The sequence below is a fragment of the Streptomyces sp. NPDC037421 genome, from assembly GCF_055602105.1.
In genome coordinates this window covers 195,974-252,620 of sequence record NZ_JBVJWV010000004.1, presented here as the reverse complement: position 1 = coordinate 252,620, position 56,647 = coordinate 195,974, and the positions used below count along the sequence as shown (strand labels likewise).

The 56,647-nt window shown below is 72.8% G+C and carries 47 protein-coding genes and 1 pseudogene (2 of these 48 cut by a window edge); 19 read left to right on the top strand and 29 right to left on the bottom strand.

The annotated features are described in order from the left end of the window. Positions 1-589 carry the 5' portion of a heme o synthase gene (locus ACZ7IF_RS08760; RefSeq protein WP_470965233.1) on the bottom strand. It extends 353 nt beyond the left edge of the window, so 589 of the gene's 942 nt are visible here — the first part of the coding sequence; the start codon lies at positions 587-589; its stop codon lies beyond the left edge, outside the window. 320 nt (positions 590-909) lie between these two features. On the opposite strand from ACZ7IF_RS08760, the gene tkt reads away from it, so the two are divergent. The 5 genes from tkt to pgl all read left to right on the top strand — a co-directional run bounded on the left by tkt (position 910) and on the right by pgl (position 8,095). Further along, entirely contained in the window at positions 910-2,997 is a 2,088-nt protein-coding gene (gene tkt / locus ACZ7IF_RS08755; RefSeq protein WP_470965231.1) for a transketolase, read from the top strand. Between the two features lie 35 nt (positions 2,998-3,032). Next, on the top strand, positions 3,033-4,151 hold the full coding sequence (tal, locus tag ACZ7IF_RS08750) for a transaldolase (protein WP_470965229.1): 1,119 nt from the start codon (positions 3,033-3,035) through the stop codon (positions 4,149-4,151). 2 nt (positions 4,152-4,153) lie between these two features. Continuing rightward, complete coding sequence (gene zwf / locus ACZ7IF_RS08745) at positions 4,154-5,683, top strand: glucose-6-phosphate dehydrogenase (RefSeq protein WP_470965536.1); 1,530 nt, start codon at positions 4,154-4,156, stop codon at positions 5,681-5,683. Beyond that, the gene (opcA, locus tag ACZ7IF_RS08740; protein WP_470965226.1) at positions 5,680-6,909 is read left to right on the top strand and encodes a glucose-6-phosphate dehydrogenase assembly protein OpcA; all 1,230 of its coding nucleotides are present in this window, start codon (positions 5,680-5,682) and stop codon (positions 6,907-6,909) included. The genes zwf and opcA overlap by 4 nt, the downstream gene beginning before the upstream one ends. Positions 6,910-7,312: 403 nt before the next feature. Further along, positions 7,313-8,095, top strand: a complete 783-nt coding sequence (gene pgl, locus ACZ7IF_RS08735) for a 6-phosphogluconolactonase (protein WP_470965223.1) — start codon at positions 7,313-7,315, stop codon at positions 8,093-8,095. Between the two features lie 60 nt (positions 8,096-8,155). Here the strand turns inward: pgl and pgi are convergent, their stop codons facing one another. The 13 genes from pgi to ACZ7IF_RS08670 form a co-directional block, all read right to left on the bottom strand. Further along, positions 8,156-9,808 (bottom strand): glucose-6-phosphate isomerase, encoded by a 1,653-nt coding sequence (pgi, locus tag ACZ7IF_RS08730; RefSeq protein ID WP_470965533.1) that lies wholly within the window; start codon positions 9,806-9,808, stop codon positions 8,156-8,158. A gap of 172 nt (positions 9,809-9,980) precedes the next feature. Next, positions 9,981-10,316 carry an RNA polymerase-binding protein RbpA gene (locus ACZ7IF_RS08725; protein ID WP_386521618.1) on the bottom strand — a complete coding sequence of 112 codons (336 nt, stop codon included), beginning with the start codon at positions 10,314-10,316 and terminating at the stop codon, positions 9,981-9,983. Between the two features lie 178 nt (positions 10,317-10,494). Then, complete coding sequence (gene secG, locus ACZ7IF_RS08720; protein WP_470965530.1) at positions 10,495-10,728, bottom strand: preprotein translocase subunit SecG; 234 nt, start codon at positions 10,726-10,728, stop codon at positions 10,495-10,497. A gap of 114 nt (positions 10,729-10,842) precedes the next feature. Further along, positions 10,843-11,628, bottom strand: coding sequence for a triose-phosphate isomerase (tpiA, locus tag ACZ7IF_RS08715; protein ID WP_470965220.1), 786 nt, complete (start codon positions 11,626-11,628; stop codon positions 10,843-10,845). A 6-nt stretch (positions 11,629-11,634) separates the two neighbouring features. Beyond that, positions 11,635-12,846: a phosphoglycerate kinase gene (locus ACZ7IF_RS08710; RefSeq protein WP_470965217.1), complete on the bottom strand. Its 1,212-nt coding sequence runs from the start codon at positions 12,844-12,846 to the stop codon at positions 11,635-11,637. Between the two features lie 134 nt (positions 12,847-12,980). Continuing rightward, positions 12,981-13,985: a type I glyceraldehyde-3-phosphate dehydrogenase gene (gene gap / locus ACZ7IF_RS08705; RefSeq protein ID WP_427718797.1), complete on the bottom strand. Its 1,005-nt coding sequence runs from the start codon at positions 13,983-13,985 to the stop codon at positions 12,981-12,983. Positions 13,986-14,217: 232 nt separating this feature from the next. Then, positions 14,218-17,178, bottom strand: a complete 2,961-nt coding sequence (locus ACZ7IF_RS08700) for a M14 family metallopeptidase (RefSeq protein ID WP_470965213.1) — start codon at positions 17,176-17,178, stop codon at positions 14,218-14,220. A gap of 162 nt (positions 17,179-17,340) precedes the next feature. Further along, complete coding sequence (whiA, locus tag ACZ7IF_RS08695; protein ID WP_030237199.1) at positions 17,341-18,336, bottom strand: DNA-binding protein WhiA; 996 nt, start codon at positions 18,334-18,336, stop codon at positions 17,341-17,343. Further along, positions 18,327-19,391, bottom strand: a complete 1,065-nt coding sequence (locus tag ACZ7IF_RS08690) for a gluconeogenesis factor YvcK family protein (RefSeq protein ID WP_469113072.1) — start codon at positions 19,389-19,391, stop codon at positions 18,327-18,329. The genes whiA and ACZ7IF_RS08690 overlap by 10 nt, the downstream gene beginning before the upstream one ends. Further along, entirely contained in the window at positions 19,388-20,377 is a 990-nt protein-coding gene (rapZ, locus tag ACZ7IF_RS08685; protein ID WP_470965210.1) for an RNase adapter RapZ, read from the bottom strand. The genes ACZ7IF_RS08690 and rapZ overlap by 4 nt, the downstream gene beginning before the upstream one ends. Further along, on the bottom strand, positions 20,374-22,377 hold the full coding sequence (gene uvrC / locus ACZ7IF_RS08680; RefSeq protein ID WP_470965208.1) for an excinuclease ABC subunit UvrC: 2,004 nt from the start codon (positions 22,375-22,377) through the stop codon (positions 20,374-20,376). Before uvrC ends, rapZ begins: the two co-directional genes overlap by 4 nt. A gap of 251 nt (positions 22,378-22,628) precedes the next feature. Continuing rightward, positions 22,629-23,423: a hypothetical protein gene (locus ACZ7IF_RS08675; RefSeq protein WP_470965205.1), complete on the bottom strand. Its 795-nt coding sequence runs from the start codon at positions 23,421-23,423 to the stop codon at positions 22,629-22,631. Next, complete coding sequence (locus tag ACZ7IF_RS08670) at positions 23,420-24,052, bottom strand: papain-like cysteine protease family protein (RefSeq protein WP_470965203.1); 633 nt, start codon at positions 24,050-24,052, stop codon at positions 23,420-23,422. Before ACZ7IF_RS08670 ends, ACZ7IF_RS08675 begins: the two co-directional genes overlap by 4 nt. Before the next feature lie 238 nt (positions 24,053-24,290). Between ACZ7IF_RS08670 and ACZ7IF_RS08665 the strand changes: the two genes are divergently transcribed. Further along, positions 24,291-25,241, top strand: a complete 951-nt coding sequence (locus tag ACZ7IF_RS08665) for a hypothetical protein (RefSeq protein WP_470965201.1) — start codon at positions 24,291-24,293, stop codon at positions 25,239-25,241. A 27-nt stretch (positions 25,242-25,268) separates the two neighbouring features. Here the strand turns inward: ACZ7IF_RS08665 and ACZ7IF_RS08660 are convergent, their stop codons facing one another. After that, a complete protein-coding gene (locus tag ACZ7IF_RS08660) occupies positions 25,269-25,700 on the bottom strand; it encodes a Rieske (2Fe-2S) protein (RefSeq protein ID WP_470965199.1) in 432 nt (143 codons plus the stop codon). 83 nt (positions 25,701-25,783) lie between these two features. Between ACZ7IF_RS08660 and ACZ7IF_RS08655 the strand changes: the two genes are divergently transcribed. After that, on the top strand, positions 25,784-26,671 hold the full coding sequence (locus ACZ7IF_RS08655) for a carbohydrate kinase family protein (protein WP_470965196.1): 888 nt from the start codon (positions 25,784-25,786) through the stop codon (positions 26,669-26,671). Here the strand turns inward: ACZ7IF_RS08655 and ACZ7IF_RS08650 are convergent. Continuing rightward, positions 26,661-27,266 carry a TetR/AcrR family transcriptional regulator gene (locus ACZ7IF_RS08650; protein WP_470965194.1) on the bottom strand — a complete coding sequence of 202 codons (606 nt, stop codon included), beginning with the start codon at positions 27,264-27,266 and terminating at the stop codon, positions 26,661-26,663. The genes ACZ7IF_RS08655 and ACZ7IF_RS08650 overlap by 11 nt on opposite strands. 65 nt (positions 27,267-27,331) lie before the next feature. Here ACZ7IF_RS08650 and ACZ7IF_RS08645 point away from each other — a divergent pair, with 65 nt between their 5' ends. After that, positions 27,332-27,982: an NAD(P)-dependent oxidoreductase gene (locus tag ACZ7IF_RS08645; RefSeq protein ID WP_470965191.1), complete on the top strand. Its 651-nt coding sequence runs from the start codon at positions 27,332-27,334 to the stop codon at positions 27,980-27,982. Between the two features lie 416 nt (positions 27,983-28,398). Here ACZ7IF_RS08645 and uvrA read toward each other — a convergent pair whose 3' ends face one another. Further along, positions 28,399-31,371 carry an excinuclease ABC subunit UvrA gene (gene uvrA, locus ACZ7IF_RS08640; RefSeq protein ID WP_470965189.1) on the bottom strand — a complete coding sequence of 991 codons (2,973 nt, stop codon included), beginning with the start codon at positions 31,369-31,371 and terminating at the stop codon, positions 28,399-28,401. Positions 31,372-31,556: 185 nt separating this feature from the next. Between uvrA and ACZ7IF_RS08635 the strand changes: the two genes are divergently transcribed. The 3 genes from ACZ7IF_RS08635 (at position 31,557) to ACZ7IF_RS08625 (ending at position 34,348) form a co-directional block, all read left to right on the top strand. Beyond that, positions 31,557-32,252, top strand: coding sequence for a maleylpyruvate isomerase family mycothiol-dependent enzyme (locus tag ACZ7IF_RS08635; RefSeq protein WP_470965186.1), 696 nt, complete (start codon positions 31,557-31,559; stop codon positions 32,250-32,252). 9 nt (positions 32,253-32,261) lie between these two features. Further along, positions 32,262-32,918, top strand: a complete 657-nt coding sequence (locus ACZ7IF_RS08630; protein ID WP_470965184.1) for an MBL fold metallo-hydrolase — start codon at positions 32,262-32,264, stop codon at positions 32,916-32,918. A 95-nt stretch (positions 32,919-33,013) separates the two neighbouring features. Then, positions 33,014-34,348, top strand: coding sequence for an MFS transporter (locus tag ACZ7IF_RS08625; protein WP_470965181.1), 1,335 nt, complete (start codon positions 33,014-33,016; stop codon positions 34,346-34,348). 74 nt (positions 34,349-34,422) lie between these two features. Here the strand turns inward: ACZ7IF_RS08625 and ACZ7IF_RS08620 are convergent, their stop codons facing one another. The 4 genes from ACZ7IF_RS08620 to uvrB all read right to left on the bottom strand — a co-directional run bounded on the left by ACZ7IF_RS08620 (position 34,423) and on the right by uvrB (position 40,497). After that, the gene (locus ACZ7IF_RS08620; protein ID WP_470965179.1) at positions 34,423-35,409 is read right to left on the bottom strand and encodes a TerC/Alx family metal homeostasis membrane protein; all 987 of its coding nucleotides are present in this window, start codon (positions 35,407-35,409) and stop codon (positions 34,423-34,425) included. Positions 35,410-35,667: 258 nt separating this feature from the next. Next, the gene (locus tag ACZ7IF_RS08615) at positions 35,668-37,638 is read right to left on the bottom strand and encodes a TerD family protein (protein WP_470965177.1); all 1,971 of its coding nucleotides are present in this window, start codon (positions 37,636-37,638) and stop codon (positions 35,668-35,670) included. A gap of 45 nt (positions 37,639-37,683) precedes the next feature. Beyond that, on the bottom strand, positions 37,684-38,262 hold the full coding sequence (locus tag ACZ7IF_RS08610; RefSeq protein WP_470965174.1) for a TerD family protein: 579 nt from the start codon (positions 38,260-38,262) through the stop codon (positions 37,684-37,686). 84 nt (positions 38,263-38,346) lie between these two features. Then, complete coding sequence (gene uvrB, locus ACZ7IF_RS08605; RefSeq protein WP_470965171.1) at positions 38,347-40,497, bottom strand: excinuclease ABC subunit UvrB; 2,151 nt, start codon at positions 40,495-40,497, stop codon at positions 38,347-38,349. A 246-nt stretch (positions 40,498-40,743) separates the two neighbouring features. Here uvrB and ACZ7IF_RS08600 point away from each other — a divergent pair, with 246 nt between their 5' ends. From ACZ7IF_RS08600 to ACZ7IF_RS08590, 3 genes are all read left to right on the top strand, one after another. Then, positions 40,744-41,646 (top strand): glycerophosphodiester phosphodiesterase, encoded by a 903-nt coding sequence (locus ACZ7IF_RS08600; RefSeq protein ID WP_470965168.1) that lies wholly within the window; start codon positions 40,744-40,746, stop codon positions 41,644-41,646. A gap of 65 nt (positions 41,647-41,711) precedes the next feature. Next, the gene (locus ACZ7IF_RS08595; protein ID WP_470965166.1) at positions 41,712-42,275 is read left to right on the top strand and encodes a methylated-DNA--[protein]-cysteine S-methyltransferase; all 564 of its coding nucleotides are present in this window, start codon (positions 41,712-41,714) and stop codon (positions 42,273-42,275) included. A gap of 283 nt (positions 42,276-42,558) precedes the next feature. After that, on the top strand, positions 42,559-43,767 hold the full coding sequence (locus ACZ7IF_RS08590) for an MFS transporter (protein WP_470965527.1): 1,209 nt from the start codon (positions 42,559-42,561) through the stop codon (positions 43,765-43,767). Here ACZ7IF_RS08590 and ACZ7IF_RS08585 read toward each other — a convergent pair. Both ACZ7IF_RS08585 and ACZ7IF_RS08580 read right to left on the bottom strand, forming a co-directional pair. After that, complete coding sequence (locus ACZ7IF_RS08585) at positions 43,757-44,131, bottom strand: cupin domain-containing protein (RefSeq protein ID WP_470965164.1); 375 nt, start codon at positions 44,129-44,131, stop codon at positions 43,757-43,759. The two genes, ACZ7IF_RS08590 and ACZ7IF_RS08585, sit on opposite strands and share 11 nt — an antisense overlap. Positions 44,132-44,204: 73 nt before the next feature. Continuing rightward, positions 44,205-44,989: pseudogene (locus tag ACZ7IF_RS08580) on the bottom strand (class I SAM-dependent methyltransferase). 82 nt (positions 44,990-45,071) lie between these two features. On the opposite strand from ACZ7IF_RS08580, the gene ACZ7IF_RS08575 reads away from it, so the two are divergent. Both ACZ7IF_RS08575 and ACZ7IF_RS08570 read left to right on the top strand, forming a co-directional pair. Next, positions 45,072-46,004 (top strand): pseudouridine-5'-phosphate glycosidase, encoded by a 933-nt coding sequence (locus ACZ7IF_RS08575; protein WP_470965162.1) that lies wholly within the window; start codon positions 45,072-45,074, stop codon positions 46,002-46,004. Next, positions 46,001-46,915: a carbohydrate kinase family protein gene (locus ACZ7IF_RS08570; protein ID WP_470965159.1), complete on the top strand. Its 915-nt coding sequence runs from the start codon at positions 46,001-46,003 to the stop codon at positions 46,913-46,915. Before ACZ7IF_RS08575 ends, ACZ7IF_RS08570 begins: the two co-directional genes overlap by 4 nt. Positions 46,916-47,425: 510 nt before the next feature. Here the strand turns inward: ACZ7IF_RS08570 and ACZ7IF_RS08565 are convergent. Beyond that, positions 47,426-48,064, bottom strand: a complete 639-nt coding sequence (locus tag ACZ7IF_RS08565) for a nucleoside/nucleotide kinase family protein (protein ID WP_470965156.1) — start codon at positions 48,062-48,064, stop codon at positions 47,426-47,428. Between the two features lie 92 nt (positions 48,065-48,156). On the opposite strand from ACZ7IF_RS08565, the gene ACZ7IF_RS08560 reads away from it, so the two are divergent. Then, positions 48,157-49,602, top strand: coding sequence for a WGR domain-containing protein (locus ACZ7IF_RS08560; RefSeq protein WP_470965152.1), 1,446 nt, complete (start codon positions 48,157-48,159; stop codon positions 49,600-49,602). Here the strand turns inward: ACZ7IF_RS08560 and ACZ7IF_RS08555 are convergent. Further along, positions 49,566-50,021 (bottom strand): cupin domain-containing protein, encoded by a 456-nt coding sequence (locus tag ACZ7IF_RS08555; RefSeq protein WP_470965149.1) that lies wholly within the window; start codon positions 50,019-50,021, stop codon positions 49,566-49,568. The two genes, ACZ7IF_RS08560 and ACZ7IF_RS08555, sit on opposite strands and share 37 nt — an antisense overlap. 123 nt (positions 50,022-50,144) lie before the next feature. On the opposite strand from ACZ7IF_RS08555, the gene ACZ7IF_RS08550 reads away from it, so the two are divergent. Beyond that, positions 50,145-50,804 (top strand): DUF2293 domain-containing protein, encoded by a 660-nt coding sequence (locus ACZ7IF_RS08550; protein ID WP_470965146.1) that lies wholly within the window; start codon positions 50,145-50,147, stop codon positions 50,802-50,804. On the opposite strand, the gene ACZ7IF_RS08545 is transcribed toward ACZ7IF_RS08550, so the two are convergent. Further along, positions 50,797-51,498 carry a chaplin gene (locus ACZ7IF_RS08545; RefSeq protein ID WP_470965143.1) on the bottom strand — a complete coding sequence of 234 codons (702 nt, stop codon included), beginning with the start codon at positions 51,496-51,498 and terminating at the stop codon, positions 50,797-50,799. The two genes, ACZ7IF_RS08550 and ACZ7IF_RS08545, sit on opposite strands and share 8 nt — an antisense overlap. 127 nt (positions 51,499-51,625) lie before the next feature. On the opposite strand from ACZ7IF_RS08545, the gene ACZ7IF_RS08540 reads away from it, so the two are divergent. After that, positions 51,626-52,174 carry a hypothetical protein gene (locus ACZ7IF_RS08540; protein WP_470965140.1) on the top strand — a complete coding sequence of 183 codons (549 nt, stop codon included), beginning with the start codon at positions 51,626-51,628 and terminating at the stop codon, positions 52,172-52,174. Here the strand turns inward: ACZ7IF_RS08540 and ACZ7IF_RS08535 are convergent. The 3 genes from ACZ7IF_RS08535 to ACZ7IF_RS08525 form a co-directional block, all read right to left on the bottom strand. Beyond that, a complete protein-coding gene (locus tag ACZ7IF_RS08535; protein ID WP_470965137.1) occupies positions 52,155-53,360 on the bottom strand; it encodes an SWIM zinc finger family protein in 1,206 nt (401 codons plus the stop codon). The genes ACZ7IF_RS08540 and ACZ7IF_RS08535 overlap by 20 nt on opposite strands. Beyond that, positions 53,357-56,218 (bottom strand): DEAD/DEAH box helicase, encoded by a 2,862-nt coding sequence (locus ACZ7IF_RS08530; RefSeq protein ID WP_470965134.1) that lies wholly within the window; start codon positions 56,216-56,218, stop codon positions 53,357-53,359. The genes ACZ7IF_RS08535 and ACZ7IF_RS08530 overlap by 4 nt, the downstream gene beginning before the upstream one ends. A gap of 84 nt (positions 56,219-56,302) precedes the next feature. After that, positions 56,303-56,647, bottom strand: the 3' portion of a protein-coding gene (locus ACZ7IF_RS08525) for a hypothetical protein (protein ID WP_470965131.1). Its footprint extends 165 nt past the window's final position; only the last 345 of its 510 coding nucleotides appear in the window; its start codon lies beyond the right edge, outside the window; the stop codon is at positions 56,303-56,305.

Below are 56,647 nucleotides of genomic sequence, written 5' to 3'. Positions count from 1 at the left end.
GCGGCGTCCAGAAGAAGATGACGAGGAAGAGGATGACGGCGGCCCAGGAGACCTCGTTCTTCACCGCCGACCAGCCGATGAGCACCGGCATGCAGCCGGCGATCCCGCCCCAGACGATGTTCTGCGCGGTGCGCCGCTTCAGCAGCATCGTGTAGACGACCACGTAGAAGAGGAGCGCGCCGAGCGCGAGGGCGGCCGACAGCCAGTTGATCAGCAGCCCGAAGAACAGCGTCGAGACGACGCCGAGCGAGATGCCGAACACCAGGCACTCGCGCGGGCTCACCATGCCGGTCACCAGCGGACGCTGCGACGTGCGGTCCATCAGCGCGTCGATGTCGCGGTCGATGTACATGTTCAGCGCGTTGGCGCCGCCCGCGGACAGGTAGCCGCCGAAGCAGGTGGCGAGCACCAGCCACAGCGACGGCACGCCCTGCTCCGCGAGGAACATCACCGGCACTGTGGTGATCAGCAGAAGTTCGATGATCCGCGGCTTGGTCAAAGCCACGAAAGCCATGACCCGGGCCCCGAACGGCCGGTGACCGGGGCTCGTCCCGAGCACCCCCGCTGGACGGGATTCGACGGCCGTCACGCACACCCCTGAGAGAGAATCCAGCAAGCTTCCGAAGCGATGCCTCCGGTAAATGAAGGCTCGGTAAAGGCTTGCGCGTACCACGCCACTGTAGACGTAGCTCTTACCTCGCCCCGCGCGGGGGTCGCCTCGTGTTGAGCCGATCGGACCGATGACAAGATCACCGACGGCGGATCCCAGGTGAACGGCGGACACCGGGACGGCGACGCACTGCGTGCACTCGAATAGCCGCACGCCCTGGCGGGGGTAGGCTCGGAATCGCGCCGGTGTCACCGTTCGTCACCGGCAAAACAACATGTGGAGAGGAGCCCTGACCAACGGTGAGCACCAAGCCGACCACCCCAGAGCTCGAGTGGACCGAACTGGACCAGCGGGCCGTCGACACCGCCCGCATCCTGGCCGCCGACGCGGTCCAGAAGGTCGGGAACGGACACCCCGGTACGGCGATGAGCCTGGCCCCCGCCGCGTACACGCTTTTCCAGAAGGTCATGCGGCACGACCCCTCGGACCCGGAGTGGGTCGGGCGTGACCGTTTCGTGCTCTCCGCGGGGCACTCGTCCCTGACTCTTTACACCCAGCTCTACCTGGGCGGGTTCGGCCTGGAGCTGGACGACCTCAAGGCCTTCCGCACCTGGGGCTCCAAGACCCCGGGTCACCCGGAGTACGGTCACACGGCCGCCGTGGAGACCACCACCGGCCCGCTGGGCCAGGGCATCGCCAACGCGGTGGGCATGGCCATGGCCGCCCGCTACGAGCGCGGCCTGTTCGACCCGGAGGCCGCCGAGGGCACCTCCCCGTTCGACCACATGGTCTACGCGATCGCGGGCGACGGCTGCCTCCAGGAGGGCATCTCCCACGAGGCGTCCGCGCTGGCCGGCCACCAGAAGCTCGGCAACCTGGTGCTGCTGTGGGACGACAACCACATCTCCATCGAGGGTGACACGGAGACGGCCGTCTCCGAGGACACCATGAAGCGCTACGAGGCGTACGGCTGGCACGTCCAGCGCGTCGAGCAGCAGGAGAACGGCGACCTCGACCCGAAGGCCCTGTTCGCCGCCCTCCAGGCCGCCAAGGCCGAGACCGGGCGCCCGTCCTTCATCGCGGCCCGCTCGATCATCGCCTGGCCCGCCCCGCACGCCCAGGGCACCGAGGCCTCCCACGGCTCGGCCCTCGGCAACGACGAGGTCGCCGCGACCAAGCGCGTGCTCGGCTTCGACCCGGAGCAGACCTTCGAGGTCTCCGACGCGGTCCTCGGCCACACCCGCGGCCTGGCCGACCGCGGCCGCGACGCCCGCGCCGCCTGGGAGAAGGACTTCTCCGCCTGGCGCACCGCCAACCCCGAGCGCGCCGCCGCCTTCGACCGCATCGAGGCCAACGAGCTGCCCGAGGGCTGGGAGGACCAGCTCCCCGTCTTCGAGACCGGCAAGGGCGTCGCCACCCGCGCCGCCTCCGGCAAGGTCCTCGAAGCCCTCGGCGCGGTCATCCCGGAGCTGTGGGGCGGCTCGGCCGACCTGGCCGGCTCCAACAACACCACCATCGACAAGAACTCCTCGTTCCTGCCGGTGGGCAACCCGCTGCCGGAGGCCGACCCGTACGGCCGCACCATCCACTACGGCATCCGCGAGCACGCGATGGCCGCCGTGATGAACGGCATCACCCTGCACGGCCACACCCGCATCTACGGCGGCACCTTCCTGGTGTTCTCCGACTACATGCGCAACGCCGTCCGCCTGTCCGCGCTGATGCACCTCCCGGTGACGTACGTGTGGACGCACGACTCCATCGGCCTCGGCGAGGACGGCCCGACCCACCAGCCGGTCGAGCACGTCGCCTCGCTGCGCGCCATCCCGGGTCTGAACGTCGTCCGTCCGGCGGACGCGAACGAGACCGCCGTCGCCTGGCGCGAGATCCTCAAGCGCCACACCAAGGTGTACGGCAAGGGCGCTCCGCACGGCCTGGCCCTCACCCGCCAGGGCGTTCCCACGTACGAGCGCAACGAGGACGCCGCCAAGGGCGGCTACGTGCTGTTCGAGGCGGAGGGCGGTCCCGCCCAGGTCGTCCTCATCGGCACCGGCTCCGAGGTGCAGCTCGCCGTCGCCGCGCGCGAGGCGCTGCAGGCCGAGGGCGTCCCGGCGCGCGTGGTCTCGATGCCCTCCGTCGAGTGGTTCGAGGAGCAGACCCAGGAGTACAAGGACAGCGTCCTGCCGCCCTCGGTCAAGGCGCGAGTCGCGGTCGAGGCCGGCATCGGCCTGACCTGGCACCGTTACGTCGGGGACGCGGGCCGGATCGTCTCGCTGGAGCACTTCGGTGCCTCGGCCGACGGCGCCGTCCTGTTCCGCGAGTTCGGCCTCACCGCCGAAGCCGTGACCGCAGCCGCCAAGGCCTCCCTCACCGCCGCCGCGCGCTGAAGACCGGCACCTGAACCAGTAGGAGATGTAATCCCATGGCAGACGCACTCAAGCGCCTCTCCGACGAGGGCGTGGCGATCTGGCTGGACGACCTGTCCCGCAAGCGCATCACGTCCGGCAACCTCGCCGAACTCATCGACCAGCAGCACGTGGTCGGTGTCACCACCAACCCGTCGATCTTCCAGAAGGCCATCAGCAGCGGTGACGGCTACGAGCAGCAGCTCGCCGACCTCGCCGCCCGCAAGGTCACGGTCGACGAGGCCATCCGCATGATCACGACGGCGGATGTCAGGGACGCCGCCGACATCCTGCGGCCGGTCTTCGACTCGACCGAGGGCCAGGACGGCCGCGTGTCGATCGAGGTCGACCCGCGCCTCGCGCACAACACGACGGCGACCATCGCCGAGGCCAAGCAGCTCGCCTGGCTGGTGGACCGCCCGAACACGCTCATCAAGATCCCGGCGACCAAGGCAGGCCTGCCGGCGATCACCGAGGTCATCGGCAGGGGCATCAGCGTCAACGTCACGCTGATCTTCTCGCTGGAGCGCTACCGCGCGGTCATGGACGCGTACCTGGCGGGCCTGGAGAAGGCGAAGGCCGCCGGCCTGGACCTCTCCAAGATCCACTCGGTCGCCTCCTTCTTCGTGTCCCGCGTGGACAGCGAGATCGACAAGCGCCTCGACGGCGTGGGCACCGACGAGGCCAAGGCCCTGAAGGGCAAGGCGGCCCTCGCCAACGCCCGTCTGGCCTACGAGGCCTACGAAGAGGTGTTCGGCAGCGAGCGCTGGGCGGCCCTGGACAAGGCGCAGGCCAACAAGCAGCGCCCGCTGTGGGCCTCGACCGGCGTCAAGGACCCGGCGTACAAGGACACCCTGTACGTGGTGGACCTCGTCGCGCCCGGCACCGTGAACACCATGCCCGAGGGCACCCTGGAGGCCACCGCCGACCACGGCGAGGTCTCCGGCGACACCATCCGCGGCACCTACGAGCAGTCGCGCGCCGAGCTGGACGCGGTCGCGAAGCTCGGCATCTCGTACGACGATGTGGTGCAGCTGCTCGAAGACGAAGGCGTCGAGAAGTTCGAGGCGTCGTGGAACGACCTGCTGAAGTCGACCGAGGCGGAGCTGACGCGCCTCGCCCCCGCGGAGGACTGAGTATTTTGTCGGTAAACGGAGCGAACCCGCTTCGTGACGCACAGGACCGGCGGCTCCCGCGTATCGCGGGGCCGTCCGGCCTGGTCATTTTCGGCGTTACGGGTGACCTGTCGCGCAAGAAGCTCATGCCCGCCGTCTACGACCTCGCGAACCGCGGCCTGCTGCCCCCGGGCTTCTCGCTGATCGGTTTCGCCCGCCGTGAGTGGCAGGACGAGGACTTCGCCCAGGAGGTGTACGAGGCCGTCAAGGAGCACTCGCGCACCCCCTTCCGTGAGGAGGTCTGGCAGCAGCTGGTGCAGGGCTGCCGGTTCGTCCAGGGCGAGTTCGACGACGACGCGGCCTTCGAGACGCTCAAGTCGACCATAGAAGAACTCGACAAGGCCCAGGGCACGGGAGGCAACTTCGCCTTCTACCTGTCGGTGCCGCCGAAGTTCTTCCCCAAGGTGGTCCAGCAGCTCAAGAACCACGGGCTGGCGCAGAAGGAGGGCTCCTGGCGGCGTGCCGTCATCGAGAAGCCCTTCGGCCACGACCTGAAGAGCGCGGAAGAGCTCAACCAGGTCGTCCACGAGGTCTTCCCCCGTGACGAGGTCTTCCGGATCGACCACTACCTGGGCAAGGAGACCGTCCAGAACATCCTGGCGCTCCGCTTCGCCAACACGATGTTCGAGCCGATCTGGAACCGGTCGTACGTCGACCACGTCCAGATCACCATGGCCGAGGACATCGGCATCGGCGGCCGGGCCGGCTACTACGACGGCATCGGCGCGGCCCGTGACGTCATCCAGAACCACCTGCTCCAGCTGCTGGCGCTGACGGCGATGGAGGAGCCCGGCTCCTTCCACCCCAAGGCCCTGGTCGCGGAGAAGCTGAAGGTGCTCAGCGCCGTCGAGATCCCCGAGGACCTCGGCAAGCACACCGTGCGCGGCCAGTACTCGGCGGCCTGGCAGGGCGGCGAGAAGGTCGTCGGGTACCTCGAAGAGGACGGCATCGACCCCAAGTCGAAGACCGACACCTACGCGGCCATCCGCCTGGAGATCAACAACCGCCGCTGGGCGGGCGTCCCGTTCTACCTGCGGACGGGCAAGCGCCTGGGCCGCCGGGTGACCGAGATCGCGGTGGTCTTCAAGCGGGCCCCGTACCTGCCCTTCGAATCCGGCGCGACCGAGGAACTGGGGCAGAACGCCCTGGTCATCCGGGTCCAGCCGGACGAGGGCGTGACGGTCCGCTTCGGCTCGAAGGTACCGGGCACCTCCATGGAGGTCCGGGACGTCACGATGGACTTCGCCTACGGCGAGTCCTTCACCGAGTCCAGCCCCGAGGCCTACGAGCGGCTCATCCTCGACGTCCTCCTCGGCGACGCGAACCTCTTCCCGCGTCACCAGGAAGTCGAGCTTTCCTGGAACATCCTCGACCCGATCGAGGAGTACTGGGACAAGCACGGCAAGCCCGCACAGTACGCGGCGGGCACCTGGGGGCCGGTCGAGGCGGACGAGATGCTCGCACGAGACGGACGGAGCTGGCGCCGGCCATGAAGATCGACCTCACGGAGACCACCTCCAGCAAGATCAACGCCGCGTTGGTGCAGGCGCGCCGGGACATCGGCACGCCGGCCATCGGCATGGTCCTCACGCTGGTGATCGTGACCGACGAAGAGAACGCGTACGACGCGCTCAAGTCGGCGAACGACGCGTCCCACGAACACCCCTCGCGGATCGTCGTCGTGGTCAAGCGGGTCAGCCGCTCCCCGCGCAGCCGCCGCGACGCCCGTCTCGACGCGGAGATCCGCGTCGGCGCGGACTCCGGCACCGGGGAGACGGTCGTACTGCGCCTGCACGGAGAACTGGTCAACCACGCCCAGTCGGTCGTGCTCCCGCTGCTCCTGCCGGACGCCCCCGTGGTCGTCTGGTGGCCGGAGGGCGCTCCCGCTGACCTGGCGGGCGACCCGCTGGGTGCGCTGGGGCAGCGCCGGATCACGGACACGTACTCCTCGGAGGAGCCCATCGGGGCCCTCGGCCTGCGGGCGGAGGCGTACGCGCCGGGTGACACGGACCTGTCGTGGACCCGGATCACCCCGTGGCGCTCCATGCTGGCCGCCGCGCTCGACCAGCAGACGGTCTCGGTGGTCTCCGCGACCGTCGAGGGCGAGGACGAGAACCCGAGCTGTGAACTGCTGGCCATGTGGCTGGCGGACCGCCTCGGGGTCCCGGTCAAGCGGACCCTGTCGGACGGGCCGGGGCTGACCGCCGTACGCCTGGAGACCAAGGACGGCGTGATCGTCCTGGACCGCGCGGACGGCGCGCTGGCGACCCTGTGCATGCCGGGCCAGCCGGACCGCGCGGTGGCGCTCAAGCGCCGCGACACGGCGGAGCTGCTGGCGGAGGAGCTGCGCCGGCTGGACCCGGACAACACGTACGAGGCGTCGCTGAAGTTCGGCGTCGGCCGCCTGGCGGCCACGGCCGCTACGGCGAAGCCGAAGGCTGATGCCGGTGCCAAGGCCGGTGCCGGTGCCGGTGCCGGTGCCGGTGCCGGTGCCGGTGCCGGTGCCGGTGCCGGTGCCGGTGCCAAGGCTGACGCCGAGCCCGGTGCCCGTGCCAAGGCTGACGCCGAGGCCGGTGCCGGTGCCAAGGCCGACGCCGAGGCCGGTGCCAAGGCCGACGCCGACGCCGAGGCCGGTGCCGAGGCGGGCGCCGGGTCCGACGGCAAGGGCTCGGCGGCGAAGCCGGCGGGCAAGCCGGCGAAGCGGGCGGCCGCCAAGTAGCGGGACGGGGGCCGCTGCGCGGAGCGGTCCCCTACCCGCCCTTCCACCGTTCCCCGGGCTCCGCCCGGACCCGCGCCTCAATCGCCGGCCGGGGGCTGGAGTGCGCGCAGCGCACTTCCGGCCCCGCCGGCGATTGAGGCGACGGGCGCGCAGCGCCCGTACAGCGGTCCGGGGCGCAGCCCCGGTTTCGGGAAGGGGCGGGGTGGGGAACGGCTCCGCGCAGCGGCACCCGGCACCCGGCACCCGGCACCCGGCACCCGGCACCCGGCACCCGGCACCCGGCACCCGGCACCCGGCACCCGGCACCCGACCTCCCCGCACCGGGCCGGCCACCCCACAGGGGCCCGGCTCCGCGCAGCGGGACCACCACTCGGAACTACCAAGAAGGCGGCAGCACATGGGTATGACGACTCCCCAGGTCGTCGTCCACCGGGACAAGGAGCTGATGGCCCAGGCCGCTGCGGCCCGGCTCATCACGAAGATCGTGGACGCACAGGCCGCCCGCGGCAGCGCCTCGGTCGTCCTGACCGGCGGCCGCAACGGCAACGGGCTCCTCGCGGCCCTCGCCGCCGCCCCCGCGCGGGACGCGATCGACTGGTCCCGCATCGACCTGTGGTGGGGCGACGAGCGCTACGTCCCCGCCGACGACCCCGAGCGCAACCACGTCCAGGCCCGCGAGGCTCTGCTGGACGCCGTCCCCGTGGACCCGGCCCGCGTGCACGCGATGCCCGCCTCCGACGGCCCGTACGGCGAGGACGTGGACGCCGCCGCGGCCGCGTACGCCGCCGAGCTGGCGAAGGCCGCCGGGCCCGAGGACCACGGCCCGGTCCCCACCTTCGACGTGCTGATGCTGGGGGTGGGCCCGGACACCCACGTGGCGTCCCTGTTCCCCGAGCACCCGGCGGCCCGTGAGACCGAGCGCACCGTCGTCGGCGTCCACGGCGCCCCGAAGCCGCCGCCGACCCGTGTCTCGCTCACCCTTCCGGCGATCCGCGCGGCCCGCGAGGTCTGGCTGCTGGCGGCCGGCGAGGACAAGGCCGGGGCGGTCGCCATCGCCCTCGGCGGCGCCGGGGAGGTCCAGGCCCCGGCCGCGGCCGCCCACGGCCGCAGCCGCACCCTGTGGCTGCTGGACCGCGCGGCGGCGGCCAAGCTGCCCGCCGGGCTGTACCCCCCTGCCTCCGCCTGAACGAGGGCATGGGGAAGGGCCCCGCACCGGTCGTCTCCGGTGCGGGGCCCTTCCCGTTCGTCAGCGCCCGCGCAGCTCGCGGTACGTGGCCACCAGCGCCCGCGTCGACGGGTCGAGGCCCTCCACGTGCGAGCCCTCGGTCAGCGCCGGCTCCACGCGCTTGGCGAGGACCTTGCCGAGCTCGACGCCCCACTGGTCGAAGGAGTCGATGTTCCACACCGCGCCCTGGACGAACACCTTGTGCTCGTACAGCGCGATGAGCTGCCCCAGCACCGACGGGGTCAGCTCGGTGGCGAGGATGGTCGTCGTCGGGTGGTTGCCCTGGAAGGTCTTGTGCGGGACGAGGGCCTCGGCGACGCCCTCCGCGCGGACCTCCTCGGCGGTCTTGCCGAAGGCCAGGGCCTGCGTCTGGGCGAAGAAGTTCGCCATCAGCAGGTCGTGCTGGGCCTCCAGCGCCGGCGACAGCTCCGCCACCGGGCGGGCGAAGCCGATGAAGTCCGCCGGGATCAGCTTGGTGCCCTGGTGGATCAGCTGGTAGTAGGCGTGCTGTCCGTTGGTGCCGGGCGTGCCCCACACCACCGGGCCGGTCTGCCAGTCCACCGGATTGCCGTCCCGGTCCACGGACTTGCCGTTGGACTCCATGTCCAGCTGCTGCAAGTAGGCGGTGAAACGGGAGAGGTAGTGGCTGTACGGGAGCACCGCGTGCGACTGCGCGTCGAAGAAGGCCCCGTACCAGATGCCCAACAGGCCCAGCAGGAACGGGGCGTTGCTCTCCACCGGCGCGGTGCGGAAGTGCTCGTCCATGGCGTGGAAGCCGCCGAGGAGCTCGCGGAAGGAGTCCGGGCCGATGGCGATCATCAGGGAGAGGCCGATGGCGGAGTCGAAGGAGTAGCGTCCGCCGACCCAGTCCCAGAACCCGAACATGTTGGCCGGGTCGATGCCGAACTCGGTGACCTTCTCGGCGTTGGTGGACAGGGCCACGAAGTGCCGTGCCACGGCGGCCTGGTCGCCGCCGAGCCCCGCGAGCAGCCATTCCCGCGCCGAGGTGGCGTTGGTGATGGTCTCGATGGTGGTGAAGGTCTTCGAGGCGATGATGAACAGGGTCTCCGCCGGGTCGAGCTCGCGCACGGCCTCGTGGAGGTCGGCGCCGTCCACGTTGGAGACGAACTTCAGGGTCAGCCCGCGGTCGGTGAAGGCGCGCAGCGCCTCGTACGCCATGGCGGGGCCCAGGTCGGAGCCGCCGATGCCGATGTTGACCACGTTCTTGATGCGCTTGCCGGTGGACCCGGTCCACTCGCCGGACCTGACCTGGCCGGCGAAGGCCGCCATCTTGTCGAGGACTTCGTGCACGCCGGGCACGACGTTCTCGCCGTCCACCTCGACGACCGCCTCCCGGGGGGCGCGCAGCGCGGTGTGCAGGACCGCGCGGTCCTCCGTCACGTTGATCTTCTCGCCGCGGAACATCGCGTCCCGCAGCTCCGCCACGCCGGTGGCCGCCGCCAGTTCGCGCAGCAGCCCGAGCGTCTCGTCGGTCACGAGGTGCTTCGAGTAGTCGATGTGCAGGTCCCCGACCCGCAGCGTGTATCCGGCGCCACGGTCCGGGTCCGACTCGAACAGCTCCCGCAGATGCGTCTGCCCCAGCTCTTCCCGGTGCTTGCCGAGTGCGTGCCACTCGGGCGTCCGGTTGAGCCTCGTACGGCTGTCTGCGTTCATCTCGGACATCAACCCACTTCTTCCGTCCTGTTGTGCCCCGCCACCGTCCAACCTAAGGGATCGGAAGGGGGACAACGCACACAAAGGGGCCCGGCCCGCGGGATTCGCTCTCCCACGGGCCGGGCCCTGAGTCGCTCTTGAGCGCGGCGCCGTCGTGCTCGGACGGACCGGCTCAGATCTCGCCGCGGAGCTTGGCGAGGGCCTCGGCGAGGATCGCCTCGCCGTCGGCGTCCGTGCGGCGCTCGCGGACGTACGCGAGGTGCGTCTTGTACGGCTCCGTGCGCGGCGGCGCGGGCGGGTCGTCCCGGTCCTGGCCGGCCGGGAACCCGCAGCGCGGGCAGTCCCAGGTGTCCGGCACCTGCGCGTCGCTGGCGAAGCTGGGCTGCGTCTCGTGCCCGTTCGAGCACCAGAAGGAGATGCGCAGGCGCGGCGCGGATTCGCCGCGCTCGGCCTCGCCCATCGGCCCGGCTCCGACCCGACTTCCACGAATCGCGTTGCCACTTGCCACGGTCGTAACTCCCTGCGTGATGGTGCCGCGGAGCGTGAGGGATGTCCGCTGCGGGCGCCCCAGTCTACGTAAGGCCCAACGCGCGTCCAGCAACCGGAGTTACTCGCTCCAGCCGTGGACGCAGGACCTCATGATAGGCCGGGCGCAGCCGGCGGGACGGCCGGAATGGCCAGAACCGTCAGGAGGCGCTGGACTTCATGAGCAGGCCGAGCGCGACGATGCAGGCGAACCACAGCAGGCCGACGACGACCGTGATGCGGTCGAGGTTGCGCTCGGCCACGGAGGAACCGCCGACCGAGGACTGCATGCCGCCGCCGAACATGTCGGAAAGGCCGCCACCCTTGCCCTTGTGCATCAGCACGAGCAGCATCAGCAGAGCGCTGAAGACGATCAGGGCGATCGAGAACCCCATAACCACGGCTGGTTCCTACTTTCTGGGCTTGCTGGGAGGAAGCGGGGGCCGCGGGCCGCGCGTACGCGGCCCCCGGCCCCCGCAAGGGTACGACGGATCGGCCCTACCGCATACTCACTGGTCGCGGAAGCGGACGATCTTGACGAACTCGTCCACGTCCAGCGCCGCGCCGCCGATCAGGGCGCCGTCCACGTCGGGCTGGGCCATGATCGCGGCGATGTTGCCGGCCTTGACCGAGCCGCCGTACTGGATGCGGACCTTGTCGGCCAGCTCCTGGGAGTACAGCTCCGCGAGGCGGCCGCGGATCGCACCGCAGACCTCCTGCGCGTCCTCGGGGGTGGCGACCTCGCCGGTGCCGATCGCCCAGACCGGCTCGTACGCGATCACGATGGACTCGACCTGCTCGGCCGGGACGTCCTTGAGGCCGCCGTCGACCTGGGCCAGGGTGTGCGCGACCTGGTTGCCGGCCTTGCGGACGTCCAGGCCCTCGCCGACGCACAGGATCGGGGTGATCCCGTTGCGGTAGGCGGCCTTGACCTTGGCGTTGCAGACCTCGTCGGTCTCGCCGTGGTACTGGCGGCGCTCGCTGTGGCCGACGGCGACGAAGGTGCAGCTCAGCTTCGACAGCATCGGGCCGGAGATCTCACCGGTGTAGGCGCCGGAGTCCTGCGCCGAGATGTCCTGGGCGCCGTACTTGATCTTCAGCTTGTCGCCGTCGACCAGGGTCTGGACCGAGCGCAGGTCGGTGAAGGGCGGGAGCACCGCGACCTCGACGGCGTCGTAGTCCTTGTCGGCGAGGGCGAAGGCGAGCTTCTGGACGTGGGCGATGGCCTCGAGGTGGTTGAGGTTCATCTTCCAGTTGCCCGCCATCAGCGGGGTGCGGCCGTTGACAGTGGTCATAGGGGTTCAGCCCTCCAGGGCGGCGAGGCCGGGGAGCGTCTTGCCCTCGAGGTATTCGAGGCTGGCGCCACCACCGGTGGAAATGTGACCGAAGGCGTTCTCGTCGAAGCCGAGGATGCGGACGGCGGCGGCGCTGTCGCCACCGCCGACCACGGTGAAGGCCTGGCTGTCGAGGAGCGCCTGCGCGATGGCGGTGGTGCCGCCCGCGTAGTCGGGGTGCTCGAAGACGCCCACCGGGCCGTTCCAGAAGACGGTCGCGGCATCGGCGATCTTCGAAGCGTACAGCTCACGCGTCTTGGGGCCGATGTCCAGGCCCTCCTTGTCCGCGGGGATCCCGTCCGCGGCGACGGTGGTGAACTCGGCCGGGGTCTTGCCCTTGAGGTCGGGGAAGTCCGCGGAGGCCAGGATGTCGACGGGGAGGACCAGCTCGACGCCGTTCTTCTCGGCGCGCTCCATGTACTCCGTGACCTTGGGGAGCTGGTCTTCCTGGAGCAGGGAGATGCCGACCTCGTAGCCCTTGGCCTTGAGGAAGGTGTAGGCCATGCCGCCGCCGATGAGGATGCGGTCGGCCTTGCCGAGGAGCTCGTCGATGACGGCGAGCTTGTCGGAGACCTTGGCGCCGCCGAGGACGACGACGTAGGGCCGCTGGACGTCGGCGGTCAGCTTCTCCAGGACGCCGACCTCGGTGGCGATGAGGTAGCCGGCCGCGTGCGGGAGGCGCGCGGGCAGGTCGAAGACCGAGGCGTGCTTGCGGTGGACGGCGCCGAAGCCGTCGCCGACGTAGACGTCGGCCAGCTCGGCGAGCTGGTCCGCGAAGGCACCGCGCTCGGCGTCGTCCTTCGAGGTCTCACCGGCGTTGAAGCGCAGGTTCTCGATGACGGCGACCTGTCCGTCGGCGAGGGCCGCGACGGTCTCCTTGGCGGAGGCGCCGACGGTGTCGGTGGCGAAGGCCACCTCCGCGCCGAGCAGCTCGCCGAGCCGCTTGGCGGCCGGGGCCAGCGAGAACGCCGGGTCCGGGGCGCCCTTGGGGCGGCCCAGGTGCGAGGCGACGACCACGCGGGCGCCGGCCTCGGCCAGCTTCGCGATGGTCGGCTGGACGGCGCGGATGCGGCCGTCGTCGGTGATCTCACCGTTCGCCAGCGGAACGTTGAGGTCCGCGCGGACGAAGACCCGCTTGCCGGCGACGCCCTCGGCGAGCAGTTCGTCGATCGTCTTCATGTGTTTCCTACTCCTTGGGAGACCTTCGCCCGGAGGGCGAGGACGGGAGGACCAGGCAAGCAACAGGGCCCGAACGGCGCCTCATCGCGCCGAGCGGACCCTGTGCTCACATCGTGTTGCCTTGCCCTACGTTCTTAGAGCTGACCGCCGACGAAGGTGGTCAGGTCGACGAGTCGGTTGGAGTAGCCCCACTCGTTGTCGTACCAGCCGACGACCTTGACCTGCTTGCCCTGGACCATGGTCAGGGAGGAGTCGAAGGTGCAGGAGGCCGGCCAGTTCACGATGTCGGAGGAGACGATCGCGTCCTCGGTGTAGTCGAGGATGCCCTTGAGCTGGCCCTCCGCGGCCTTCTGGAAGGCGGCGTTGATCTCGTCCTTGGTGACCTCGCGGTCGAGCTCCAGGACGAGGTCGGTGACCGAGCCGGTCGGGACCGGGACGCGCATGGCGATGCCGTCGAGCTTGCCCTTGAGCTGCGGCAGGACCAGCGCGGTGGCCTTGGCGGCACCGGTGGAGGTCGGGATGATGTTCTCGGCGGCGGCGCGGGCGCGGCGCAGGTCCGAGTGCGGGAAGTCCAGGATGCGCTGGTCGTTGGTGTAGGCGTGGACCGTCGTCATCATGCCCTTGACGATGCCGAAGTTCTCGTCGAGGACCTTGGCCATCGGCGCCACGCAGTTGGTGGTGCAGGAGGCGTTGGAGATGACGTGGTGGTTGGCCGCGTCGTACTTGTCCTGGTTGACGCCCATCACGATGGTGATGTCCTCATCCTTGGCCGGAGCCGAGATGAGGACCTTCTTCGCGCCGGCCGCGAGGTGCTTGGCGGCGTCGGCCTTCTTCGTGAAGATGCCGGTGGACTCGATGACGATGTCGGCGCCCAGCTCGCCCCAGGGGAGGTTCGCGGGGTCGCGCTCGGCGAAGGTCTTGAAGGTGTTGCCGCCGACGGTGATGGTGTCGTCGGTGTGGGAGACCTCGGCCTTGAGGCGGCCCAGAATGGTGTCGTACTTGAGCAGGTGCACCAGGGTGGCGTTGTCCGTCAGGTCGTTGACACCGACGATCTCGATGTCCGCTCCCTGCTCGAGAAGAGCCCGGAAGTAGTTACGGCCAATTCGGCCAAAACCATTGATGCCTACGCGGATCGTCACGAACCGATCTCCTCGTTGGTGCGCCGGCCTGTCCCGCCGGCGAGCTGTATGGGATGTCCCCGACCGCTTACGACCCTACCTCTCTGTGAGCTTCTGAGTGACATCGGTCGGAGCCTGACACTCCCCGCTCCTGGCGGGGGACATGCCCGAGGCCCTGTACCAGTGGCCGCGGCACGGGACCTCGGGGACTTCGGTCCCCGTCACCGAGAGTGAACGGGGACCGGGTCGTGGATCAGCGGTCCAGGGACCTGAGCGCCTTGCCGAGCACTGCGGCTCGGTCCGCCGGGGCCGTTACGTGCTCCAGCCCGAAGCCGAGGAGGACCGTGTCACGCGTAGTGACCGCCGCGTACGACTTGAACAGCTCTCCGGTCCTGGACCAATCTCCCGGAACGTCGGGACTTCCGGCGGGCGCCGGCTGCGCGGTCCATGTCCCGAGGGAGGTCTCGAAGCCCTCGGCGGGCTGGTCGGCGCCGCCGACGGACACCCGCGCCTCGTCGGCGAAGACGCCGCGGCCGCCCGAGGCGGGGTCGGTGATGGAGGAGAGGGAGACCTCGACCGTCTTCCCGGCGTAGGCGCTCAGGTCGAAGGCGACCTCCTTCCAGCCGCCGGAGGAGCCGGTGAAGCTGTTCCACGCTCCGCTACTGCCGGCCGCGGTGCAGCCGCCGCCGTCGAGGGTGAGGTAGCGGCGCAGGAACGGGTGGCCGTTGACGAAGAACCCGGCGCCGCACTCCGCCGGGACTGTGGCGGAGCTCAGCCCGCCCGCTTCCGGGAGTGTGGTCCAGTCGTCCCCGCCGGCCGTACGGGCTTCCAGGACGGCGTGGTCGTAGCCCTCCTCGGTGTTCCAGTTGAGGGCCATCTTCAGCTTCGGCTGATCGGCGGCGGCGACCTTGGTGAGGTCGATGGTGCGCGTGAGGCGCTTCCAGTCGTCGTCGACGTGGGTCGCCGACGCCATTGCGGTGCCCGCGTAGGGGGCGTACGGGTTCGTCACTCCGGCGTACTGGCCCGCCTGCGCGCTCTTGAACTGCGGGAACTGTGCCGCCGGGAGCGTGTCGGAGGTGACGGTGTAGGCGCCGGGGGCGTTCAGCGGGTTGCCCGCCGCGTCGCCGAGGGCTCCCTTGGCACCGGTGAGGGAGCCCGCACCGGTGAAGCCGGTCGGAGCCTTGACCGAGGCCCGGCCGTAGGCGCCGAGGTAGTACTGGCTGAAGTCGTCGGTCAGGGCGCGGCCGACCTGGGCCCGGCCACCGGCCAGTTCACCGGCCTCGACCAGCTTGCCGCCCTCGTTCAGGAAGTCGCGGACCGCCAGCTGGGTGGGGCCGCCCGGGGCGCCCGCACCGGTGTAGTGGACGGCGGTGCGGAAGTGGGAGAGCACGCCGCGGTGGTGCGGGACGCCCTGGACGGCCACGTCCCACACGGCGGCCGACTTCCCGTTGGCCCGCAGCGCGTCCACGTAGCTCTGGGCGTGCTGCGCCCTGGCGCCCTCCTCCGCGATCACCAGGACGTCCGCGCGCGGGCGCTCGGCGACGGTGTACGTGAAGTGCTCGCTGGAGACCTTCTTGTCGGAGCGGTCGCGGCCGGTGAACCAGACCTCGACCTTGTCTCCGGGCTTGGCGCCGTCCACCTCGGCCCGGTACTCGTCGAACCAGTTGTTGTCCTCGCCGCCGTAGACGTCCCCGCCCTTCCAGGCCTTGAGCCCGTCGTCGTGCGTACGGCCGCCGTTGATGCGGAAGTTGAGCCGCTTGTCCTTCAGTGCCTTGCGGGCCGTGACGGCGACCGTCTGGTCCTCGCCCTTGGCCGCGTAGGAGGTGGTGAAGGGGTCGGGGGTGAAGTCGGCGGCGCTCAGGCCGACGGCGGAGGAGGGCCGGTCGGGGTGTGCGGCGCTCTCGCCGACGCTCAGCGCGAAGGGGACGTTCTTGGCGAACTCCTGCTGGATCAGCTTCTCGTCGTCCGGGAAGTTGAACCCGGAGGCGCAGTCCTCGGGCTTCCAGGCGTCGTTCGGATCGATCGCGGAAGCCGTCTGGCAGGTGGTCATCTCCGGCGTGAACATCATGACGCCGTTGGCGTTGGCCGCGTGGCCGTCGGCCTCGCCGTTGGTCGTGTACAGCTCGGACGAGAGCTGCGGGTGGTAGCCGGGGACGGCCGGGTTCTCGGGGGTGCCGGCGAGCGCCTTGTAGGCGACGTCGTCGGGGGTCGGGGTGGCGACCTGCCAGCCCACGCCGTACAGGATCAGCTCGGACGCCGAGTGGTAGTTGATCGCGTACTCGAAGCCGATGCGCTTCTCGAAGCCGTCGAGGGCGGTGGTCTCGGGCTCGGACTGCGCCCTGGGCCCGCGGAAGGTCTCGCTGGAGGGGTTCGGCGAGGAGCCCTCGTTGTCGTAGCCCCACCTGTAGGCGAAGTTGCGGTTGAGGTCGACGCCGTCCACCGCGGTGATCTTGCCGTCGCCGTCGTTGTCGCGGAGGTTCTTGCGCCACAGCCGGGTGCTGTCGGAGGTGAACGTGTGGTCGTAGCCATCGGGGTTGGCGGAGAGCAGGAACCACAGCTCGGTGGAGTCCACCAGCTCGGTGATCCGCGCGTCCTTGCCGTAGTTGTCGAGGGTGTGGTGCATCAGCCGCCGGGTCATCTCGGGGGTGATCCACTCCCGGGCGTGCTGGTTGGACAGGTAGAGCACGGACGGCTTGTCGCCGTCCTTGGTCCGCTTGGCGTCCTTGCTGACCTTGAGGGCGAGGATGTCCTTGCCCTGGACGCTCTTGCCGATGGAGACGACCTTGGTGAGCGCCGGGTTCTCCTGCGCGGTCCGCAGGATCTCCTCCTGGAGGCCGCCCTTGCCGCTGTACGGGCGGAAGACCCCGTCCCCGGCGGCCTTGGCGCGGGCCAGGCCCTGGGCGGGGACCTTGCGCTCGGCGAGCTCGACCCCCTGGGCGGTGAGCTGCCCGGCCTGCTCTCCGGTGAGGAAGAGCTCGACGCGGGCGGTCCCCGTCTCCGGGGCGCGCTCGGAGAGTTCATGGGCGTCCTGGCCGGCGGCGAGGACGAGCGGGACCTGCTCACGGGTGATGTCGGCGTCGTAGACCCGTACCTCGTCGGCACCGGAAGCCGTGCCGGACGCGGGCTGCGCCTGGGCCGCGACGGGTACCGCGGCCAGTGTGGATCCGAAGACGAGTGCGCTTGCGGCGAGGATCGATCTCGCGCGGTGCCTCATGTGCCCCCCTGGGCGTCGTCAGCCACGAAAGCGTTCGGGGGCAAGGCTCACGACCCGGCGATGCCCATGTCAACGGGACAAACGGGAACGGACCGGGCCCGCACGGCGTGAACGTGCGGGCCCCTCGCGGCGTACGTCCGGGGACGTGCCGGGACGTGCGGGTCAGCCGGCCATGTTGTCGGCCAGTTCCTCGCTGAGGTCCAGGTTCGACTCGGTGCCCGGGATGCCGAGGTCCTGGGCCCGCTTGTCGGCCATCGCCAGCAGGCGGCGGATCCGGCCGGCGACGGCGTCCTTGGTCAGCGGCGGGTCGGCGAGCGCGCCCAGCTCCTCCAGGGAGGCCTGCTTGTGCTCCATGCGCAGCCGGCCGGCCGCGGCGAGGTGCTCGGGGACCTCCTCGCCGAGGATCTCCAGCGCGCGCTGCACCCGGGCGCCGGCCGCCACCGCGGCCCGTGCCGAGCGGCGCAGGTTGGCGTCGTCGAAGTTGGCGAGGCGGTTGGCGGTGGCGCGCACCTCGCGCCGCATCCGCCGCTCCTCCCAGGCCAGCACCGACTCGTGGGCGCCGAGGCGGGTCAGCAGGGCGCCGATCGCGTCGCCGTCGCGGACCACGACCCGGTCCACGCCGCGCACCTCGCGCGCCTTGGCGGCGATGGAGAGCCTGCGGGCGGCGCCCACCAGGGCCAGGGCCGCCTCCGGGCCGGGGCAGGTGACCTCCAGGGAGGAGGAGCGGCCCGGTTCGGTGAGGGAGCCGTGGGCCAGGAAGGCACCGCGCCAGGCCGCCTCGGCGTCACAGGTGGCGCCGGAGACCACCTGCGGGGGAAGACCCCGGATGGGGCGGCCCCGGCCGTCCACGAGGCCCGTCTGGCGTGCCAGCTGGTCCCCGCCCGCCACGACGCGCACGACGAAGCGGCTGCCGCGGCGCAGTCCGCCCGGGGCCATGACCACCAGGTCCGAGGAGTGTCCGAAGATCTCCAGGATGTCCTTGCGCAGCCGCCGGGCGGCGATCCCGGTGTCCAGCTCCGCCTCGATGACGATGCGGCCGCTCACCAGGTGCAGGCCGCCCGCGAACCGAAGGATCGCCGAGACCTCCGCCTTCCTGCAGCAGGTCCGGGTGACGGGGAGGCGTGAGATCTCATCCTTCACCGCGGGCGTCATCGCCATGGGCCGATCCTTCCATGCATCCGAAAAATACGGTCGTACGCGGCGGCCAGCAGCTCCGGATCGTGCTTCGGAGAGCCGTCCTGCCTGGCCACGGGCGCCAGCTCGACCGCGGCACCGAACCGTTTCGCGGCATCGGCGAGGGACTCGCGGTCGGGCACGGCGGCCTCGTCGGCCAGCACCACGTCCAGGGCGAGTTTAGGGGCGTGTCGGGCCAAAACCTCCAAATGACGCTGCGGAGAGAAGCCCTCGGTTTCACCGGGCTGCGGCGCCAGGTTCAAAGACAGGACCCGCCGGGCCTTGGTCTGCACCAGCGCGTCCAGCAGTTCCGGCACCAGCAGGTGCGGGATCACGGAGGAGAACCAGGACCCCGGGCCCAGCACCACCCAGTCGGCGTCGAGCACGGCGGCGACGGCCTCCGGCACGGCCGGCGGGTCCGTCGGCACGACCTGTACGGAGAGCACCTCCCCGGGGGTGAGCGCGACCGTGGCCTGTCCCCGGACGGTGTCGACCTCGTCCGGGCGTGCCGGGTCGTGCCCCTTGACCAGGGCCTGGAGCTCCAGCGGCACCGCCGACATCGGCAGCACCCGGCCCTGCGCGCCCAGCAGCTTCCCCACCAGGTCGAGGGCCTGGACGGGGTCTCCGAGCTGCTCCCACAGGGCGACGATCAGCAGGTTGCCGACCGCGTGCCCGTGCAGGTCGCCCTCGGACTGGAAGCGGTGCTGGATGACCCGGGCCCAGGTCTGGCCCCAGTCGTCGTCGCCGCACAGCGCGGCCAGCGCCTTGCGCAGGTCGCCCGGCGGCAGCACGCTCAGCTCCTCCCGGAGCCGTCCGCTGGAGCCGCCGTCGTCGGCGACGGTGACCACGGCGGTGAGCTCACCGGTGATCCGGCGCAGCGCGGCGAGGGAGGCCGACAGGCCCATGCCGCCGCCGAGGGCGACGACCTTGGGCGCGGCCACCTTCGACGCCGCGCGGCGGCCGGCGCGGCCCGCGCCCTCCTCGCCCCGCCCGGGGGTGAGGCGGCGCAGGCGGCGCAGCCGCAGGGTCCGTCCGGTCACTCGCGCCCCATGTCCCGGTGGACGACGACGGTCTCGACTCCCTCGGAGGCGAGGCGGGCGGCGAGCTTCTCGGACATGGCCACGCTGCGGTGCTTGCCGCCGGTGCAGCCGACCGCGATGGTCACGTACCGCTTGCCCTCGCGGCGGTAGCCGGCGGCGATGAGCTGGAGCAGCTCGGTGTAGCGGTCGAGGAACTCCTTGGCGCCGGGCTGGCTGAAGACGTAGCCCGACACCTCCTCGTTGAGCCCGGTGAAGGGGCGCAGCTCGGGGACCCAGTGCGGGTTGGGGATGAAGCGGCAGTCGACGACGAGGTCGGCGTCGACGGGCAGGCCGTACTTGAAGCCGAAGGACATGACGGTGGCCCGCAGCTCGGGCTCCTCGTCGCCGGCGAACTGGGCGTCCATCTTGGCGCGCAGCTCGTGCACGTTCAGGCTGGAGGTGTCGATGACCAGGTCGGCGTCACCGCGCAGCTCGCGCAGCAGGTCGCGCTCGGCGGCGATGCCGTCGACGATGCGGCCGTCGCCCTGGAGGGGGTGCGGGCGGCGGACCGACTCGAAGCGGCGGACCAGCGCGTCGTCGGAGGACTCCAGGAAGACGATGCGCCGGGTGACCCCGCGGGCCTCCAGGTCGGAGAGGGACTCGCGCAGGGCGTCGAAGAACTGGCGGCCGCGGACGTCGACGACGACGGCGATCCGCGCCACGTTGCCCTGCGAGCGGGCGCCGAGCTCCACCATCGTGGGGATCAGGGCCGGCGGGAGGTTGTCGACGACGAACCAGCCGAGGTCCTCCAGACACTTGGCCGCCGTACTGCGGCCTGCTCCGGACATCCCGGAGATGATCACCAGCTCGGGGATGGCCGCCTCGGCGTTGTCGCCGGGCTCCACGGTCGTGCCCGTACTCACCTGTGCTCCGTCTCGGTCGTGCTCGGTCGTGTGCTCGGTCGTCTGCGCGGTCTGTGCGGTCTGTGCGGTCGCGTGCTCGGTCATGGCGCGGTCCCCCGTTCGGACGATGTCTCCGCAGGTGCGGAGGCCTCGTCCTCAATGATCTCTCCTGTCGCCGTGTTGACGGCAGGACCGGCGGGAACCGCCCCGGCGAGGGCGGCGGCCACGGTCTCCGCCGTCTTACGGCCTATGCCCGGGACCTCGCAGATCTGGTCGATTGTCGCCTGTCTCAGCTTCTTCACCGAACCGAAGTGCTTCAGCAGGGCCACCTTGCGGCTCTCGCCGAGCCCCGGGACCTCGTCCAGCGGGCCCGCCTTCAGCCGCTTTCCGCGCTTGTTGCGCTGGTACTGGATGGCGAACCGGTGGGCTTCGTCACGTACCCGCTGGAGCAGGTAGAGGCCCTCGCTGGTGCGGGGCAGCACGACGGGGTCGTCCTCGCCGGGCAGCCAGACCTCCTCCAGCCGCTTGGCCAGCCCGCACACCGCCACGTCGTCGATCCCGAGCTCCTCCAGGGCCCGCTTGGCGGCCGCCACCTGGGGCTGCCCGCCGTCGACGACGACGAGCTGCGGCGGGTACGCGAAGCGCTTGGGGCGTCCGTCGTCCTCGGGGGCCTCCCCGTCCTCCGCGTCCCACTCCCCCGTCCTGAGCTTCTCCTGGAGGTAGCGGCGGAAGCGCCGGGAGACGACCTCGTGCATGGACCGGACGTCGTCCTGCCCCTCGAAGCCCTTCACCTGGAACCTGCGGTACTCGCTCTTCCTGGCGAGCCCGTCCTCGAAGACGACCATCGACGCCACGACGTCTTCGCCCTGGAGGTGGGAGATGTCGAAGCACTCGATGCGCAGGGGCGCGCCGTCCAGCTCCAGGGCCTCTGCGATCTCCTCCAGGGCCCGGGAGCGGGTGGTGAGGTCGCTGGCGCGCTTGGTCTTGTGCAGGGCCAGGGACTGCTGGGCGTTGCGGTGGACGGTCTCCATCAGCGCCTTCTTGTCCCCGCGCTGCGGGATGCGCAGGCTGACGCCGGACCCGCGCCGGCCGGCGAGCCACTGGCTCAGGGCGGGCGCGTCCTCGGGCAGCGCCGGTACGAGCACCTCCTTGGGGACGGCCTCGCCCTTCTCCTCCCCGTACAGCTGCTGGAGGGCGTGCTCGACGAGCCCGGCGGTGTCCACGGCCTCGACCTTGTCGGTGACCCAGCCGCGCTGGCCGCGGACCCGGCCGCCGCGGACGTGGAAGATCTGCACGGCCGCCTCCAGCTCGTCCTCGGCGACCGCGATGAGGTCGGCGTCGGTGGCGTCGGCGAGCACGACGGCGTTCTTCTCCATCGCGCGGCGCAGGGCGCCTATGTCGTCGCGCAGCCGGGCGGCCTTCTCGTACTCCATCTCCTCGGCGGCCTCGTGCATCTGCTTCTCCAGCCGGGAGAGGTAGGTGCCGGTGCGGCCCGCCATGAAGTCGCAGAAGTCCTCGGCGAGTTCCCGGTGCTCCTCGGGGGTCACCCGGCCGACGCAGGGCGCGGAGCACTTGCCGATGTAGCCGAGCAGGCAGGGGCGGCCGATCTGCGCGGACCGCTTGAACACCCCGGCGGAGCAGGTGCGCACCGGAAAGACGCGCAGCATCAGGTCGACGGTCTCGCGGATCGCCCAGGCGTGCCCGTACGGGCCGAAGTAGCGCACGCCCTTCTTCTTGGGCCCGCGCATGACCTGGACGCGGGGGTACTCCTCGTTCATCGTCACGGCGAGGGAGGGGTAGCTCTTGTCGTCCCGGTACTTGACGTTGAACCGGGGGTCGAACTCCTTGATCCAGGAGTATTCGAGCTGGAGCGCCTCGACCTCGGTGGACACGACGGTCCACTCGACGGAAGCGGCCGTGGTGACCATGGTGGCGGTACGGGGGTGCAGGCCGGCGATGTCCTGGAAGTAGTTCGCCAGGCGCTGGCGCAGGCTCTTGGCCTTCCCGACGTAGATCACCCGGCGGTGGTCGTCGCGGAACTTGTAGACCCCCGGGGAGTCGGGGATCTGCCCGGGCTCGGGACGGTAACTGGAAGGGTCGGCCATGCCAACCACCCTACTGGCGGGGGCCGACAAACCCCCCGCACCACCTTGCAGCCCCGTCCAGCCGAATCCAGGCCCGCCGGCCTTTGAGGCGCCGGGGGCACCTCCCGGCGGTAGCCGGGGGAGGGTCCGGGGCGCAGCCCCGGGGAACGGGCGAAGGGCGGGTGGGGGACCAGCCCCGCAGGGCCGGCCACCCCACCCCGCCCCACCCCCGCCGCCCGGCCGGGGCAACGGCAGGGCGGAGGGGCCCGGGACTACGCCCCGGCTCGGGCCCGGCGCCGCCGCAGCAGGACGACCGCCCCGCCCGCGCCCAGCGCCAGCGCCCCGGCACCGCCGGCCGCCACGGCCACCGGCACCCCGTCGGACCCGGAGCCGGAGCCCACGGCGAAGCCCCCGGCCCGGCCCCCCTCGGCGTACGCGGACCCCGGCAGCTTGTCCCCGTACAGCCCCGTGACCCGGGCCCGGTATCCGGCCAGCGTCGTCCCCCGGTCCCCCACGGCCCGCGCCGCGTCCTCGTCCAGCGGCAGCACCCGGTCGCCCTGGGCCACGTACCAGGCGTCGATCTGCGGCTCGCGGAACACGGTCCCGCCGGGCAGTTTCTCCGCGCCCAGCCGGGCGTAGCGGAACTCGTCGTCGCCGGTGGCGATGTTCACCACCTGCCAGCCGGCCCCGGTCTTCGCGGTCCACAGGGCCGCCTTCTGCCCGTCCGAGGAGACGGCCTCGCTCGCCAGGAACTCCAGCCGTGCCACCGGCGCCCCGGCCTTCCCGGCGACGAAGTCCGGCGACAGGTGGCTCACCGGAGTCACCTCGCCCTCGACCCGGGGCTGCGCGGCGGCCGCCGACACCCGCCCCTCCCGGGCGAAGAACCGGGAGAGCGTCGCCAGGGTGTCGGGCGCGGTGGCGGCCTGGTGGGCGGCCGCCCTGTTCTCGGCGGTGGCGGTCTGGGGCTGCGGTACGGGAGCGGCGGCGGCCTGCCCGCCCGTGACCAGTACGACGGCGGCGGCCGTGAGGGCCGCGGCGGCATGGGCGCGGAGCGTCATGGCGGTCACGCCCCGATCCGGTAGAGGGAGTGGGTCCAGGAGAAGGTGCTGTTGTCCACGTACCAGGCGTGGGAGGCCCAGTTGTAGCGGTCGCTGGAGGGCCAGGGGTCGCCCCAGTAGACCCAGCTGTTGGCGGTGTCGTAGCCGTAGATGACGTGCATGTGGCCGCCGCCGTTGGACCACTGGATGCGGGTCTCGATCGGGCGGTCGGCGTTGATCTCGGTCTGCACGGTGGAGTACTGGAGCCAGCCGGTCACGTACCGGCCGGAGTTGATACCGGCCCAGTTGAGCGCCGTCTGCACGTTGCCCAGGGTGGCCTGGTTGTTGGGGCACTCGGTGCCCTGCTGGCGGTTGAAGGCGGCGTTGCAGAACTGGTTCTGGCTGTAGTTGCGGCCGAACCAGGTGGCGATGGTGTTGCCGCCGGCGGCCCAGCACCAGTTGTTCTTCTGCTGGGCCTGCATGGTGATGCCCAGCCGCTTGTAGGCCAGCGCGGCGCTCGGGGCGTCGGCGCCGGTATCGGCGGCGGTGGCGGTACCGGCGGCGGTGGCGGTACCGGCGCCGATGCCCACGGGCATCAGGACGAGGAGCAGGGCGGAGATCAGGGCGGCCAGGGACAGCCGCCCGCTTCTGTTGCGCATCGCGTTCCTCCCGAGGTGGGGACTCGGTGTGTGTGGGGGGGTGAGGAGCGCGTCCGGACGCTGTGGAGGAGCATCGGGGTGTTGTCGCGATCAGGTCAACACGCTTCAATACGCGGTGACATTGCAGTGTGAACGGTGGGGCTGCGGTGTGAACGGTTGCTGCCGTTCCACCAGGTCCCCCGGTACCACCGGCCCGGCCCCCCACCCGGCGCGTGTGAACGTTCACAGAGGAGTCGCCATGCGGCCCACCGGCGACCCGTCAGACACGCCGGGCGCGGCGGAGCTCGGCCCGCTGCTCCGCGCGGGCCCCTTCCACGCCGCCCTGCGCGCCGCCATCGCGGCCCGCGGCCTGCCCCTGCAACGCGTCCGGCACCGGCTCGCGGCGCGCGGCATCAAGCTCGGGGTGACCAGCCTCAGTTACTGGCAGCAGGGCGCCCGGCGGCCCCGCCACCCCGAGTCCCTGCGGGCGGTCTCCGCCCTGGAGGAGATCCTGGAACTGCCCGGCGGCTCCCTGCTGCGGCTGCTGGCCGACCCCCTACCCGCCGCCGGCCCGCCCCGCCCGGCCGCCCGCTCCTACCGGGCGCTGGTGAGCGTGGGCGCGGCGGTGGAGCGGCTGCTGGCCGGTATGGAGCTCCCGGCGGACGGCGGCCTGCACACGGTCGGCCACCACGAGCGGGTCCGCATCGGCCCGGGCGGTGAGCTGCTCACGCGGGAGTCGCAGCAGATCGTCCGGGCCCACCGCGACGGCGTGGACCGCTACCTCGCCGTGCACCACGGCGATCCGGGGTGCGACGCGACACGGGTGGAGGTGACGGCGTACGAGAACTGCCGCACGGGCCGCGTGCGCTGCCACCCGGAGGCCGGGGTGGTGGTGGCGGAGCTGCTCTTCGACGCGCGGCTGCGGCGCGGGGACACGTACGTCTTCGGCTACGGGATCGAGGACGGCACGGGCGGCCGCAGCACGGAGTACGTGCGCGGCTTCAGCTACGCGGGCGGGCAGTACATGCTCCAGGTCGCCTTCGACGAGGCGGCCCTCCCGGTACGCTGCCGCCGCTTCGCCCGCACGGGCCCCGAAGCCCCCCGCACCGCCCTCGGCGACCTCACCCCGAGCGGCCGCCACCGCGCGGTGCACCTGCTGGAACAGGGCGTCCGGCGCGGGATCCTGGGCATCACCTGGGACTGGGAATAGCCCGCACCGCGCGTTACGGGACAGCCCTTAGCCGGCGATCAGCTTGCCGTTCTCCACCTTGACCGGGACGGCCGGCAGCGGGTCGGTGGCCGGGCCGCGCAGGACCTTGCCGGTGGTGACGTCGAAGCGGCTGCCGTGGCAGGGGCAGTTGCCCTCGCCCTCGACGATCTTGTCCAGGACGCAGCCGGCGTGCGTGCACTGGGCGCTGAACGCCTTGTACCGGCCCTCCGCCTGGCAGCTGACGAGGACCTTGCGCTCGCGGAACAGCTTCGCGCCGCCGACGGGGACGTCGGCCGCGCCGCCCAGCTCGACCGGCTCCTTCGGGACGGCCGGGCTGCCGGCGCCGCTGTTGGTCTCGGTGGAGCACGCGGTGAGCGCCGTCCCCGCGCCCACGGCCCCGGCGAGCGCGGCGGCGCCCTTGAGGACGGTACGGCGGGCGGCGGACTGCTGCGCGGACATGCGGTTCTCCTGGCACGAGTGGCGGGCCCCGGGGGCGGGGTCAACCCGACGATACCGGCGTCCCATGGGATACCTTCCCCCGCGTGATCGTCGTCGGTGGAGAAGCCCTGATCGACCTCGTGCCCGTCGAGCGGCCGGCGGGCGCCCTGCTGCCCCGGCCCGGCGGCGGGCCCTACAACACCGCCCTGGCACTGGGCCGGCTCGGGGCGGAGGTCGCCTTCTGCTCCCGGGTGTCGGCCGACGGGTTCGGCGAGAGCCTGCTGGCCGGGCTGCGGGCCGCCGGGGTGGACCTCTCGCTGGTTCAGCGGGGGCCCGAGCCGACCACGCTGGCCGTGCCCTCGCTGGGCCCGGACGGCTCGGCCGTCTACGGCTTCTACGTCGAGGGGACCGCCGACCGGCTGTTCACCCTGCCGCCCGCGCTGCCCGCGGGGGTACGGGCCCTCGCGCTCGGCACCTGCTCGCTGGTGCTGGAGCCGGGCGCGTCCGCGTACGAGGCGCTGCTGCGCCGGGAGTCGCGGCGCGGGCTGCTGACCCTGCTGGACCCCAACGTCCGCCCGGCGCTGATCGCGGACCCGGTGGCGTACCGGGAGCGGTTCCTGGGGTGGCTGCCGTACGTATCGGTGCTCAAGCTCTCGGAGGAGGACGCGGCCTGGCTGGGCGGCCGGGTCGGCGACTGGCTGGCGGCCGGCCCGTCGGCGGTGGTGCTCACCCGGGGGGCGGCCGGCCTGACGGTGTGGACCTCGGACGGCGCGGAGCACAGCGCGGCGGCCCTCCCGGTCGCGGTGGCGGACACGATCGGCGCGGGCGACACCGTCAACGCGGCGCTGCTGCACCGGCTCGCCGGGGCCCCGGGCCCGGGCACCGCCGACTGGCCGGACGTACTGGCCTACGCGGCCCGCGCGGCCGCCCTGACCTGCACCCGGGCGGGCGCCGAGCCCCCGTACGCGGCGGAGCTGGAACTCAGCCGATAGCCGCCCACAGGGTCCGGGCGATCGCCGGGGCGAACTCCTCGACCGGCTGGACCACGTCCGCGCCGGAGAAGTGCAGGAAGAAGGCCCGCTGGAAGCAGGCCCCGAGCAGCAGCGCGGCGGCGGCCCGGGGGTCGGCGCCCTCGCGGAGCCGGCCGGCGGCGAGCTCGCGGCGCAGCCGGCCCTCCAGGGCGTCCAGCACCACGTGCGGGCCGGCACCGATCTCCCGGACCCCCTCGCGGTGGCGGCTGAGCAGGGCGGGCTCGGCGAAGAGCGAGGCGGCCATCGGCATGGCCTCGGCGTAGAAGAGCGAGGCGTGCCGGGCGATGTCGGCGAGCACCTGCTCTCCCCCGGTCTCCTCCGGGTCGGCGGTGAGGGCGGCCATCAGCGGACCGGCGTTCGGGGTGCGTTCCACCAGCACGCGCACGAACAGCTCTTCCTTGTTGGCGAAGTGCTTGTAGAGCGCGGCCTCCGAGCAGCCCGCCTCGCGGGCGATGGCCTTGGTGGTGGTGTTGGCGAGGCCGATGGTGCGCATGAGGCTTTCGGCGGCGTCCAGCAGGCGCTCGGGCGTGGGACGGCTTGACGTAGGGGTGGGCATTCACTCACCCTAGTGGACACAGGGGTGAGTGAACACTCACCCACCATCTTGGACGGGGTCCCACGATGAAGATCACGGTGTTCGGAGCGACGGGCGGCGTCGGCCGCGAGGTGGTCCTGCAGGCGCTGGAGGCGGGCCACGAGGTGACGGCGGTCGTCCGCGACCCGGCCCGGCTGGACGTGCCCCCGCACGACCGGCTGCGGGTGGCGGTGGTGGCGGACCTGACGGACGAGGAGGCGCTGCTGCCGGTCCTCGCGGGCCGGGAGGCGGTGGTCTCGGCGCTCGGCCCCGCGAACAACAAGCAGGCCAGGCTGACCCCGATCGCCGGGCCGGCGCTGCGGGCGATCGTGTCCGCGATGGACCGGGCCGGGGTGAGCCGGCTCTCCGCGGTCAGCGCGGCACCGCTGGCGCCCGACCTGCCGGAGGACGGGGCGCTGACGCGGATGGTGGTGTACCCCTTGCTGCGGCGGCTGCTGCGCGACCTGTACGCCGACCTGGCGGTCATGGAGGCGGCGATCGGCGCGAGCCGGACCGCGTGGACGGTGATCCGCCCGCCGCGGCTGCTGAACCGGCCGCGCACCGGGGCGTACCGGCGGGCGCTCGACGCCAATGTGCCGGGTGGGAAGGTGATCGCCCGCGGGGATGTCGCGGACGCGCTCCTGGGTGCGCTGGGCGACCCGTCGACGGCGGGACATGCCCTTGGCGTCGCCGCCTGAGGAACCCTTCTGACGCGCCGCTCGCACGGCTCGGTGCTTGGGCGCCTCCCCGGCTTCGCGCCGCTGCGCCGGACTCCGTCCGTCGGGGGTGGGGCGGGGCCGGCGCCCTTGGCCGCGGCAGTGGGTCTGCGGGTGCTGTGCCGCTGCACGGTGCTTGCCCCTCCCCACCCTTCAACCGTTCTCGCCCTCGATCGCCGGGCGCGGCCACAGACACGGCGCTACCGCGCCCGCGCCTCAAACGCCGGCGGGGCTGGGTTTCCCAGCCCCGCCGGCGTTTGAGGCGCGGGGGGTCCCCCAGCGGTAGCTGGGGGGGGAGCCCCCCGGGAGGGGCCGGTGCGGCGCCCCGGGGAACGGGCGAAGGGCGGGGGCGGGGGGGCAGCCCGCGCCGCGGGACCCCCACCCCCGAGCGGCAGCGCCTACGCCTTGCGGGCGCGGGCCGCAGCCTTCTTCGCCGGGGCCGCCGCCTTCTTGGCCGGAGCCGCCTTCTTGGCCGCCGCCCGCTTCCTCACCGGCGCCGTAGCCGGAGGCGTCGCGGCGTCGGAGATCCGTTCCGCCCCCAGGATGTCCCGCAGGAACTTGCCCGTGTGGCTCGCGCCCACCGACGCGACCTGCTCCGGGGTGCCCTCGGCCACCACCAGGCCGCCGCCGTAGCCGCCCTCGGGGCCCATGTCGACGACCCAGTCCGCGGTCTTGATGACGTCGAGGTTGTGCTCGATGACGATCACCGAGTTCCCCTTGTCCACCAGCCCGGACAGCACCTTGATCAGCTTCGAGATGTCCTCGAAGTGCAGACCCGTCGTCGGCTCGTCCAGTACGTACACCGTCCGGCCCGTCGACCGCTTCTGCAGCTCCGACGCCAGCTTCACACGCTGCGCCTCACCGCCCGACAGGGTCGGCGCGGACTGGCCGAGGCGGACGTAGCCGAGACCGACCTCGTTCAGCGTGCGCAGGTGCCGGGCGATGGTCGGCACGGCCTCGAAGAAGTCCAGCGCCTCCTCGATCGGCATGTTCAGGACTTCGGCGATGGACTTGCCCTTGTAGTGCACCTCCAGCGTCTCCCGGTTGTACCGGTCGCCGTGGCACACCTCGCACGGGACGTACACGTCCGGCAGGAAGTTCATCTCGATCTTGATGGTGCCGTCGCCGGAGCAGTTCTCGCACCGGCCGCCCTTGACGTTGAAGGAGAAGCGGCCCGGCAGGTAGCCGCGCACCTTCGCCTCCATCGTCTCCGCGAAGAGCTTGCGCACGTGGTCGAAGACGCCCGTGTACGTCGCCGGGTTCGACCGCGGGGTCCGGCCGATCGGCGACTGGTCGACGTGCACGACCTTGTCGACGAGGTCGTCGCCGTCCACCCGCGTGTGGCGGCCAGGCACCGACCGGGCGCCGTTCAGCTCGCGCGCCAGGTGCGTGTACAGGATGTCGTTGACCAGCGTCGACTTGCCGGAGCCGGAGACGCCGGTGACCGCCGTGAGCACGCCCAGCGGGAAGGACACGTCGATGTCCCGCAGGTTGTTCTCCTTGGCGCCGTGGACGGTGAGCCTGCGCTCGCCGTTCACGGGTCGGCGTACGTCCGGCACGGGGATCGACTTCTTGCCCGACAGGTACTGGCCGGTCATCGACTCGCCGTTCTCCAGCAGCTCCTTCAGCGAGCCGCTGTGCACCACCTTGCCGCCGTGCTCGCCGGCGCCGGGGCCGATGTCCACGACCCAGTCGGCCACCTTGATGGTGTCCTCGTCGTGCTCGACGACGATGAGCGTGTTGCCCATGTCCCGCAGCCGCACCAGCGTCTCGATCAGCCGGTGGTTGTCCCGCTGGTGCAGGCCGATGGACGGCTCGTCCAGTACGTAGAGCACGCCGACCAGGCCGGAGCCGATCTGCGTGGCCAGCCGGATGCGCTGGGCCTCGCCGCCCGACAGGGTGCCCGCGGCGCGGTTCAGGGAGAGGTAGTCCAGGCCCACGTCCACGAGGAAGCGGAGCCGTTCGTTGACCTCCTTGAGGACCCGCTCGGCGATCTTCTTGTCGCGGGCGTCGAGCTTCAGCTGCCCCAGGAAGTCGGCGCACTCGCTGATCGACATCGCGGCGACCTCGGCGATGGAGCGCTCCATCACCGTCACCGCGAGCACGATCGGCTTGAGCCGGGTGCCCTCGCACGTCGGGCAGGGCACCTCGCGCATGTAGCCCTCGAAGCGCTCGCGGCTGGCGTCGCTCTCGGACTCGGCGTGCCGGCGCTTGACGAACGGAACGGCGCCCTCGAAGGCCGTCGTGTACGCACGCTCGCGCCCGTACCGGTTGCGGTAGCGGACCTCGATCTGGGTCTTGTGGCCGTACAGCAGGGCCTTCTTCGCCCGCTGCGGCAGCCCGGCCCACGGAATGTCGGTCCGGAAGCCCAGCTCTCCGGCGAGGGCGCCGATCAGCCGCTGGAAGTAGTCCTTGGTGTGTCCGAGCGCCCACGGCGAGACCGCGCCCTCGTCCAGGGACTTGTCCTCGTCCGGGACGATCAGCTCCGGGTCGACCTCCATGCGCGTGCCGATGCCGGTGCACTCGGGGCAGGCGCCGAAGGGCGAGTTGAAGGAGAAGGAGCGCGGCTCCAGCTCCTCGAAGGAGAGGTCGTCGTAGGGGCAGTAAAGGTGCTCGGAGTACATCCGCTCGCGCTCGGGGTCGTCCTCGGCGAGGTCGACGAAGTCCAGGATCACCATGCCGCCGGAGAGGCCGAGCGCGGTCTCGACGGAGTCGGTGAGCCGGCGCTTGGCGCTGTCCTTGACGGTGAGGCGGTCGACGACCACCTCGATGGTGTGCTTCTCCTGCTTCTTCAGCGTGGGCGGCTCGGAGAGCTGGATGGTCTCCCCGTCCACCCGCGCCCGGCTGTAGCCCTTGGTCTGGAGGTCGGCGAAGAGGTCGACGAACTCGCCCTTGCGCTCGCGGACCAGCGGGGACAGCACCTGGAAGCGGCTGCCCTCGGGGAGCGCGAGGACCTTGTCGACGATCGCCTGCGGCGACTGCCGGGAGATCGGGCGGCGGCACTCGGGGCAGTGCGGCTTGCCGATGCGGGCGAAGAGCAGGCGCAGGTAGTCGTAGACCTCGGTGATCGTGCCGACGGTGGAGCGGGGATTGCGCGAGGTCGACTTCTGGTCGATCGAGACGGCCGGGGAGAGGCCCTCGATGAAGTCGACGTCGGGCTTGTCCATCTGCCCCAGGAACTGCCGGGCGTACGAGGACAGCGACTCGACGTAGCGGCGCTGCCCCTCGGCGAAGATCGTGTCGAAGGCCAGGGAGGACTTGCCCGAGCCGGAGAGGCCGGTGAAGACGATGAGCGAGTCGCGGGGCAGGTCGAGCGAGACGTTCTTCAGGTTGTGCTCGCGAGCGCCACGAACGATGAGACGGTCGGTCACGCCGGTCGCACCTTTCTTGAGAGAGCGGGGGCACGGGCCCCGACTGTCCAGGGTATGGGGGGCGCCTCTGCGATGGGATGGGGTCTGACTTCCGAGCGTATAGCACGCACATTCGATTTACGGCACTCCCGAGACCGCTTCACCCGATCGTGTGGCGGGGCCCCGCGAGCACTAGGCTCGGATCCATGACTGATCATGTGCACGACCTGGCCTCTGTACGTGAAGCCACGGAACGGCTGCTGACCGCGGTCGCGAAACTGGACAACGCCTCCCTCTCCGAGGAGTCACACCTCCCGGGATGGACCCGCGGCCACATCCTGGCCCACCTGGCGCGCAACGCCGACGCCCTCGTGAACGTCCTCGAGGGCCGCCCCATGTACGAGAGCGCCGCCGCCCGCGACGCGGACATCGAGCGCGACGCCGGGCGGCCCCTGGAAGAACACCTGACGGACCTCCGTGATTCCGGGGCCCGCTTCCTCGCCACCACCGAGCCCGCCCAGGACTGGCAGCGCACCGTCGAGCTGCGCAACGGCGTCACCGACCTGGCCGCCAACGTGCCCTTCCGCCGCCTCGTGGAGGTCGAGCTCCACCACGTCGACCTGAACGTCGGCTACGAGCTCTCCGACCTCCCGGAGGAGTTCACCGACCGGGAGATCGCCTTCCTCGCCGACCGCTGGTCCGGCCGCCCCGGCGTCCCGCCCGTCACCCTCACCGACCCCGACGGCGAGCACGTCGCCCGCACGGGCGGCACCGAGGGCGCCCCGGTGACCCTCAGCGGCCCCAAGGACGAGCTGCTCGGCTGGCTCGCCGGCCGCGGCCTCAAGGGCGCCCACCTCGCCGTCACGGCCGGCGACCACCTCCCCGAACTCCCCGCGCTCTAGGATTCCGACATGACGTACAGCGGAGCGGTCAAGGTCGGCGGTCCGGCCGACGTGCACGAACTCGCGGACCTGATGATTTCCAAGGTCGCGGTCGGTTCGATGAACAACAACGCGTACCTGCTGCGCTGCCGGGCCACCGGCGAGCAGCTGCTGATCGACGCGGCAGCCGAGGCGGACACCCTGCTGCACCTGATCGGCGACGACGGCATCGCGTCCGTCGTCACCACCCACCGGCACGGCGACCACTGGGGCGCGCTCCAGGAGGTCGTCGACGCCACCGGCGCGCGCACGTACGCGGGCGCCCACGACGCCGAGGGCATCCCCGTCCCCACGGACGTGCCGGTCCAGGACGGCGACACGATCACCGTCGGGCGGGTCTCCCTGACCGCGCGCCACCTGGTCGGGCACACCCCCGGCTCGATCGCGCTGGTCTACGACGACCCGCACGGGCACCCGCACGTGTTCACCGGCGACTGCCTCTTCCCGGGCGGCGTGGGCAACACGTCGGGCGACGCGAAGAACTTCGCCAGTCTCATCGACGACGTCCAGCACAAGCTCTTCGACCAGCTGCCGGACGAGACCTGGGTCTACCCGGGCCACGGGAACGACACCACGCTCGGCACCGAGCGCCCGCACCTCGCCGAGTGGCGCGAGCGCGGCTGGTAGCGACCGCGGTCAACTCCGCGGGGCCGTGCACTCCTTCCGGTCGACCTTGACCGAACGCATGTCCTGGGGGCGTGGGTTGGGGTAGTTGCTGCACCATGCAACAACATCCCTCCCCGTCCCCCGTTTCCTCCCCGTCCTCCCCGTCGATGCTGCGGCTGGCCGTCGCCTCCCTGGTCGGCACGGCCATCGAGTTCTACGACTTCTTCGTCTACGGCACGGCCGCCGCCCTGGTGCTGGGCCCGCTCTTCTTCCCTTCCTTCTCCCCGCTCGCCGGGACCCTCGCCGCCTTCGGCACGTTCGGTGTCGGCTTCCTCGCCCGCCCGCTCGGCTCGGCCCTCTTCGGCCACATCGGCGACCGCTACGGGCGCCGCCCCGTGCTGCTCGGCTCGCTGCTCCTGACCGGCCTCGCCACGGTGGCCGTCGGGTGCGTGCCCTCCTTCGCCACCATCGGCATCGCCGCGCCGGTCCTGCTGCTCCTGCTGCGCTTCCTCCAGGGGCTGGGCCTCGGCGGCGAATGGGGCGGGGCGGTCCTGCTGACCGCCGAGCACGCCCCGGAGCGGCGGCGCGGACTGTGGTCGAGCTTCCCGCAGATGGGCCCCGCGGTCGGCTTCCTGCTGGCCAACGGCCTGACACTGGGGCTGTCCGGGGCGCTGAGCGAAGCCGAGTTCGCGGCCTGGGGCTGGCGGGTGCCGTTCTGGGCGGCCGGGCTGCTGGCGCTGGCCGGACTGTGGCTGCGCCGGTCGGTCGAGGAGACCCCGGAGTTCCGCACCCTCGCCGAGGCCGGACGGCAGGCCGACGCCCCGCTCGCCGAGGTGGTGCGCGGCCACTGGCGGCTGCTGCTGCTGACCGGCGGGGCGATGGCGGTCGGGTACGCCGTCTTCTACACGGTCACCACCTGGTCCCTCGCGTACGCCACCGTCCGGCACGGGGTGGACCGCACCGTGATGCTGGCCATCGTCATGGCCGCGGTCCTGCTCAAGGGGCTGGTCACCCCCTTGCTGGCGGTGCTCGGCGACCGCTGGGGGCGGCGGCCGCTCTGCCTGGCCGGCAGCGCGGCCTGCGCGCTGTGGATGTTCCCGTTCGTCGCCCTGCTGGACACGGCTGATCCGCTGCTGATGACGGTGGGCTGCGTCGGCGCGCTGCTGGCGATGGTGCTGATGTTCGCCGTGGTCGGCGCCTACCTGCCCGAGCTGTACGCCCCGCGCCTGCGCTGCACGGGCGCGGCCGTCGGCTACAACCTGGGCGGCGTGCTGGGCGGTGCGCTGACCCCGATCGTGGCGACGGCCCTGGCGGACGGCGCGGGCCCGCCGTGGGGCGTCGCGGTGTACCTGACGGGTGTCTCGCTGGTCAGCCTGGGCTGCTTCGCCCTGCTCCCGGAAACCCGGCCGGCCCTGGCCCGGGCGGTGCGGAGCGAGCCCGCGGTGGCGTGAGGCGGGTGCGCCACGGGAACGCGGACGGGCCCGGGAGCAGCTGCTCCCGGGCCCGTCCGCGTGCGGTCCGCCGGTCAGGCGTCGACGCTCTTGGCCTCCGCGGCGCCGGCTTCGGCCGCCGCCTGCTTCTTCGAGGCGATCAGGCTGGTGATGGTGGTGATGACCAGGACACCGCAGATGACGCCCAGGGAGACCGGGATGGAGATCTGCGGGACGTGCACCCCGGACTCGTGCAGGGCGTGCAGCACCAGCTTGACGCCGATGAAGCCGAGGATCACCGACAGGCCGTAGCTGAGGTGGACCAGCTTCTTGAGCAGGCCGCCGATCAGGAAGTACAGCTGGCGCAGACCCATGAGGGCGAAGGCGTTGGCGGTGAAGACGATGTACGGGTCCTGGGTGAGGCCGAAGATCGCGGGGATCGAGTCCAGGGCGAAGAGCACGTCGGTGGTGCCGATGGCGAGCATCACGACCATCAGCGGGGTCAGGACGCGCTTGCCGTTGTTCTGGATGAAGAGCTTGGTGCCGTGGTAGCGGTCGGCGACGCCGAACTTCTTCTCGATCGACTTCAGGAGGCGGTTCTCCTCGAACTCGTCCTCGTCCTCGTCCTTGCGGGCCTCCTGGATCAGCTTCCACGCGGTGTAGATCAGGAAGGCGCCGAAGATGTAGAAGACCCACGAGAAGGTGGTGATGATCGCGGCGCCGGCCGCGATGAAGATCGCGCGCAGTACGAGGGCGATCAGTACGCCCACCAGCAGGACGCGCTGCTGGAGGTGGGAGGGTACGGAGAACTTCGCCATGATCAGGACGAAGACGAAGAGGTTGTCCACGCTCAGGGACTTCTCGGTGATGAAACCGGCGAAGAACTCCTGGGAGGCCTGGCCGTTGCCGAAGAACAGCAGGCCGAGGCCGAAGAGGGCGGCGAGCACGATCCAGACGACGGTCCAGATGCCCGCTTCCTTGATCGAAACGTCGTGCGGTTTGCGGCCGATGAGGAAATCGGCGCCGATGAGGATGCACAGACCGGCAATGGTCAGCACCCACAGGGTCAACGAAACGTCCACGGTAATTCACGCCTCCGGCAGATGGCTCAGCACATGGTCAGCGTCATCGCTGCCGGAGGTCTCTTCCACCCGGCGGCCGGAAGGCCGCGGGCCGGCGCCCCGGGACCCACTGCGAGATCACCACAGTGGTCCGTATTGACGGGCACGCCGCGCAGGAAATAGCAGGAATACTCCCCTCCGCGGGTCCCAGGGTACCCGCGAAAGAGGTAAAAGGTAAAGGGCTCACCAAGAAGGGGTCACCCGTCGGTCATGGACCGCTCACGGGCGGGCCGTGCGCCGCGCCTCCCTCACCCGGTCCAGAGCCCTTTCGAGCACCGAGCTGCCCTGCGGGGGCAGGTCCGGCTCGAAGGTCCAGGCGTGCTGGACCCAGGGGTCTGCGAGGTGGCCGTCCGGCACCGGGGACAGCCGCATCAGCGAGCGCCACAGCGGATCCAGCAGCGGCCCGTACGCGGACGCCTCGTCCCGGTCCGCGACCATCAGCAGGTGCACCCCGACCGCCGGGCCCTCGTCGGCCAGGTAGCGCAGCTGGGTGACCGCCCGGTCGTCGAAGCCGTGCGGGAAGTCGTGCACGACCAGCAGCTGCTCGGCCCGGTCCACGTCCGGCGGCAGCTCCTCGGGGGCACCGGCCCGCAGCGCCATCTGTACGAGGTCCACGCGCCGCGTCAGCTGCGCCAGGGTCCGGCTCACCCCCTCGGCGCCGGCGGCCGGCGGCGCCGCGAGCACCCCGGCCCGCACCAGCGGGGCCAGGGAGGCGGCGCCCGCCCCGGCGGCGTCGATGACGTGGACGGAGAACCGGTCGGCGGGGTGCACCGCGAGCAGCCGTACGACGTGCGCGACGGCCATGTCCACGGCGGCGCGGCGCAGCCGGTCGGTGTCCATGGCCATGGCGGCCTCGGAGCCGGTACGGCCGTTGTCGATCCACAGGCCGCGCTCCAGCGGGACCCGCATCAGCATCGGGATCCGCAGGCCCGGCATCTCGGGCAGGCTCAGGTTGCCCAGGCGCAGCGCGAGCGGGGCCTCCTCGGGCACACCGCCGCCGTGCCAGACGGGGTTGTCCCAGCGGGCGTACGCGGCCGGCAGCGCGGGCTCGACCACCTCCGACTCGGCGACCAGCTGGGCGAGGTCCCGGTCGAGGACGGCCCTGGCCTGCGCGACCAGCTCCTCCCGGCGGGCCCGGGCGGTTTCGCGGGCGGCGTCCCCGGCGCCGCCGATGCGGTGGCGCGGGTCGGACAGGACCTCGTCCAGTTCGCGGTCCTGCCGCGAGTCGGCGAAGTCGACGGCGCTGCGGTAGGCGGCGACGGTGCGGGCCAGGTCCTCGAACATGCCCCAGACCTGGTTGTAGAGCCGCTCGTCCATGGACCAGCCGCTGGCGTCGCCGGCGACCGGGGCGGGGGGCCGGCCCGGCTCGGCGGCGGGCGCGGTCCGGGGGCCGGGCTCGGGTGCTTCGGCGCTGGTGCGGCGGCGGCGCGGGTGCGCGTAGTCGATGGTGGGCGGGCCCGACAGCACCGCGGTGTCCCCCGGGGCGGAGGGCGCGGGGCCGGGGGTCCCGGGGTAGGGCACCCCGGAGACGGGGACCGGATCCGGCGCTTCGGGGGCCGGATCGGGGGCCGCCCGCCGGTCGGGGCGCGGGGCGCCCTGGGCCTGCGGGGGCAGGGAGGCGAGGGTGCGGTCGCCCCCGGCGGCGGTCGCGGACCCGCGCAGGGCGGCCGCGGCCAGCTCGGCGGCCTCCGGCGCGGGCAGGCCGCCGTCGGTGAGCAGGGCGCCGAGGCCCTCGGCGTACCCCTGGCCGACGGCCCGGACCTTCCAGGCGCCCTGGCGCCGGTAGAGCTCCAGGGCCACGACGGCGGTCTCGCCGTCCAGCCCGGTGAGGGTGAAGCCGGCGAACTCGGGCCCGTCCGGCGGGGCCACCGCCGCGTGCGGAGCGGGCACGGAGCCGAAGCTCAGCGGCCCGCCGGGCGGCAGCACGAGGAGCAGGCCGATCCGGTGGACCTCCGCGGCGACGGCTTCGAGGTCGACGGCCAGCGTATGCCGGTCGGCGACCTCCTGCGGCAGCCGGAGCCAGGAGGGGACCGGGGCGCCCGGCCGGGCCAGCGCCCCGGGGCCCGCGAAGCGGCCCGCTTCGTCGGCCAGGGACGCCAGGGCGAGCACGGGCGTGCCCGCCGAGACCCTGACCTCGACCCTGTCGTGGGGCACGGGGTGGTTCTGCCCCCGGACCAGTTCGGCCGTCATCGTGCAGCCCCTCCCCCGTGCCTTCTTCCCTTGTCGGTACTGCTCTTACAGGTGCGGCAGGATCGCCGGCATCAGGTCCTGGAAGGTCCGGCCGTTGGCCGGGTTGCCGAGGGCCGTCATCTGCCAGCCGCTGCCGGCCCGGGACACCTTCGCCATGATCTGCGCGGTGTACTGGCCGCCGCCGTCGAGGGTGTAGCGGGCCAGCTCCTGGCCGTTGGTCTCGTCGACGATGCGGCAGAAGGCGTTCTGCACTTCCTGGAAGGTCTGGCCGGTGAACGAGTTCACCGTGAAGACGATCGTGTCGATGTGGACCGGGACCCGCTGGAGGTCGACGAGGATGGCCTCGTCGTCCCCGCCCTGGCCCACGCCGCCGACCAGGTTGTCGCCGGTGTGGCGGACCGAGCCGTCGTCGCTCTGCAGGTGCCGGAAGAACACCACGTCCACCGGCTGCTTGTCGGCGAAGAGCACCGCCGACGCGTCCAGGTCGATCTCCCGCGTCCGCGAGCCGAACAGCCCCCGGCGCTTGGCCGCCTGCCAGCCGAGGCCCATCCGGACCGCGGTCAGCGTGCCGCCGTCCGTCTTCTGAAGACTGATGGCCTGACCCTTGGTCATGTTGACCGTCACGCGCGTTCCCCTCTCCATAGCCCGCCCCTAAAGGCCCGCAGCGTGCACCTGCGGCGTTTCCACACCCTACTGACCGCCCCCGGGTCAGGCGAGGCCCGCTTCCCTCATCTGGCGAAGCTCCTTCTTCAGCTCGCCCACCTCGTCCCTGATCCGGGCGGCCACCTCGAACTGGAGCTCGGCGGCCGCTCCCCTCATCCGCTCGGTCATCTGCTCGATGAGCGCGGCCAGTTCGGCGGCGGGCCGGTCGGTCGGCGCGGCGGCCGCAGCGCCCTTGGCCGTCTTGCCGCTCTTCCCCCTGGCCGGGGCCGCGGCCTTGCCGCCGAGGGCGGGGACCGGCGCCTTGGCGCCCTTGCCGTCCTTGGCCTGCCGGTAGCCGGTGCCGAGGAGCTCCTCGGTGTCCAGCTCCTCGCGGGCGATGGTGGCGACGATGTCGTTGATCTTCTTGCGCAGCGGCTGCGGGTCGATCCCGTTGGCCGTGTTGTAGGCGATCTGCTTCTCGCGGCGCCGGTTGGTCTCCTCGATGGCCTTCCCCATGGCCGGGGTCATCTTGTCCGCGTACATGTGGACCTGGCCGGAGACGTTGCGGGCGGCGCGGCCGATGGTCTGGATGAGGGAGGTCCCCGAGCGCAGGAAGCCCTCCTTGTCGGCGTCGAGGATCGCCACGAGCGACACCTCGGGCAGGTCGAGGCCCTCGCGCAGCAGGTTGATGCCGACCAGGACGTCGTACTCGCCGGCCCGCAGCTCTCGCAGCAGCTCGATGCGGCGCAGGGTGTCGACGTCGCTGTGCAGGTAGCGGACCTGGATGCCCAGCTCCAGGAAGTAGTCGGTGAGGTCCTCGGCCATCTTCTTGGTGAGCGTGGTGACCAGGACCCGCTCGTCCTTCTCCACGCGGCTGCGGATCTCGTGCACGAGGTCGTCGATCTGGCCCTCGGTGGGCTTGACCACGACCTCGGGGTCGACGAGGCCGGTGGGGCGGATGATCTGCTCGACGAAGCCGTCGCCGCGGGAGAGCTCGTACTTGCCGGGGGTGGCCGACAGGTAGACGGTCTGGCCGACCCGCTCCAGGAACTCCTCCCACTTCAGCGGCCGGTTGTCGAGCGCGGACGGCAGCCGGAAGCCGTGGTCGACCAGGGTCCGCTTGCGCGAGGCGTCGCCCTCGTACATGGCGCCGATCTGCGGCACGGTGACGTGCGACTCGTCGATGACGAGGAGGAAGTCCTCGGGGAAGTAGTCGATGAGGGTGTTGGGCGCCGAGCCGCGCTCGCGGTCGTCCATGTGGAGCGAGTAGTTCTCGATGCCGGAGCAGGAACCGATCTGGCGCATCATCTCCAGGTCGTAGGTGGTGCGCATGCGCAGCCGCTGGGCCTCCAGCATCTTGCCCTGCTTCTCCAGCTCCGCGAGCCGCTCGGCGAGCTCGGCCTCGATGCCGGTGATCGCCTTCTCCATGCGCTCGGGGCCGGCGACGTAGTGGCTGGCGGGGAAGACGTAGAGCTCGCGGTCCTCGCTGATGACCTCGCCGGTCAGCGGGTGCAGGGTGGACAGCGCCTCGATCTCGTCGCCGAACATCTCGATGCGGACGGCCAGTTCCTCGTAGACCGGGAAGATCTCGATGGTGTCGCCGCGCACCCGGAAGGTGCCGCGGGTGAAGGCCAGGTCGTTGCGCGTGTACTGGATGTCGACGAAGCGGCGCAGCAGCTGGTCCCGGTCGATCTCCTCCCCCACCTTGAGGGGGACCATCCGGTCCACGTACTCCTGCGGGGTGCCGAGGCCGTAGATGCAGGACACGGAGGCGACGACGATCACGTCGCGCCGGGTCAGCAGCGAGTTGGTCGCGGAGTGGCGCAGCCGCTCCACCTCCTCGTTGATCGAGGAGTCCTTCTCGATGTAGGTGTCCGACTGCGGTACGTAGGCCTCGGGCTGGTAGTAGTCGTAGTACGAGACGAAGTACTCGACGGCGTTGTTCGGCAGGAGCTCGCGGAACTCGTTCGCCAGCTGGGCGGCCAGCGTCTTGTTCGGCGCCATCACCAGCGTGGGGCGCTGGAGCTTCTCGATCATCCACGCCGTGGTGGCGGACTTGCCCGTGCCGGTAGCGCCGAGCAGCACGACGTCCTTCTCGCCTGCGCGGATGCGCTTCTCCAGCTCGGCGATGGCCGCCGGCTGGTCACCGCTGGGCTGGTACGGGCTGACGACCTCAAAGGGTGCCACCGTGCGTTCGATCTTCGATACGGGCCGCATGAGTCCACCGTACGACCCCGCACTGACACTCACGCCCTTCCTCGGGCCGCGGGCCCCTCCCACAGGTCCGGCGGGCGCATCGGATCTCCTCCTTTCCGGTCTGTTTGTCGTAGTTCGGTGGCGTCCCGGTGATCTTCGCGCCGATGATCGCGGTGAACGCTCCACCGTGAAGTGCACCGCCGCAACGGCTCCCGCTCCGCACCCGTCTGACGCAGGACCAGGGCTCACGACCCGAGGAGAAAGCACATGTACGTCCGACCCGCCACCGCGGCAGCCGCCGCGATCCTGGGTTTCGCCCTCACGGTGCTGGGCGGGACGGCCTCCCCGGCCGCCACCGGCCCCGGCTCCCCCGACGCCACGAGCGGGGTCCTGGGCCCCGTCGTGTACGCCCACCGGGGGGCTTCCGCGTACGCCCCGGAGAACACCCTCGAAGCGATCGACCTGGCCAGGCGGCTGGGCTTCGACTGGGTCGAGAACGACGTCCAGCGGACCAGGGACGGCGAGCTGGTGGTGGTCCACGACGACACCCTCGCCCGCACCACCGACGCCGAGCAGGTCTTCCCCGGCCGGGCGCCCTGGCGGGTCAAGGACTTCACGGCGGCGGAGATCGGGCGGCTGGACGCGGGGAGCTGGTTCGCGCCGCGCTTCGCGGGCGCCCGGGTCCCGACCCTGCGCGAGTACGTGGGGCGGGTCCAGGAGAACCAGCAGAAGCTGCTGCTGGAGATCAAGAAGCCGGAGCTCTACCCCGGGATCGAGGGGGAGACGCTGGAGCTCCTGGACGAGCTGGGCTGGCTCGACGAGGACCACGTCGCGCGCCGCCTGGTGGTGCAGAGCTTCAGCGCCGACTCCGTGCGGATCGTGCACGGCCTGCGCCCCGACCTGGTGACGGCCTTCCTGGGCACCCCGGCCGTGGCCGACCTGCCGCGCTACGCGGAGTTCACGGACCGGATCAACCCGTGGCACACGACGATCTCGGCGGACTGGGTGACGGCGGTGCACGGCCTGCTGGGGGCCCACGGCAAGGCCATGGAGGTGGACACCTGGATCGTGGACGACGCGGCCACCGCCCGCAAGGTCCGGGACATGGGAGTGGACGGGATCATCACGAACGCGCCCGATGTGGTGCAGAACGCCGTGATCGGCTTCTGAGCCGGGGGCGGCGCGAGGGCCCGGGAGCCGTCCGCGCTGTCGGTGGCGGGCCGTACCGTGGAGGCGTGGACAGCACCGAGCGGCCCCGCGGGCCGCACCTCGAATGGACCGTCGTCCCCAGTGACATCGGCCCCCTGCTCCTGGCCGCGACCCCCGAGGGTCTGGTCCGGGTCGAGTTCCACGCGCGCCCGGACCGGGCCGGCCGGATGATCGGCTCGCTGGTCTCCCGGCTCGGCGCCGACGCGCGGCGGCCGGACCCGGGCGAGGAAGTGCTGCTCGCCGAGCCGATACGCCAGCTGGAGGCGTACTTCGCCGGTTCGCTGCGGCGCTTCGAGCTGCCGCTGGACTGGCGGCTCAGCTCCGGCTTCAACCGCCAGGTGCTGCTGGAGCTCGACCGCTCGGTGCCGTACGGGTCGGTCGTCGGGTACGGGGAGCTGGCCGCCCGCGTCGGGCAGCCGGGAGCGGCCCAGGCCGTGGGCAACGCCATGGGCTCGAACCCGCTGCCCGTGGTCGTGGCCTGCCACCGCGTGGTGGAGAACGACGGCGGGATCGGGGGTTTCGGCGGCGGGGTGGAGACCAAGCGGATCCTGCTCGCGCTGGAGGGCGTGCTCCCACAGCCCCTCTTCTGACCTGCGGGTTCCGTCGCGGCGGTGACAGCGGGTGGCCGCGGGACCCCGGGCCGCGATACCCGGTTCCCCCGGGCGGCCCGCGGTGGGAAACTGCCGCCGTGACCACTCCTGCCGCTCCAGGCCCCGTCCCGTCCGGTCCCGCCGAACCCCCGCGACGGGGGTGTCCGGCGTGAGCACCTCCCCGGGCACCTCCCCCGACACCACCGCCGGCAGCACCGGCCCGGCCGCGGCGGTCGACGCGGCCGACCTGCCCCGGCTCCAGCGCCGGACCTCCGCGGTGCTCATGGCCAGCCAGATCCTGGGCGGCCTGGGCGTGCCGATCAGCATCGCCCTGGCCCCCGTACTGGCCACCGAGATCAGCGGCACCGAGGCCCTGTCCGGCTTCGCCTCCACCGCCGCCGTGATCGGCACCGCCCTGGTCTCGCTGCCCCTCGCCGCCCTGATGACCGCCCGCGGACGCCGGCCGGGGCTGGTGGTGGCGTACGCGATCGGCTCGCTCGGCGCGGCCCTGGTGGTCCTGGCCGCCTCGGTCAGGAACTTCCCGCTGCTGATGCTCGGCATGGCCGCCTTCGGCGCGGCCTCCTCCGCCAACTTCCAGGCCCGCTTCGCCGCCGCCGACCTCGCCGCGCCCGACCGGCGGGCCCGGGCGATCTCGCTCGTCGTCTGGTCCTCCACCCTGGGCGCGGTGCTCGGGCCCAACCTCTCCGCCCCCGCCAGCGACAGCTTCGCCGGCACCTCCATACCCCAGACGGCGGGCCCCTTCGTGTGGGCCGGCGCCGTCTTCGTCCTCACCGGCACGCTGATCGCCGTGTTCCTGCGGCCCGACCCGCTGCTGACCGCCCGGGCCCTCGCCGGGCCCGGCGAGCAGTCCCGTCAGGCCCGCTCGCTGCGCGCGGGCATGGCCGCCGTCAAGGCCTCGCCGCGGGCCAGGCTCGCGCTGCTCACCGTCGCCGTGTCACACACCGCCATGGTCTCGATCATGGTGATGACCCCGATGGACCTCAGCCACCACGGCGCCGGCCTGCGCCTCGTCGGCCTGGTCATCAGCGGCCACATCGCGGGCATGTTCGCCTTCTCCCCCGTCATGGGCTGGCTCGCCGACCGCCTCGGCCGGCTGTCCGTGATCGGGCTCGCGGCCGGGCTGCTCTCCATCGCCGCCCTGCTCGCCGGCACGGCCGACGGCAGCCACGCCCAGAGCGCGGCCGGCCTCTTCCTGCTCGGGCTCGGCTGGTCCGCCGGATTGGTCTCCGGCTCGGCGCTGCTGACCGACTCGGTGCCCCAGGCCGCGCGGGCCGCCGTACAGGGCCTGAGCGACCTGACGATGAACACCGCCGCCGGTGTCGGCGGAGCCGCCGCCGGGCTGGTCATGTCCCAGGCCGGCTACGGCTGGCTCAACGCGATCGGTGCCGCGCTGCTCCTGCCCATGGCGGCGCTCGCCCTGTTCACCGCCCGGCGCCACCCCGCGCCCGAGAAGGCGGGCCTCAGCAGTTGATGTGGTAGGCCTTGCGCAGCGTCTCGTGGACCGTCCAGGTGGTCCGGTCGCCCTCGCGCAGCACACAGGCCGAGCCGGGGCCCACCTCGAACGTCGCGCCGCCCTCGACCTCGATGGTGGCGCGGCCGCTGACCACCACGAACAGTTCGTCGGCCTCGGTGTCGGTGACCACCCCGGGGGTGATCTGCCAGATCCCCCGGATCTGCGAGCCGTCCGCCGACTCCCACAGCACCTTGCCGGTCACCGTCGGCGTGCCGGAGACGATCTGCGCGGGATCGAGCTCCTCGGCCTCCAGCTCGGCGTCGGGGACGTCCGCGACGGACACGGCGAAGGAGGCGGGGGCGCTGTGGTCACTGGTGCTCATGGTGCGTCAGCCTAGGGCCGCCGCCCCGGCCCACGGGGTGACCAGAGCGTCCAGCGCGGGCGCGTCCGACGCGTCACTCCGTCGAGCGCGTCCGCGCCACCGGCCGGCGCGCGCCGAGAACGGGCTGGTGGAAGCCGGTGTCCTCGACGGGGTGCCAGACGGGCTCGCCGTAGCCCGCCTGCCGCACGTACCGCGCCGTCTCCTCTTCGGGCAGCGCCCAGTACGTGGCGGTCGACGTCCTCGTGCTCCAGCTCTCGCCGGACGGCAGCAGCTGGAAGAGCTCCACGTCGTAGCGCTCGCCGTCGGCGTGCCAGTGCCACAGCTGGAAGGTGACGGTCCGGCCCTCCGGCCCGGTCCGCACGTACGGGGCCCGGCTCGCGGGGCGGGTCCGGCGCAGCTCGCCGTACGGGCGGTGGAGAGCAGTAGCAGCCCACCGGGGCGCAGCACCCTGCGGCTTTCGGCCAGCGCGGCGCCCACGTCCTCGGCGGTCAGCAGGTGCGGGAGCGCGTTGTCGGCGCACACGACGGCGTCGAACGAGGCGTCGGGGAAGGGCAGCGCGCGCATGTCGGCGGCCGCGACCGGCAGCGCCAGACCGCGGGCGGCCGCCTCGCGCGCGGCGCGGGCGGCGGCGAGGGGGCTGAGGTCGGTGCCGGTGACCCGGTGGCCCAGGCCCGCCAGGCCCAGTGCCTGGGTGCCGATCCCGCAGGCGCTGTCGAGCACGGTGTGCGGACCCGGGCCGAGCGAGGCCTTGAGCAGGGCGTCCAGAGCACGGCCCTGGCGGGCGATGCTCGCGTCCCAGTCCGCGTACATGAGGTCGTAGCGGGAGGCGAGTTCGTCGTAGAAGCTCCGCGTGTCCATCCGGGCACGCTACTCGGACAGGTTCGCGCCGGAGCGGGAGGGGCGTGTTTGGGGGCGTGAATCCCGTGCCAGGGATGGGGACATGCCACAGCACAGAGCATCCGAGATCCCGGTCCTGTCGGAAGAGGTGCGCGAGGCGCTCGCCGCTCGCCTGCCCGTCGTCGCCCTGGAGTCGACGATCATCGCGCACGGCCTGCCGCGCCCCCGCAATCTGGAGGTGGGTCTGGAACTGGAGGAGCTGGTCCGGACGGAGGGCGCGGTACCGGCGACCGTCGCCGTGGTGGACGGCGTCCCGAGGGCGGGCCTCGACAAGGCCGCGCTGGAGCGGATCGCCGCCGGCGAGGGGGTGCGCAAGCTGGGCCACCGCGACCTCGCGCCCGCCCTGGCGACGGGGGCGACCGGGGCGACGACGGTGTCGGCGACGGCCTTCCTGGCCGCGCGGGCGGGGCTGCGGGTGTTCGCCACGGGCGGGCTGGGCGGCGTACACCGGGAGTGGACGCTCTCGCAGGACGAGTCGGCGGACCTGTCGCTGCTCGCCCGGACCCGGATCACGGTCGTGTGCGCGGGGGTGAAGTCGATCCTGGACGTGCCGGCCACGCTCCAGCGCCTCGAAACGCTCGGGGTCGGCGTCGTCGGCTACCGGACGAAGCGCTTCCCCGGCTTCTACCTGGCCGACTCGGGAGAGCCGGTCGACTGGACCGTGGAGGAGCCGGAGGAGGTGGCGGCGGTGATGGCCGCTCAGGACGCCGTCGGCGGACCGGAGTCGGCGCTGCTGGTCGCCAACCCGGTGGCGGAGGCGGAGCAGCTGGATCCGGTGCTGCACGACCGGGTCCTGTCCGAGGCCCTCGCCGAGTGCCGGGAGCGCGGCATCACGGGGCAGGCGGTGACGCCGTTCCTGCTGGGGTTCCTGGTGCGCGCGACGGGCGGTGCCTCGCTGGAGGCGAACCTGGCGGCGGTACGCGGCAACGTGCGGCTCGGCGCCCGGATCGCCCGGGCCTGGGCGGCCCGCGCATGACGGCGGCGCCGGCGGAGACGCTGCCGGGGGCGTTGCTGGTGGTCGGCGACGTGGTGACGGACGTGGTGGCGGTGCACCGCGAGCCCCTGGCCCCGGCCACCGACACCGCCGCCCGCATCCGCACCCTCCCCGGCGGGGCCGGGGCCAACGCGGCCTGCTGGGCGGCCCGTACGGGCACCGCGGAGGTACGCCTGCTCGCGCGGGTGGGTTCCGAGTCGGCCCGCTGGCACGAGCGGGCGCTGGTCGACGCGGGGGTGCGGCCCCGGCTGGTGGTGGACCCGGCGGAGCCGACCGGGACGGTGGTGGCGCTGGTCGGCGAGGACGCGGAGCGCACCTTCCTGACCGACAGCGGGGCCTCGCTGCGGCTGTGCCCCGCCGACTGGGTGCCGGCCCTGCTGGACGGCGCCGGGCACCTGCACCTGTCGGGCTACCTGTTCTTCTCGGACAGCAGCCGGGAGCTGGCCCTGGTCGCGCTGCGGGCCGCCCGGACGCGCGGGGTGCCCGTGAGCGTCGACCCCGCCTCGGCGGGGTTCCTCGCGGAGCTGGGCCCCGAACGCTTCCTGGCCGCCGTGGCGGGGGCCGGCGTGCTCCTGCCGAACGAGGACGAGGCCCGGCTGCTGGCGGGCGTGCGGGAGCCCGCCCGGGCGGCGGAGGAACTCAGCCGGCGGGTGCCGCTGGTGGTGGTCACCCGGGGCTCCGGCGGAGCGCTCGTCGCCGAGGGCGGCCGGATCACCGCCGAGGTCGAGGCGGAGCCGGCCGAGGCGGTGGACACCACGGGCGCCGGGGACGCCTTCGCGGGCGGCTTCCTGGCGGCCCGCCTCTCGGGGGCCACCCCGAGGGAATCCGCCCGGGCCGGCTGCCGCGCGGCCGCCGACGCGGTCTCCCGCCTGGGCGGCCGCCCGCCTTCTTGACGCGCCGCGCCCCTTTCTTGACGCGCCGCTCGCACGGCTCGGCCGCGGGCGGCCTCCCCGGCTTCGCGCCGCTGCGCCGGACTCCGTCCGTCGGGCGCGGGGCGGGGCCGGTTCCGATGGCTGGGGCCGGTGGGTCGGGTGCGGGTGGGTGGCCGCTGCGCGGTGCGGTCCCCTACCCGCCCTTCCACCGTTCCCAGGGGTGCTGCCCCTGACCCCGATTTCCAGCCTCGCCGGCGTTTGAGGCGCTGGGGGTCTGGGAGCGGAGCCCCGGGGAACGGGCGAAGGGCGGGGCGGGGAGCAGCCCGCGCAGCGGCACCCCCGCCCGGCCGGGGCAACGGCACGGGCTGGGTCCTGTCCGGACGATCTTCGTGGATCAGGCCGCGGGGTCTGGTGCGGTGCATCGCAAGGCGGAGGAGCGCAGCTCGTACTCGGCCGTACTCGCGCGCTCCGACAACGCGGCGAGGTGCCGTGCCGGACGTCGCGGGCCCGCGAAGATCGCCCGGACAGGGCCTAGCTCCGCGGGACCCCGGTCCAGGCCGGGTGGCGGGGGTCGTCCGCGCGGACCAGGACGTCCGCCGTCGAGGCCGGGTCCGTGTCCCGCGCGTAGCGGGCGAACGCCGGGAGGGTCCACCGTTCGGACGCCGGCGTCCGCCGGCCCAGCGCCCCCGCGGAGAGGCTGACGTGCACGCTCAGGTCGAACGGGAACCAGTGCCCCAGCAGCAGCGGCCCGTGCACGATCACCACCCCGCCCGGCGGGAGTTCGGTGTACGGGCTGCGGGTGGCGCGGTCGGTGACCGGGTCCCACAGGTCGGGCAGTACCCGGCCGCTGCCGCCGGGGTCCGTCGGACCGAACACCTCGCGCCACAGCGCGCCCGTGTCGTACCAGCCCCCGAGGTACGCGTCCACGTCCTCGCGCCCGTACTCGAACCGCAGCGAGGCAGGTCGCAGGAACCCCCCGACCGGGACCACGAGCACGGACCGGCCGCGCGAGCGCAGCGCCCCGGCCAGTTCCTCCGCCAGGACCCCGGTGTCGGCCGCCGGCGCCCCGTCGATGCCCACACGTTGCCAGCCGTCGCCCCCTCCGGGCGCGTCGAGGTGGCCGGCGAGCCGCTCGGCCATCCGCTGCCAGGTGATCGCTTCCAGCTTCACCAGCCCATTGTCAGTGGTGCGCCCTAACGTTTTTCACGAGGGATCACCGGTCGAAAGGAGCCGGCGGCCCTGCTCTTGGGGAGGGGTCTGTCATGGCTCGGGAGACGACGTATCTGGAGCTGTCGCAGGAGGACGGCGCGGCGCACAAGTTCTACGAGGTGACCCTGGACGGCACCGCCGTCTCGGTGCGCTACGGCCGCATCGGCGCGGCAGGCCAGTTGCAGAGCTCCTCGTTCCCGACGGCCGAGAAGGCCCGCGCGGCCGCCGCCAAGAAGATCGGCGAGAAGGTCCGCAAGGGGTACGCGCCGGCGGTGCGGGGTGTGCGCGCCGCCCGCTCGGTGACCCGCCGGCAGGTGGCCTCGGCGCCGTCCACGGCCCGCGCGGTGGCGCCGGTGCTGTGGCGCTTCCGCACCGGCTCCTCGGCCTTCGGCATCCACGTGGACGAGGACCGCTGCTGGGTGGGCAACCAGGCGGGGGACGTCTACACGGTGAGCCACGGAGGCGAGGTGCTGGCCCGCTACTCCCTGCCGGACGGGGTGAAGTGCCTGGTGGCGGACGAGTTCTGGATATACGCGGGCTGTGACGACGGCACGGTGTACGACCTGTCCTCGAAGGTGCCGTTCGGGGCGTACGGGATAGCCGCGGACGTGGACATCTACTGGCTCGACATCCACGAGGGCGTGCTCAACGTCTCCGACGCGGGCGGCGGCCTGACGGTCATCGACCACGAGGACGAGCACCAGTGGTCGCGGAAGTCCTCCGGTACCGGCGCCTGGATGGTCCGGGCGGACGAGCGGGCCGTCTACCACGGGCACAGCGCCGGTGTGACTGCCTACGCGGCCGACGGCACCGGCCAGTTGTGGCACACCTCGACGCCGGGCGGGGTGCTGTTCGGCTGGCAGGAGGAGCACGCGGTGTACGCGGGCACGGTGCGCAACACCGTGCAGCGCCTGTCGAAGGCGACGGGCCGGGTCGAGGCCTCGTACCCGTGCGACTCGGCGGTGTACTCGTGCGCGACCTCTCCGGACGGCCGGCACGTCTTCGCGGGCGACTCCTCCTCCTCGGTGTACTGCTTCGACGCGGACGGGCGCCGGCTGTGGAAGCTGGGCACCGGTGGGGGTTCCGCCCTGTCGATGCAGTACCTGGACGAACGGCTGTACCTCGTCACCACGGACGGGTCGCTGGTGTGCGTGGACGCGAGCGAGGCGGCGATCGCCGCGGCCCAGCAGGGTTCCGTCCCGACCGCGGTGGACGTGAAGTCGGCGGCCGCGCTGCCGGTGTTCACCCCGGCGGCCTCCGCCTCGGCGGTGGCGACGGTCTCGGTGGCCTCGGTCCCGGCCGGCGGTGTGGTGGTGGAGTGCGTCCAGCAGGGCGGGCGGATGCGGGTGCAGGTGGTCTCGGAAGGCTTCGAGCACGGCTGGAACGTGCAGTTCCCGCGCGGGATCCGGGAGGCGGGCGCCCGGTACGTGGTGGACGGCCTGCACGCGGCGAGCGGGGGCTTCTACCGGGTGCGCGGGGAGATACGCCGACTGGTCTGAGCGGCGCACCGGGGGTCCTCGGGGCTGGGGGTCCCCCCGGACGGAGTCTGGGGGAGGCAGGGCACCGCGCCCCGCGGGGCGGGGGCGGCCACCGACCAGGGGTCGTCCTCGGCGAGGGCGCAGGTTATATGGAGGACGACGGGCCGGGTCCCGAGGTTGCGGCCGAGGTGTACGTTGCCGGCGCCGGCCGGTTCGACGAAGGTGGCCCCGGCCGGATGCACCTCCACGGTGCCGTCGGCCAGGAAGCGGGTCAGGGTCCCGGACTTGACCACCGCCATCAGCGGGACGTGGTGGTAGTGCCATCCCGTGCAGCCGCCGGGCGCTATGACGACCTCCCGGCCCGTGAGGCCCGAGGGCGCGGTCTTCCTCGCCGCTCCCGCGGCTCTCGGGCGCCGTACCGTCGCCTGCCGTCCACCCATGTGCTCCTCCTTGCCAGGGGCTCACGGTAGACGGACCTCATGACTTCCAGTCGGATTTTATGAAAGACCAACAACCCTTCCGCGTCAGGTGATATAGGCGTCGGCGGGCGGTATCACAACGGCATGAGTCTCGTCGTCTTCGAGTCACAGAAGCCGATCCACTGCGCCGCGTGCCGGCGGGGGCCGCTGCGGCACCTCGTCCGCGAATCCGGTGTGCCCCGCTGCCTCGACTGCGCCGACCTCGGCCATCTCGTGTACCTGCCGCGCGGTGACGCGGCGCTCACCCGCCGGGCCCGGGAGGGCAGTTCGCTGCACGCCGTCGTGGTGCGCCGGCACAAGGGCCGCCGCCGCTACGAACGCCAGGGGCTGCTGGTGGAGGACGCCGCGCTGGCCCGCGCCGAGCGCGCCTGCCTCGCCGACGCCGATGCCCGGGCCCGCCGCCGGGAGCGGGACCGGCTGCGCCGCGCGGCCGAGGACGTCCGGTTCACCGCGGCCTTCGCGGCCGAGATCCGGCGGCTGTTCCCCGGCTGCCCGGCCGACCGCGCCCGGGCCATCGCCGCCCACGCCTCGGTGCGCGGCAGCGGCCGGGTCGGGCGTACCGCCGCCGGCCGGGCGCTCGACGAACAGGCGGTGTCGGTCGCGGTACGGGCCGCGGTACGGCACACGGACACCGAGTACGACGCGCTGCTGATGGCGGGGGTGCCCCGGTTCGCGGCCCGGGCCCGGCTGGCGGCGCGGATCGACGCGATCCTCGACGGCTGGCGCGCGGGGGACGTCAGCTGAGGCGGAAGCGGCGGTAGAGGAGCACCCCGCCGAGCAGCAGGGCACCGCTGCCGGGCACCAGGTAGCCGAGCCCCTCGGAGCCGGTGTGGGCCAGGGCCGAGGGGTCCCAGGACGGGGCCTGCGGGGCGGGCGGGGCGGGCGGGGCGGGCGGGGTCACCGGCCGCTGGGCGACCGGCGGCCGGCCGGCGGGCGGCTGCGCCGGCTTGCCGCCGGTCGGGGTCTCGCCGTTCACGGAGGTGTTCCCGTGGGAGCTGTTGCCGACGCCGACGACGTTCACCGAGTTGCCGCTGACGTTCAGCGGGAGATCCACGGGGAGCTGGACGCCGTTGCCGGACAGCAGCCCGGGGGAACCCTTTCCGCGCCCCTCGGCACTCGCCCCTCCCCCGTGGCCGGACCCCGGTTTCGACGGATGGGAGGGCCGGGGGTCCGGATTCGCCCCGACCGGCGCCGCGTTCGTACAGCTGTTGCCGGCTGCGGAGTTGAGTACGCCGACCACGCTCACGGTGTTGCCGCACACGTTCACCGGGGCGTGCACGGGCAGCTGCACCAGGTTCCCGGAGAGCAGCCCCGGGGAGCGCTCGGTCTGCCCGCCCGCCTCGGCGTCGGCGTACGCGAAGCCGCCCACCCCCGCGACTGCCAGTCCGCCACCCGCGACCATCGCCGCGATCAAGCCATTCCGACGAGTGTGACGCATCAGATTTCCTGCCTTCCGGAGGGTTTCAGGGGCATCGAGCCCGCACCGGAAACAACGCGGTAAACCCGTTCGGGTTATAGAGCCGGTAGGCATTTCACTCCATCGTGTACTGGGTAGTGCCTACTTCATGACTGAACGACCGCTCCTGCTACTCGACGTGGACGGCCCGCTCAACCCCTTCCGGTCCCTCTTCGCAGGTCTGCGCGGCTACACGAGCCACCGGATGCGCCCGGACGTCTGGCTCTCCTACCGCGATCCGGAGTCCCGCAAGGCCCGGCGCGGTGTCCGGGTGCGCCTCCACCCCTCCCACGGTGCCCGGCTGCAGGCCCTGCCCTTCGAACTGGCCTGGGCCACGGCCTGGACGCACCAGGCCAACACCCTGATCGCCCCGCGCATCGGGCTCCCCGCCGACCTGCCCGTGGTGGAGTGGCCGGAGCTCTTCGCCCGCGACCCCGACGGCCTCTCATGGAAGACCCGCCCGCTGCTCGACTGGGCGGCCGGCCGGCCCTTCGCCTGGGTCGACGACATGATCACCCCGCAGGACCGCGCCTGGGTCTGCGCCCACCACCCGGCGCCGAGCCTCCTGCTGCGCATCCACCCCCGCCACGGCCTGCGCGACCGGGACTTCGCGGCCCTGTCCGCCTGGGCGGGCGAGGTCAGCGCAGCAGGGCGGTGACCGGATCCGGGGACGGAGCGGCGGTGGGCCACCAGTCGTCGGCGTCCGGGCGGGACTCGTAGGCGTACCAGAGGCCCTCGCGGCTCAGGCGGAGCTGGCGGGTGCGGGAGGTGAGCCGGTTGCGCTCGGGGCGGAAGGACCCCTGGCCGGCGGCGAGCAGGGCGGGCCGGGCCCGGTCGAAGGGCCCGGCCGGGGGGTCCCAGGGCTCGTCGAGCACCGTGAGCGCGGGCAGGCCTCCCTGGCGCCAGGCCGCGGCGGCGCGCGCCAGGTCCGTGGTGCTGTGGCCGGTGGCGCGGGCCAGGTCCCGGTACAGGGCCCGGGCGGCGCCGGTGAGGCCCGAGGTGGGGTGTGCCGAGGCCAGCCGGACGGCGTCCTGCCAGAGGGTGAGGCCGCCGACGGGGTCCTCGGCCGTGGCGAGCAGGGCCAGCGCGCGGTCGGCCGCGTCGGTGGCGAGCTGCTCCAGCGCCAGCGGGTCGGGCGCGGCCGGATCGGCGGGGTAGGCGGGCGGCGGGCCCGCGGCGGCGGGTGCGGCGAGCGGGGCCGGCAGCGGGGGCAGGCCGGTGCGGGCGAGCGCCGCCCGGGCCGGGACGCCGGGGAAGTCCGGCGCGGCATCGGGCTGTTCGCGCGCCGCGTGCGCGGCGTTGCGCCGGCCCAGCTCGTCGAGGAGCTCGCGCTCACCGCGGCCGCGCAGGAGCAGCAGGACGAAGGGGTCGGCGTCCAGGAGCCGGGCCGCCCGGTAGCAGAGGGCCGCGGCGTGCTTGCAGGGCGGCCGCACCGTGTCCGGGCAGGAACAGCGCGCCTCGAGCTCGCCCGCGCCGGGCAGCACCGTCTCCGCGAGGGACTGCGGGACCTCCCTTTCCAGCAGCGCGGCGAGGGCCGAGGGGTCGGCGGCCAGCGCCTCCAGCAGTGCGGACCACTCGGCGTCCGCGAAGGCGGGCAGGGTCAGCTCGGTGCGGTAGGGGCGGGCCCGGCTGCCCCGGACGTAGGCCACGATCCGGCCGGGGGTGACCGTGACCGCGTCGACATGGCCTTCGGCGGCGTACGCGTGCCCGCGCCGGAGGCGGGCCGCGTCCTGCGCGCGCTCCTCCAGCGCGGCCACCCAGGCCCGGCCCCACCAGGTCGCGGCCTCGAGCCCGGCGGGCACGGTCTCGAAGGTGCGGCGGCGGTCGTCCCGCGCGGTGATCACGCTGGCCTCCGCAGGGAGACGAGATCGGCCAGCTCGCGGTCCGTCAGCTCGGTCAGCGCGGCCTCGCCGGAGCCGAGCACGGCATCGGCCAGCGCCCGCTTGGCCTCCAGCAGTTCGGCGATGCGGTCCTCGACGGTGCCCTCGGCGATGATGCGGTGGACCTGGACGGGCTGGGTCTGGCCGATGCGGTAGGCGCGGTCGGTGGCCTGCTCCTCGACGGCCGGGTTCCACCAGCGGTCGTAGTGGATCACGTGTCCGGCGCGGGTGAGGTTGAGGCCCGTCCCCGCGGCCTTGAGGGACAGCAGGAAGACGGGGACCTCGCCGGACTGGAAGCGGTCGACGAGCTCCTCCCGGCGGGGCACCGGGGTGCCGCCGTGCAGGAGCTGCGAGGGGATGCCCCGGGCGGCGAGGTGCCGCTCCAGGATCCGGGCCATGGTCACGTACTGGGTGAAGACCAGCACCGAGCCGTCCTCGGCCAGGATCGTGTCCAGCAGCTCGTCCAGCAGGGCGAGTTTGCCCGAGCGGTGCGCGAGGCGGGGCTCCGCCTCTTTGAGGTACTGCGCCGGGTGGTTGCAGATCTGCTTGAGCGAGGCCAGCAGCTTCATGATCATGCCGCGCCGCTCCATGCCCTCGCTGCCCTCGATCACGGCCATCGCCTCGTCCACCGCCGCCTGGTAGAGGGAGACCTGCTCCCTGGTCAGGGACACCGGATGGTCCGTCTCCGTCTTCGGGGGCAGCTCGGGGGCGATGCCGGGGTCGGACTTCTTGCGGCGCAGCAGGAACGGCCGGACGAGCGCGGCCAGCCGGGCCACCGCCGCCTCGTTGCCCCCGTCCTCCTCCTGCTGGTGCTCGACCGGGCGGGCGTGCCGGGCCCGGAAGGTGGTGAGCGGGCCCAGCAGCCCCGGCGTCGTCCAGTCGAGCAGCGCCCACAGTTCGGAGAGGTTGTTCTCGACGGGGGTCCCGGTGAGGGCCACCCGGGCCGGGGACGGGATGGTGCGCAGCGCCTTCGCCGTCGCCGAGTGCGGGTTCTTCACGTGCTGGGCCTCGTCCGCGACGACCAGGCCCCAGCTCTGCCCGGCCAGCCGGGCGGCCGCCGCCCGCATGGTCCCGTACGTGGTGAGCACGAAGCCCCCGGCCAGCCCGTCGAGGCTGCGGCCGGCGCCGTGGAAGCGGCGCACGGGGGTGCCGGGGGCGAACTTCTCGATCTCCCGCTGCCAGTTGCCCAGCAGCGACGCCGGGCAGACCACGAGGGTGGGCTCGGGCCGGTCCCGGTGCAGGTGCAGGGCGATCAGGGTGACCGTCTTGCCCAGGCCCATGTCATCGGCGAGGCAGCCGCCCAGCCCGAGCGAGGTCATCAGGTCCAGCCAGGCCAGCCCGCGCAGCTGGTAGTCCCGCAGGGTCGCCTTCAGGGCCGCGGGCGGCGCGACCGGGGGCAGTTCCCCGGTGAGCCGGTCCCGCAGGGCGGCCAGCGCCCCCACGGGAACCGCCGGCACCGCCTCCCCGCCGACGTCGGCCGTGCCGGTCAGTACGGCGGTCAGCGCGTCCACCGGGTCCAGCAGGCCCAGCTCCCGCTTGCGCGCCTTGCGCACGAGCTCGGGATCGACCCGCACCCACTGGTCACGCAGCCGCACCACGGGCCGGTGTGCCTGCGCGAGCGCGTCCATCTCCCCCGGGGTGAGCCGGTCCCCGCCGAGGGCCAGCTCCCAGGAGAAGGAGAACAGGGCGGCCGCGTCGAAGAAGGCGGTGCCGTCGGTCGCGGAACCGGGCGCGGCCGGCCGGACGACGGCGGTCGCCGAGAGCGTACGGGCCAGCTCGCGCGGCCAGTGCACCAGCACTCCGGCCGCCGCCAGCCGGGTCGCGGCGGTGCCCAGCAGGTCCTCCAGATCCGGGTCCGACAGCGCGAGGGCGTCCGGCACCGGCTGGTCGAGCAGGCGCAGCAGCGGCGGCCAGACCCTCGCCGCCCGGCGCAGCGCGAGCACGGCGTCGATCCGGGCGCGCGGGCCGAATCCGGCGGCCGCCGCCCCGGCCCACAGCAGACCCGCGTCGGTGACCAGCGTCGGGTCGGCCAGGCTGTGCACCTGGACCACGGCCGCTCCGGCGCGGCGGACGTCCTCCGGCTCGGCCTCGTCGAACAGCCGGAAGGAGGACAGGTCGAGCCGGAGCGAGATCCCCACCCCGGCATCGGCTCCGGCCGCGACCTGCGCCGCCCACTCCTGTATCCCCGGCACCCGCTGCGGCTCCCGGGCCGCGAACGGCCGTCCGGTGGCGAAGGGCGCGGCCGGCGTACGCGGCAGCACATCGGCGACGGCGTCGAGGAACGCCCGGACCAGGGCTTCGGGCTCGGGCAGGGCCGTCGGGCGGCGGCCTGCGAGCGGGGTGGCGTACCCCTCGTACGGCAGGGCGGCCGCGACGGCGCGCAGGTACCCGACGTCCTCGGCGTCCAGCGGCCCGGCACGCCAGGCGTCGACCCCGTCGGCGGTGAGCCCCGGCAGCAGGCGGCCCCGCGCGGCGAGGGACAGCGCCTGCGTGGCGGCGGTGCCCCAGGCGCGGGCGGCGGGATGCGCGGCGGGGCTGCGGGCGGCCCGGACGAGCACGGGCAGGGCGGCGGCCACCGACAGCGCCACCGCGGGCACCGTACGCGTGCGGACGCCGTCCCCGTGCGGCCGGACCACCTTCAGCGGATGCGGGGTCCCCAGCTCGGGCAGCGGGTCCCCCTCGGGGCACCAGAACGCCACCCGCCCCTCCCGGGGTACGGCGGCGGGGAGGAACACGGCGGCGCGGCGCAGCAACGACGGCTGCGGCGGCGGCTGCGCGGTCACGGGGTCCCCCCTCCCTGCTGCTCGGCTCCGCCCGGTCATGGCGGATCCACTGCCGCCGAGTCTAGGCGGGCCCACTGACAACCGGCGCTGACCTGCGGATACGCCAGGCCGTCCGGGGGGAGGTCAGCGTGCCCAGCGGCCCTGTTCGCTCGCGAAGCCGTACTCGGGCCGGCCCGCCGCGGCACTGGTGCGCCAGGGCACGCCGTCGTCGTCCAGGCGCAGGGTGCCGGACCCGCCGGGCCCGCTCCGGCGCAGTTCGAGGTACCAGTCGCAGTCGCAGCCCGTCGCGGCGGCCGTCACCCGGAGCACGACCGGATCGGTCGCCGAGACCCGCAGCGGGAAGGCCGGCGCGGGGAGCCGGGTCCCGGCGTCGTTGCCCGCGACGGGCCGGGCCAGCGGCCTCGGCGCGTCCAGGTTCACGGCGAAGCCGGCCGGGGTGAGGCCCCCGCCGCAGCCCTGGGACATCTG

Bases quoted from the DNA above. Each gene is read 5' to 3' on its own strand.
- tal (WP_470965229.1), top strand. From the start codon at position 3,033: ATGGCAGACGCACTCAAGCGCCTCTCCGACGAGGGCGTGGCGATCTGG.
- opcA (WP_470965226.1), top strand. From the start codon at position 5,680: ATGAAGATCGACCTCACGGAGACCACCTCCAGCAAGATCAACGCCGCG.
- pgl (WP_470965223.1), top strand. From the start codon at position 7,313: ATGACGACTCCCCAGGTCGTCGTCCACCGGGACAAGGAGCTGATGGCC.
- pgi (WP_470965533.1), bottom strand. From the start codon at position 9,808: ATGAACGCAGACAGCCGTACGAGGCTCAACCGGACGCCCGAGTGGCAC.
- secG (WP_470965530.1), bottom strand. From the start codon at position 10,728: ATGGGGTTCTCGATCGCCCTGATCGTCTTCAGCGCTCTGCTGATGCTG.
- tpiA (WP_470965220.1), bottom strand. From the start codon at position 11,628: ATGACCACTGTCAACGGCCGCACCCCGCTGATGGCGGGCAACTGGAAG.
- ACZ7IF_RS08710 (WP_470965217.1), bottom strand. From the start codon at position 12,846: ATGAAGACGATCGACGAACTGCTCGCCGAGGGCGTCGCCGGCAAGCGG.
- ACZ7IF_RS08700 (WP_470965213.1), bottom strand. From the start codon at position 17,178: ATGAGGCACCGCGCGAGATCGATCCTCGCCGCAAGCGCACTCGTCTTC.
- whiA (WP_030237199.1), bottom strand. From the start codon at position 18,336: ATGGCGATGACGCCCGCGGTGAAGGATGAGATCTCACGCCTCCCCGTC.
- rapZ (WP_470965210.1), bottom strand. From the start codon at position 20,377: ATGACCGAGCACGCGACCGCACAGACCGCACAGACCGCGCAGACGACC.
- uvrC (WP_470965208.1), bottom strand. From the start codon at position 22,377: ATGGCCGACCCTTCCAGTTACCGTCCCGAGCCCGGGCAGATCCCCGAC.
- ACZ7IF_RS08670 (WP_470965203.1), bottom strand. From the start codon at position 24,052: ATGCGCAACAGAAGCGGGCGGCTGTCCCTGGCCGCCCTGATCTCCGCC.
- ACZ7IF_RS08665 (WP_470965201.1), top strand. From the start codon at position 24,291: ATGCGGCCCACCGGCGACCCGTCAGACACGCCGGGCGCGGCGGAGCTC.
- ACZ7IF_RS08660 (WP_470965199.1), bottom strand. From the start codon at position 25,700: ATGTCCGCGCAGCAGTCCGCCGCCCGCCGTACCGTCCTCAAGGGCGCC.
- ACZ7IF_RS08650 (WP_470965194.1), bottom strand. From the start codon at position 27,266: ATGCCCACCCCTACGTCAAGCCGTCCCACGCCCGAGCGCCTGCTGGAC.
- ACZ7IF_RS08645 (WP_470965191.1), top strand. From the start codon at position 27,332: ATGAAGATCACGGTGTTCGGAGCGACGGGCGGCGTCGGCCGCGAGGTG.
- ACZ7IF_RS08635 (WP_470965186.1), top strand. From the start codon at position 31,557: ATGACTGATCATGTGCACGACCTGGCCTCTGTACGTGAAGCCACGGAA.
- ACZ7IF_RS08630 (WP_470965184.1), top strand. From the start codon at position 32,262: ATGACGTACAGCGGAGCGGTCAAGGTCGGCGGTCCGGCCGACGTGCAC.
- ACZ7IF_RS08625 (WP_470965181.1), top strand. From the start codon at position 33,014: ATGCAACAACATCCCTCCCCGTCCCCCGTTTCCTCCCCGTCCTCCCCG.
- ACZ7IF_RS08615 (WP_470965177.1), bottom strand. From the start codon at position 37,638: ATGACGGCCGAACTGGTCCGGGGGCAGAACCACCCCGTGCCCCACGAC.
- uvrB (WP_470965171.1), bottom strand. From the start codon at position 40,497: ATGCGGCCCGTATCGAAGATCGAACGCACGGTGGCACCCTTTGAGGTC.
- ACZ7IF_RS08600 (WP_470965168.1), top strand. From the start codon at position 40,744: ATGTACGTCCGACCCGCCACCGCGGCAGCCGCCGCGATCCTGGGTTTC.
- ACZ7IF_RS08590 (WP_470965527.1), top strand. From the start codon at position 42,559: ATGGCCAGCCAGATCCTGGGCGGCCTGGGCGTGCCGATCAGCATCGCC.
- ACZ7IF_RS08585 (WP_470965164.1), bottom strand. From the start codon at position 44,131: ATGAGCACCAGTGACCACAGCGCCCCCGCCTCCTTCGCCGTGTCCGTC.
- ACZ7IF_RS08575 (WP_470965162.1), top strand. From the start codon at position 45,072: ATGCCACAGCACAGAGCATCCGAGATCCCGGTCCTGTCGGAAGAGGTG.
- ACZ7IF_RS08570 (WP_470965159.1), top strand. From the start codon at position 46,001: ATGACGGCGGCGCCGGCGGAGACGCTGCCGGGGGCGTTGCTGGTGGTC.
- ACZ7IF_RS08560 (WP_470965152.1), top strand. From the start codon at position 48,157: ATGGCTCGGGAGACGACGTATCTGGAGCTGTCGCAGGAGGACGGCGCG.
- ACZ7IF_RS08555 (WP_470965149.1), bottom strand. From the start codon at position 50,021: ATGGGTGGACGGCAGGCGACGGTACGGCGCCCGAGAGCCGCGGGAGCG.
- ACZ7IF_RS08550 (WP_470965146.1), top strand. From the start codon at position 50,145: ATGAGTCTCGTCGTCTTCGAGTCACAGAAGCCGATCCACTGCGCCGCG.
- ACZ7IF_RS08545 (WP_470965143.1), bottom strand. From the start codon at position 51,498: ATGCGTCACACTCGTCGGAATGGCTTGATCGCGGCGATGGTCGCGGGT.
- ACZ7IF_RS08540 (WP_470965140.1), top strand. From the start codon at position 51,626: ATGACTGAACGACCGCTCCTGCTACTCGACGTGGACGGCCCGCTCAAC.
- ACZ7IF_RS08530 (WP_470965134.1), bottom strand. From the start codon at position 56,218: ATGACCGGGCGGAGCCGAGCAGCAGGGAGGGGGGACCCCGTGACCGCG.